Below are 57,671 nucleotides of genomic sequence, written 5' to 3'. Positions count from 1 at the left end.
TCATTTACGACGGTGTAAGAATCGTTGCCGGGTCTGCGAAATTCTTTAAATACTTCGCGATTATGAAATGTTTCGATGTCTTCAGCAGGAATTCCATGCGAAGTTTTACAAGCCCATTCACAATTTCGACATCCAACACAATGAGTTGTATCTACTAATACACCCATTCTGTCAGGCGACAAAATGTTGTCAGGAACCGCTTTAGCGGTTGTACTTAAGCCTGCTCCTGCGACTGTTAACGCCGAAGAAAACCTTAGAAAGTCTCTGCGATTTATATTTTTCATAATAAATCTCACAAATTTGTTAAAAAAGACATTACAAATAAACAAAAATATTGTGAATAAAAAAACATATTTTGATATGTTGTATCATATAAGTGTTTTTTATTCTTATTTTATGATACTAATATAACTAATAGAGAAGTATAAATATTAATTTAGATTTTGCTAATTATATATGCACACAAATGATTAACCAATAATATAATAAATATAAATTTTAAATATTTATTTTTGTTACAAGTGTAACTTTAAAATATTCATATCGTAATATTGCTTAGTTGATAACTTAATTAAATTTTTGGATAAAAAATGAAAACTAAATATCAAACTATAATAGTTTGGGCAGTATTGCTGTGCTTTACCGGTATTGTAGAGTTAAAAGCAAAAGGTTCAATGCTACTTGCAGACCATGCTGCAATTAACGGGTACATTAAAGATGAACAAAACGGAGAAATTCTTATTGGAGCAACTGTATTCATTAAAAATACTAAATTCGGTGCTTACACAAATAAGCAAGGTTTTTACAATATCAATAATGTTCCAGCAGGAAAATATTCTGTTAGGATTTCAATGGTTGGCTATGAGCCAAAAGAGATGAGCATTAACCTTTCGAAAAATGAAGTAAAAAGAATGGACATTAGTATAAAACCTGCAAGTGTTCGTTCTGAGGGTATATCAGTTACAGCTGAAAGAGAGGTAGAATCAAGACAAATCTCAATAAGCAAGGTCAATATACCGATTCAACAGATAAAGGAGATTCGCATAGGCGGGGAATCCGATGTATTCAGAGCTATACAGATGTTACCCGGAGTATTGACATCATCACAGATTTCAAGCGGACTCTATATTAGAGGCGGTTCACCGGACCAGAATCTTGTATTACTCGATGGAACTACAGTATATAATCCATCTCACCTTTTTGGATTTATATCAACATTTAACTCCGACGCTATAAAGGATGTTGAATTAATTAAAGGTGGATATCCGGCTGAATACGGCAGCAGGCTTTCATCTGTTCTTAATATTACTCAAAAAGATGGTAACCGGAATGAATTTGAGGGCTTGGCTTCCGTTGGTCTGATTTCATCAAAATTATCATTAGAAGGTCCGATTGGGAATGGCTCCTGGTTTTTAGGAGGACGCAGAACATACTTTGATTTAATCAAAGGCGCTATTGACAATGACCCTAAAAATCCAATTCCGGACTTTGGCTTCTATGATGTTAATGCAAAAATAACACAGGACTTTGGAAGTTCCGATAAAATTTCGATTAGTGGTTTTATGAGCGATGATGATTTCAAATTTTCTAACAGCGGATTTGATATGAATATGTTCCTTGGGAATCGTTCAATTGGACTGAAATGGACTCATATTTACGGAAAAGACTTATTTACTAATGTTAATATCTCGGGTAGTCATTACAGCAATGGATTTAAGCAAGATTTATCAGGATTTTTGATTACTGTAAATAATGCCATAACTGACTATACATTCAGAGGAACAACCGAATATTTTTTATCCGATGTTACTACAATATCTTCCGGCATTGAGTTTACAAATTATATTTTTGAGTACAATCAAAATTTTACCGGTGACGGTCAAAGTGGTGAACAGGGTACCAATGAAGGTGGCAGGACTAATCTGCTATATCATGACTGGGTTTATAGCGCCTTTGCACAGATGAATCAACAGTTTACAGAACTACTCTCACTGCAGGCAGGCATAAGAGCAAACTATTGGGACTACAGCCGTCAAATGAACTTTGACCCGAGGATAGCACTTCGCTGGCAGGCACAGGATAATTTGGCAATCAAAGCATCGTGGGGTATTTTCCATCAATATCTTAGACTGGCAGGGGACGAAAATTTCTCCTTGTTTGATACCTGGCTTCCAACCGACAGAACGGTTGACCCGAGCAGGGCGGTTCACTATATACTAAGTTTTGAAACTGAGCCGTTGAGTGGTTATAATTTTAATTTTGATGTATATTATAAGGATTTGTTCAATATTTCTGAATTAAACAGAACAAATCTTGAAGGCAAGGATGTCAAAGATATTTTCTTTACAGGAAATGGTTCAGCTTACGGAGCAGAAATATTTCTTCAAAAAAGATTCGGCAAACTTGCCGGTTGGATTGGATACGGACTCGGATGGGTAAATGCAAATTTCGACAGCATCAATTCGGGACGTACATTCAGACCAAAATATGACCGTCGTCACGACCTGAAAATAGTTGCTCAGTATCAATTAAACGAAAAATGGACTTTTGGCGGTACATTTATGTTCCAAAGCGGACAATCATATACCGGAGCTGTTTCAAGATTGCAGGTTGGGATGCCCGGAGATAATTATGGTTACGGAAAAATAATTCCATCGGAAAGATTCGGCCTCAGGCTACCGCCTTCACATCAGTTAAATTTGAATGTTGGTTATAACTCAACGATTTTCGGATTGCCAACAAGATATAATCTTGACATTTTTAATGTTTACAGCAGACGTGATATATTGATGAGGGTTTATAATGCAGACGATGAAAATACACTAGTTGAAGATATCAGATTACTTCCGATTATTCCAACATTCTCTTTTGAAATTAAATTTTAAGGAAAATCAAAATGAAAAATATCAAATTATTATTAATAATATTTGTTTCAATAGTATTTATAAATTCATGCGAGGATGCTCCGCCGGTTGATTATGTAAATTATAAATATCTTGAAGCATTCCTGATTATTGACCAACCAATCGAGAATATTATGCTTATGAATTCTCAACCGGTGAACTCTCCCTTTGAGAAAGAAAAAGCATTGATTAAAGACGCCGATGTAAAGTTGTTGATTAATGGAATTTCTCATAATCTTATTTACAGAGACGGAGATAATCCCGGATATTATTATCCTGATACTGATTTAAAGATTCAGCCCAATACTGAGTATGATATAATTATAAATACAAAAGACGGAGGTTTGATCACAGCTAAAACTATCACTCCAAACAGAATTGGCGGATGGGTAAAGCCTCCAAAACCAATTGCACACTATCCTCAAGATACACTTAAACTGCCAAGAGTGGATTCACTTGAGATTGAATGGGAAGCTACTCAGGGCGCAAGCTTATATTTGATCAGAACTATTGCTATGGATACTCTGAATTATGGCAGATATCTTGAAACGCCAACAGAAGAGCCAAACAGAAGAACATACAGCTTGCTTACAAATTTTGAAAATACCGGAGTTTTGTACAAGAACAAATCTTCATGGAATTTGATTGCAAATAATAAGACACCTACTGTCTGGCTTGCATTCAAATGGTTCGGTCCCTATGAAGTAGAAGTTTATAACCCTGACCCGAATATGATGAACTGGTTTGTTAATTTATTCTTCACAGGTTCTTCTGAAAATATTGATTTGTTGAATTCAGTAAATGGCGGAATTGGAGTTTTCGGCTCTGCTTCAAAAATAGATGGTCAGACTTTCATTATGAAAAATCAACCTTAAATGATGGCGAGTTTAAAGAATGGGGCTGTCTGATTAGTTACAAGCTAAAGATCACAGGGCAGCCTCAAAATATATTTAAGATAAAATGGGCATTGAGTATAAATTCATCAATAATAATTGATATTTTATATACAATCATTTCTCCGTTAAAATCCACTCCAATACTTCCGAACGAGGAAAAACAAATTTAGAATAATGTTCAAATATCATAATTTGCTATGTATTGCTAAGTGATTTAATCAATTTTCTAAACCTGAAAAATAGTAGTATTGCAGCAATAAATAGTCCGCTCAGATAGCCCAGCCATATACCGACAGCTCCCAATTCAAATGTGAATGCTAATATATATCCAACTGGCAGGGCTATTATCCAATATGATAGAAGTGAGATAAAAGTAGGTACTCTTACATCTTTGATTCCGCGAAGTGCACCAAGTGCGGTAACCTGAACTCCGTCAAATATTTGAAAGAAAGCCGCAACTATAAAAAGCGAAGCTGTAAGCTCGATTACAGGCAATTCGCTTACATATAATGAAGGCAGATGATACCTTAGTAGAATCATCAATACAGCCGCAATTGACATCCAAATCAGTACAAGTACCAGCGAGGCATTACCGGATACTTTCAATTCGCCGATTTTCCTTTCACCCAGTAAATTTGATAATCTGATAGTGGCAGCAGAGCCGATTCCGCTTGCTGCGAGATATGTAAATCCTGCTATGCTGATTGCAATTTGATGAGCCGCAAGTTCATTGCTTCCAAGCCAACCCATCATTAATGCTCCAAAAGTAAAAGAGCCAACCTCAAGTAAAAATTGCAAACTGATTGGCAACCCTAACTTGAGAATTCTCTTGATATGATTTATTGAATATTTTTTCCAATCAAGTTTATCTGTATAAATCTTAAAATCTGGATTAAAGAAAACATAAAATACAAGAGAAAGACCCATTCCCGTACGTGCAATTAAAGAAGCCCAGCCGGCTCCATCAAGTTCCATTCTTGGAAAACCGAAATTCCCGTAAATAAATATATAATTCAAAAATACATTTACAAGATTGAATACAATGCTTGCATACATTGCAGGCTTAGTTAGAGTTATGCCCTCGGTAAACTGTTTGAATGATACAAACAGCATTGATGGTATGAGTGATAAAGAAGAAATCACATAATATGACTTTGCAAGTTTGATAACTTCAGGTGCTTGTCCGATATAGTCAAGAAGTGGAACCGAGGCAATCATGAGCAGCATCATTATTAAACCTATCACCATCACAGAAAGCAGTCCGTTTTTGAAATAGACACCACATTCACGATAGTTTTTCTCTCCGTAGGCTATCCCTACAAGTGGCGTAATTCCGGTAGCAATTCCTAATCCAAGAATAAAGAATACGATATAAATGCTGTGCCCTAAGGCGCCTGCCGCAAGGTGCTCTGCGCTAATATTGCCCACCATTATACTGTCGGCAATACCTGTAAGTATATGCCCCACCTGACCAAGCATAATCGGGTAAGCAAGTGATAAGTTTATCTTATAGTTTTCAATATACGGTTTAGATAGCATTTAGAATGAATTTAAAAATGCGTTTAGCAATTTATAAATTGAAAATAAAATTATAATTAGCGTAATCACGTCATAATGTGATTTATTATTTTAAAGTGATATGAACAGCCCTGAATTATTTAGTATAGCATTTTTGATAATTGGAAGCCTTCTTCTTTATTTTGGAGCCGATTCTCTCGTTAAAGGCAGTACTCGTTTAGCAATAAATCTTGGAATTACTCCAATTATAATTGGTCTTACAGTTGTTGCCTTCGGAACAAGTGCCCCTGAGCTTATAGTAAGTCTTAGTGCCGGATATCAGGGCAATGCTGAAATTGCTTTAGGAAATGTAATAGGTTCTAATATTTGCAATATTGCCCTCATTTTAGGACTTTCATCACTTATCAGACCGGTTGAGTTTCATTTAAAGTATGTTAATAAAGATTTCTGGATTATGATAATTGCGAGCATTGCAGTTCTGATTATGTCTCTTGACGGCGATTTGGATATGTGGGATGGTGCTATTCTCACGCTTGGGATTGTATCTTATGTGCTTTACAATATCAAAAAGTCAAAAGATGAGAATCTTGAAATTGAACTTGAGGAGGTTACAGGAAAAACTAAATTCAAAGATAAGAACATTTTTCACGTTTTACTATTAATTGTTGGGCTTGTTATACTTATGATGGGAGCAAATTTATTCCTTGAAGGAGCTGTCAATATTGCAAAATATTTAGGGCTTTCGAATGTTATAATAGGTCTTACAATAGTAGCGCTCGGGACGAGTTTGCCTGAGCTTGCAGTTTCTGTAGTTGCAAGTATTAAAAAAGAATCAGATATATCACTTGGCAATGTCATTGGCTCAAATATATTTAATTTATTGATGATTCTTGGAGTTACGTCAATATTTTTTCCAATTGGTGCAAATGATATTAGTTTAGTAGATATTGGAATTATGATATTTACATCCTTAATCATTGTTCCTCTTGGAATGCGCGGTAATAAATTCAGCAGGCTTGACGGAGCATTTTTGCTGCTTATATATATTGGTTATATGTACTATTTATTCACTTATGGCAGTCTGCCCCAAGTCTAAAAGCTGCCGAACTTAATCATTAAATTAATCGAGAAACCTTCGATATTGCTTGCATTCAAAATAAACGGCATACCACTGTCCTTGTTTACTAAATCCGGTACTTTGTAGCTGTATGACGGAATGAAGCGATATGCAGCACCCACTACAATCCTATAAAATGGTTTAATATTAATATTAATATTTACTCCGGGTTTGATTAAAATTGTTTGCAATCCATCGTAATAGGAAGGAAAATAACGCTTTTCATCTTCATCAAAATAAGGTGGTATTGTAAAAAAGGTATTAGCAATTCCGGCAAAGACTACAAATGACGGATGTAAAACCTTTTCGGGCACAAGAAAATACTCAAACTCTAATCCAAAATAGTTCATTTCGAAAATCGGGTTATCATTAGCGTATATGTCAATTGCATCAGAAGTGTTTTTGAATAAAGTTGTTCCATAGATAGCTATTCCGGTATAGACTTCAGGGGTTAAATTTGCTCCGACTCTTCCACCGGTAATCAAAGTGAATTTTCCGTCAATCATAGTCGGCTGCATTACGGCGCTGACATTAATTCCAACATCCTGAGAAAACAGATTGGCATTCAGGAATAAAAGGCATACAACTGATAAAGTTTTAAATTTCATTTTGATAATCTTAAAAAACAAACGTTTTTAGAGTTAAAGTAAAAAAGGAGCCGTTCAGTTGCTCGGCTGTAATATTTTTAAAATCAACACCGCCGGTAATTCTCCATCCTGCATCAAAAGAAATCCATAAATTTTCACTAACTGCGTAGCTCAATCCCACTGACGGCTCACTAATACCAATCCAGTCGCCATCTAAATCGCTGAGTACATCAAAATTTACGTTCTGACTATACCCTGCAAACCCTAGTCCTATAAGCAGCTTCGTATGAACCGCAAAGTCGCCGAACTTGAATACGAATCTCGGTTCTATACCTCCATAATTAAGTCGCAAAAAGTATGGCTGTTCCGGCAAAATACGGACATTCTGTGTAAAAAGTGTATAAAAGGCGCCTCCCAGACCAAATCTGTCAGAAAGCATTCCGCCAAACTGAGCTCCAACATCTAATCCCCATTGGTTAATCGTATTTGCTGCTTTCAAGGATAATCCTGCATACCCGCTGCCGGCAAGTCCGTCTGAACTTTTGCGTGGTTTTACGGTTGTTGGCTTTATATCACCCGGTAAAAATTGCGACTGCAGATAAAAAGGAATAGTAAAAAAAACAATCAATAAAATGAAAAATCTTGAATTTCGAAGCATTTGATAATAATCCTGCAAATTTTGAAATACCATTTTTAATTATAATCTCTAAAACTTCAAAATTATTTTAAATAACGATTTATAAATTGTAAATTCAATCGGATTAATAAATAATTTTCAGAAAAATATGAAAATTCAAAATATATTTTTATTATTTGGATAAAAAGTGTTATTTTTGAGGTTCTAAATTTTGAGTGGAGAAAAAAAAGAATTATGACTAGTTTAGAATATGTAAATCAGCTTTCGATTGAAAGAGCTGATAATTTAAGAAAATCAAAAGACGGCGATAATTTCAAGGAAGTACCTGCGTTCCGCGAGGGCGATACTGTTATTGTAGCTGTAAGAGTATCTGAAGGCGAAAAAGAACGTATTCAGAACTTCAAAGGCATCGTAATTGCTATGAGGGGTTCAGGAATCAACAAAACTTTCACAATCAGAAAAGTTTCAAACGGCATAGGAGTTGAGAGGGTATTCCCTGTTAATTCACCAATGATTCAATCTATCTCAATTGAGAAAAGTGGACATGTCAGACGAGCTAAGTTATATTACCTTCGTGGAATGTCTGAAAAGAAAATCCGACAGAAACTCAGCTAATAAGCTCGTTAAAAAATCATTTTTTCAAAAAGCTGCTTAAGATTCTTTCAAGCGGCTTTTTGTTGTTTTTATAAAATATTGATAATCAAATAATTAGATGGTTTTCAGATACTAAAATATTGCTAATTGCTCAAAAAAGCGTATTTTTGCATTTAATAAAATTATTTATCTTAATAACTATTATAGCGGAAAAAAATATGGAAAATATCTTTGCTTTTTTAATGATGACTCCTCCTGCCGGTGAAGGCGGTGGCGGTGGAATGATGAGTATGTTCATCATGTTTGGTTTGGTGATTCTTATCATGTATTTTATGATGATACGTCCTCAACAAAAACGTCAGAAAGAACATCAGAATATGCTTAATTCTATCAGAAAAGGCGATAAGGTTGTAACAACAGCCGGTATGCATGGCACTGTGGCAGAACTTGACGAGAAAACTATGACTGTTCAGGTTGCTGAAAACGTAAAAATCAAGTTTGAACGCACTGCAATTGCAAGTAAAGGTTAATTTTTTTTACATATACTTCTGAAAATATTATTAATCTGGATACTGATATAATGCAAGACTGTTACTTCGGGTTTAGCCCAAGTGATTTTACATTCAAAAGAATAATTTTTATAATCAGACCTTAGCTATAAAGGTCTTTTGCAACATAAGAATTTCTTTATTCTCAGTTCATAGATTATACAAATTTAGGAGGTAGAATTCAATTCAAAAAAAATGGATTTCAAATTAAATACAATAGATGAAGCTTTGCAGGACTTGGCATCCGGCAAAGTAATTGTAGTAATGGACGATGAAGACCGAGAAAACGAAGGCGATTTGATTGCTTCCTCTGAACTTTGCACGCCGGAAATTGTAAATTTCATGGCATCAAAAGCAAAGGGTTTAATATGCGTTGCCATTACCGAAAACAGAGCTAAAGAGCTCGAGCTTGAGCCTATGGTAAGGAATAATTCTTCACTTCATGAGACAAAATTTACTGTTTCAGTTGATTATGCTCATGGAACATCCACCGGGATTTCAGCATTTGACAGAGCGGCGACAATAAGGGCTATGGCTCGTAAAGATACTAAGCCGTCAGATTTGCTGAGACCGGGTCATATTTTCCCTTTGGTAGCTCATAATGAAGGTGTTCTTCGCAGAGCAGGACATACTGAAGGTTCGGTTGACCTTATGCGGCTTGCAGGGCTAATGCCATCGGGGGTACTCTGTGAGATTATTAATGAAGACGGCACGATGGCAAGAATGCCAGAGCTTGTTGAATTTGCCAAAAAATACGATTTGAAAATTGTAACTATAAAAGACCTGATTGCTTACAGGCTAAAAAGAGAAATACTTGTCGAGATAGTTGCAGAGGCACATTTGCCTACAGAATTCGGCGATTTCAATATCAAGGTTTTTGCTAATAAAGTTGATGGTTTCGAGCATGTTGCTTTATATATTGGTGATATTCATTCGGAAGAATCAACTCTTGTAAGAGTCCACTCAGAATGTCTGACTGGAGATGTATTTGGCTCACAGAGATGTGATTGCGGCGACCAGCTTCATGAATCAATGAAAATGATTGCCGAGTATGGCTCAGGAGTACTTTTGTATATGCGTCAGGAAGGCAGAGGTATTGGACTGGTGAATAAAATCAAAGCCTACGCTCTACAGGAACAAGGTCTTGATACTGTCGAAGCAAATACCCATTTGGGATTCCCGCCTGACCCGAGGGACTACGGCATTGGAGCTCAGATTTTAAGTATGCTTGGAGTGGAAAAGATGAGATTGATTACTAATAATCCTAAAAAGCGTGTCGGACTCGAAAGCTACGGATTAGAAGTTGTTGAGCTTGTACCTATGGAAATCAAGCCCAATGAATTTAATAAAGTATATTTGAATACAAAAAAAATCAAAATGGGTCATTTTTTACATAATTTGTAATAAAAAAAGACTCTTAACGTTTATCAAAAAGGGTTGAAAAACCAAAAGAATAAAGCCGTTAGTATTATCGGCTTTATTATTTTTATATATAAAATTAACGGAGACGTTTATGTCGAAGACTGTTTATATGACAAAAGAGAGAATCAGAGAAATTGAACAAGAACTTCAAATCTTGCAAAGTAAAGGAAGAATGGAAGTTGCAAGAAAAATTGCTGAAGCTCGCTCACATGGTGATTTATCTGAAAATGCCGACTATGATGCTGCTAAAGACGAACAAGGTTTACTTGAACTCAAGATTAGTAAATTATCTGAATTGCTTGCAAATTCTCAGATTATTTCTGCTGATGAATTTCCCAATGACAAAGTCTATATTTTATCAAAAGTTAAGGTCAGGAATGAAAACACCGGCAAAATTCTGGATTATCAGCTTGTAAGTTCTGATGAAGCCGACTTCGAGAGGAATAAAATCTCAGTACTGTCTCCGATGGGTAAATCTCTGATGGGCAAAAGTATTGGTGAAAAAGCCGAAATTATTGTACCTTCCGGCAAGACCGTGCTTGAAATTCTTGAAATTTACAAATAAGTTTATACTGAACAACTTACTTTTCTAATAAATTTAAAACCTAAATAGAGCGTAGTCATTATTTTGTATAAAATTAAATTGACTCCGCTCATTTTTTTTTGAATGGGTTAATTTTATTTTATTTGTCTACCGAGCCCTTTAATCTTATGATAAAGTTGTTCAGCTGTCAGAACCATAAATATTGAAAAATCATAACCGGCAGATTTAATTGCCTCAGCAGTCCAAGTGTTGCAGGTATAAAAAAGATGATAATTCAGGTTTGAACGAAAATATCTGACATTTCCATTTTTTGCAGATTTGGCAATTATAAATTGATTCGAGTTGTTACGAGCAAGTTTGCTATCAATGAATTTCAAGAAAGAGTGATATTGATTATAATTCATATTAAGCTCGACTATAAATTTATATCTCTCAAAAATCTTACTTGTTATTTTGGGGAAGGCTTCAATTCTCATCACGCTTCCCGTTAATGAAAGCAGCGCTTTAGCAGCAAGCATTAGGTCAAATCCATCATTCATATAAAATTCAGCATCGCCCCAGCCAATTTCAACATATTGATAATCATCAAAAATTCTGAGTGCTTTCAGTGCTGAATCTGTCACAAGATTTTTTGGGATTACAAAATCAGTATGTAAGCCAACATGCACGACATATACCTTTAATGAAGTGTCACTGTCAGACAATATTAAAGAGCTTTGTAAAAAAACAACCAAGCACCATGCAATAAATATTTTCATTAAATGAACCGGATACTTTACAGAAGCGAACCGTTAATTCTCGGCTTCCAGCTTTGAGGCAGCAAATGGTCATAATCAAATCCTGGAACATGACCTATCAATGGTCCTGCATAATTAAGGAAGTCTTCACTCACATCTTTAGCATAAGTCCCTATAAAATTCTTAGGCATATTGCGGGTTTTTCCTGCCACTCTTTCCAAATCTATAAATTCAGTTTCAATCGAGTAAGTATGCAGATGTCCGGTACGTTTAATTATCACACTTCCACTGCCTCTGCCCTCGAGAGCATATCTTACAGCCTCTTTACCTACAAATTCGGCTTCTACAGCATCAACATTCGATACATCGGGGTAAGAGCGTGCAACATAGCCCAAAACATCAGCTCTGACTCTTTCACTCGGGAATGCTGATTGTAACTTGTTGGAAAGATATCTTGCCATAACAGAGCTACCTACACTTAGACTAATACCACCAAGATTTTCTTCATTTTCAACAGCCTCCTTCATTTCGTCAGCAGCAATATCTGCAATTAATCTTGATTTTCTTTCACCGTTATCATCATAGTACTGACGAATCCCCTCAGATGCTACAATAAATGCGCGGCTCGGGTTCGAAGTTCTCGAAAGAACATCCTCAACATCACGTATGAAGAACCCAAGATTAAATGAACGCTCAGGCAGATATACAAGATGAGGACCACCGTCTCCCCTTAACAGAGTTGATGCCGCTGCAAGAAATCCTGCATCGCGACCCATTATTATTTGAAGATGAATACCACCCTGAGAGCGATTCTCCTGATCAAGACCAAATGCTACTTTAGCAACGGTAAGGGCAGAACTGCCATAACCCGGGCAGTGGTCTGTTTCGACTAAGTCGTTATCAATAGTTTTCGGTATATGAACTACATCAATTTGATGATTAATATCCGAAGAAGCTCGCAATATTTTATTTGCAATTGTAGCAGTAGAGTCACCACCAATCATAAAAAAGAACGTAGCTCCGTAATCCTTAAGTTTTTGGGCAATTATAGGAGCGCTGTTTTCATTGACATTGAATTTAGACGTACCCAAATAAGAACCGGGTTTGCGACGTACCTGATCTATTTTGAGGTCAGAAAATTCGCTCATAATCAAAAAATCGTTATTTAGAACTCCGTCTATTCCCCTTGATGGTCCCCATACTTCGATATCTCTCTTTTGAAGCTCAACCGTAGCGCCGAAAAGTGTTCGGTTGATTACCGATGTTGGACCTCCGAACTGAGCTACAATAGCTAATTTTTTCTTTCTTCTGACTGACATTTCCATAAATAATTAATTTTTGATATTTCTAAAGTGTAAATGTAATGATAATTTTTTTTAAAATCAAACAATTTATAATATTCATAACAAGTTTATTACTACGAATTATTGTAGAATTACAATATAAAAACGAAATATGAATTAAGAAAGTCTTAAAAATATAATTATTCGTATTCATTTTCGTTGCAAATTACTTTTGTAATAATAATTATGGACAAAAGTATGTATAAGTTTATTTCGTTAGTATCTGTATTATTATTTATTTTTTTACAAAACTTAAAAAGTGAAAATACACAAACTGATTATTTAGCCATAGACAGTATTTATATAGCGGAAGTTGAAATGTCAAGCGAAAAATTAAAAATAATGCATGCTGAACCGCTATTTATTGACCTGATACGTGATTTAGGAGCCCGTCAGGGTGAAAAAGAATGGAACATTGCATTTGGGCTTACTGATAATAAGAGCTATGATGAATACGAGGCTTTAATCGAATACGAATTTGCACCGATTGACAGGTTAGGTCTTGAGATTGAACTCCCATTTACATTTCACTATCCAAACGAGAATGATGTCTCTTCTCCGGGAAGTCGCCTTAATAGTCTGAAATTGGCTGCTCAATATACTTTTCTTGTATCTGACAAGGCTAAAACTTCGCTTGCAATTGGCTATTTGCATGAATTCGAATTAACTGAATTTCAAAACTATAAAAGTGAGAGAATGTATGCCGGCAATATTTTTAATCCTTTTTTCATCGGAGCTAAAAGATGGGGAAATAATTTCCACACTCTGATTTATGCCGGTCCTCAAGTTTTTCAGCATTTCTCCAGCGGTGATACTCATACCAACTGGCAGATTAACACTAATTTTCATTATATGATATCGGGTACAAGAAATTTTATTGGTGTTGAAATCAATAAGGATATTCTTGGAAAAGACTTTGATATGATAATCAGGCCTCAAATGCGTCTTGAAATCAACAAACAACTTATGGTTGGCATCGTTACCGGCATTCCAATTGATAGGGAAAACCAAAGATTCAGTTCTTTTTTAAGACTAATTTATGAGCCGCCACATTAATTCAAAGTCCTAGAAAATGAATTATGTAACTATCAATTATTCAGATTTACAATAGAAAATTTGAGTTTCTTTAAAAACTAATCAAATCTAATTCGTATTGAATGAGGAAGTGTTTTTTAGAGGGACAATGCCCTGCATCATTATTATTGACTAATCTTTAAGACTTACCAACGAAATAGAATTGACAACATATCGGACCTTCGGAACTAAGAATTAACCTTGAAGAAAGTAAGTTGGCAATAGGCGGCGCCACAGCTACCACTTTCTATGAAAATAAGAGAATTTTCGATGTCAGAATCAGATTTAAAAAGAATTACAGAGATGATGAGCAAAAAAGTTGGGGAAATTCTAATTCCTACTTTAGTTAACAAGAAAATTCCATTGAAAGAAATTACTTCAATAAGGTATATTACAGGACCGGCATTTATATATCGCGAGGGTAGTTCGAGATATATTGCTGTTGGTTTTAGTATCGAAGGCAGGGATTTTACTTAGCTTATCGCAATAAACAAAATACTATTGTGACTGAATAAATATTTTTCGGTTTGGGTGCTTGTCTAAGAATAATATTAGTACTAAAACTTATCAAAATGCTTGCTAAATTAATATTCGGCATAGTAATTATTTACATTGTGAATATCAATCATTGTATTTAATGGTATATCAGCATAATTTTTTGTTAAAATACTGTAAATTCTTTAAAAATTAACGGATAATATTTTTCTAATAAAATATTTTTAGTTATTTTTGCTATTCTGTATCAGTAGAAGACAAAAAAATTATTTTCATAAATGGTTAGATAATGGATATTTCAAAGATAAGAAACATTGGTATTGCCGCCCACATTGACTCAGGCAAGACTACTCTCAGTGAGAGAATTTTGTTTTATACCGGTAAAATTCACCAAATTACAGAAGTACGTGATAAAACCGGCGCAGGTCCGACAATGGATTCAATGGACCTTGAACGCGAAAAAGGTATTACAATTCAGTCCGCAGCTACATTCTGTGAGTGGAAGGGTTACAACATCAACTTGATTGATACTCCCGGACACATTGACTTTACAGTTGAAGTTGAGCGTGCCTTGAGAGTACTGGACGGAGCTGTTATGGTACTTTGCGGTGTTGCCGGTGTACAGTCACAGTCAATCACTGTTGACAGACAAATGCGTCGCTATAATGTACCAAGAATAGCATTTATCAATAAAGTTGACCGTGCAGGTGCAAATCCTGATCGCGTAATTGACCAATTACAAGAAAAACTTCACCACAAAACAGTTCTGCTTACAATGCCAATTGGTATTGAAGACAGATTCGAAGGTGTTGTTGATTTGCTAAAAATGAAGGCTGTATATTATAAAGGAGATAATGGGGAAGAAGTTGTAGAAACTGAAATACCTCAACACCTTATTGACGAAGCAAAAAGACGTCGCAGCGAAATGATCGAAGGTCTTAGTGACCATGATGATAATATCGCAGAAAAATTCCTTGGTGATGAGGAAATTTCTTATGATGAACTTGTTGCTTCAATTCGTAAACAAACAATAGCACTAAATATTACTCCTGTAATTATTGGTACTGCTAAAATGAACAAAGGTATACAAACTCTTCTTGATGGAGTTCTGGCTTACCTTCCTGCTCCGTATGAAATCACAAATCACGCTCTTGACCGTGATAACAATGAAGAAAAAGTAGAATTAATTTCAGACCATACAAAGCCTGCTGTAGCGCTTGCTTTCAAACTTGAAGACGGCAGATACGGTCAGCTTACGTATATGAGACTTTATCAGGGCTCACTCAAAAAAGGCGATACTATCATCAATATTGCTAACGGCAAGAAGATGAAAGTTCCACGCCTTGTGAGAATGCATGCAAGCGATATGCACGAAATTGACGAAGTGGGTTCAGGGGATATTTTTGCAATGTTTGGAGTTGATTGTGCTTCAGGTGATACATTCACTGACGGTACAGTAAACTATTCAATGACATCAATGTTTGTTCCTAATCCTGTAATTGAGCTAGCTGTTGCTCCTAAAGAAAAAGCCGGTCAGGTAAATTTCTCAAAGGCAATGAACAGATTCCAAAAAGAAGACCCGACATTCAAAGTTTATCGTGATGAAGAAAGTGGCGAAACAATTATAAAGGGTATGGGTGAACTTCACCTTGAAATTTATATTGAAAGAATCAAACGTGAATATAATTGTGAAATAGTTGTCGGCAAGCCAAAAGTAGCTTATCGCGAAGCTCTCACAAAAGCTGCAAATTATGATTATACTCATAAGAAACAAACAGGTGGTAGCGGACAGTTTGGACGTGTTGCAGGTATAATTGAGCCATTGCCTCTTGATGGTCCTGAAACTTATGAATTCGTAAACAGTATCGTTGGTGGTGCTATTCCTAAAGAATATATACCTGCCTGCGATAAAGGATTCAAAGAGCAGTTGCACGAAGGTTATTTGATAAATCAGCCGATTGTGAATGCTAAAGTAACACTTAATGACGGTTCATTCCATGCTGTTGACTCTTCTGAAATGGCATTCAAGCAAGCCGCAAAACAAGCTATGCGCGACACTTTTTCTAAAGCAGGAGTCGTAATATTAGAGCCATTTATGAAACTTGAATCTTCAGCTCCTGAAGAATTCCAGGGTATCATTATCGGACAAATCAACCAACGACGCGGTCTTATTGTTAATACAAGTGTTGATGCAGGTTATGTTGTAGTGGAAGCCGAAGTTCCGCTTAAAGAAATGTTTGGTTATTCGTCTGATATTCGCACAGTTACTCAGGGTAAAGGTGAGTTCACTATGGAATTCTTGAAGTATTCTCAAGTTCCTAAGTCAGTTCAGGAAGAAATCATAAAAGAATATAACGAAAGACAAGGCAAGTAGAATTTAGAGGAAATTTAAAAAAAAAAGAATCCTGATGCTCATTTTGGCATTGGGATTTTTTTTTATAATCATAAAACAATTGATGCGTTTAAATAGTTTTCATTATTAACAGGAACTAAAATGAATTTAGCTTTTATCGGAATTGGTAATGTAGGCTATTCAATAGCTGATAATTTGGGACATAAAGGGCACACAATCTATATTGCTCATGATAATCCGGATTCATATACCGTCAGACGAGCTCTTGAACTTAGTCCTAAATTTGAAGTACTACCCGTTAGAGAAGCTGTTGAGAAAGCAGATATTGTTTTTCTGGCTACCCCATTCAAAGCGGCGAAAGAGGCTTTAGATAATATCAAGTTTCATGACAAACCGCTTGTTGATTGCACAAATCCTATTGGTGGTGGGCTTTCACATTCCTTGCAATCTCAGTCAGGCGGTGAGATGATTCAAAGCATTGCAGGAGATTCGAATGTGGTAAAAGCATTCAATACTTATGGCTACGAGAATTTCAAGCTGAATGCCTTCACCAATAAGGCGGTAAAACCTATGATGCCTATCGCAGGTGATGATGATAAATCCAAACAGCTTGTAAAGGGTCTGATTGAGCAAATGGGTTTTGAATGCGTTGATACAGGAAATCTTTATCGCTCGATTCATATTGAGCATTTGGCACTTCTCTGGATTAATATGGTTAGATTTTCAGACCAGTATGATAATTTCATGTGGGCAAAGCTGGATATCCCTAAAAATTAGTCCGATTTATATTTAGTTATAAAACAAAATTTAATTTAATTATTCTAAAATATGACAAATGTAAATATTTAATTTTGTAAATACTCAAAATTTTACTTTATTTGTAAAATGAATAATATGAAATTTTGATTAAGATAAATGCAATCGGATAAATCAATCAAATGTCTGAAATGCGAAAGTACAAAATTTGTTAAGCATGGAGTAACGCCAAAAGGAGTACAACGCTTTAAATGCCTCGACTGTTTAAAAACATGGACAGACGGCAGAAAGTCATTGCATAATATTGATTTATCTTACATTTCTCAGCTATATCTGGGAGGTAAAACAACACGTGAGTTAGTCAAATACTACCCCACTTCACCTGTAAGAGTTAATCATCGTGTCAGAACATTTTTAAATGAATGTCCCGATTGGCATGACTATATTGACAGATTTCTACCTATACGTAAGACCAAACAACTTTTCATATCCGGGAAGAAATTTCACTGCTCATGGGCTGGCGGAGAAAGTAATGATATGTATGTAGCATTTGCAATTGATTCCATGACAGGGTTTATTTTAGCTTATCAATTGTCATGCAATGATTCACAGGATGTTTGGGCAGCTCTGTTTGATAATCTAAAAAAAAGAAATATAAACACGCACTCATTTTTAACTAATGGTTCAGACAATAGCCAGAAAGTGCTTGATATATATTATCCTGATGTTGACAAGCGAATTACATATCATAAGAATTATCGCGACAGGGAAATAGGATGTTGTTTGTCAAGATTATCACCCTCGGAAAAATTAATAAGTGATTCTGCAAAAATTTATTTTGTTAACGGCAACCTAATGCTTGCTGATATACTCGGTTATAAAACTGAATCCCAACTTTACTCCTTTTTATTAAGAAACCAGGAAGAATTTACAGATATAGTTAAAGAACGCCTCAATCAGCGAACTAAATTATATAATGATAATATTCCTATATTGTTTCAGAAAAGATTTGAGAAATTTCACCTTCTAAGGGAAGATCCTGTTCCCCTAATCAACAGTTGGGTAGCTAACATGATGCTGAGTCCGGATGCCAAAGGTATTTCAAGATTGGCATTATACACCCAAAAACCATACTTGCTTAGTTTTAAAGACTTCACTGAAAATAAAATAGCGAAACCCGAACATGATGGAATTTCTATAAACTATCTTGAAAAATTACTTCTTGAAGTTACAGCACGTGGTCTTGAGCTCCCAATTTATGTTAGCGAATGTAGTTTTGACATTGGGAAGTGCTTACTTGTCAGCTAATAAAATAATTATTTTTTTTTCCGTCTGAATTAATTTTAACTTTCAGGATCAAAAATCATGGAAAACAGTGTAATTATTTTAGATGTTTTGAAAAAGTCTGCTACTGCAATGTCTGCAGGTGAAATAGCTGATGTCAGCGGTTTAGATAGAAAAATTGTAGATAAAGAAATGAAAAAATTGAAAGATTCAGGTGAAATTATTTCTCCAAAAAGATGCTACTGGGAACCTAAAAGATAACAGTATAAAATTTTAATCGTCTTTAATAATATCGGTACTGTCTCATAATCGCAAGTATTATGCTTATGATACAGTTATTCAGTAATTTTTGTATATCATTTTTAATTGTTTTAATCAGGTATTTATATGTTAAAAAATTTAGTAATAACTCTGACGGTAATATTTATGTCCCTAAACATTCTTGCCGCTAATAAAGATAATCCATTTTTTAAGGATTATGATACACCATTTGGCGTTCCACCATTTGATAAAATCAAACTTTCCCATTACATGCCTGCTTTTGAAGAAGGAATGAAACAGCAAATAAATGAAATAAATGCAATCACTTCCAATTCTGCAGAGCCTTCATTCGATAATGTCATTGTTGCTTTAGAGCAGACCGGTGCTTTGATGGATAAGGTATCATCTGTATTTTACAATATGATGTCAGCAAACACAAGCAAAGAGCTGCAGGATATTGCAAAAATGATAACTCCTAAGATGTCTAAGCACAGAGATGATATTATGCTTAATGAAAAACTTTTTGAAAAAGTTAAATCAGTCTATGACAATAAAGATGGGTTGGATTTAAATGTTGAAGAATTAAGACTTCTCGAAGAAACTTACAAAAATTTCATCAGGAATGGGGCAGCGTTGAATGCTGAAGAAAAGCTTCACCTTAGAGCTGTTAATGAAGAAATGTCTTTACTTACTCTTAATTTTGGACAAAATGTATTAGCTGAAAATAACGAGTTCCAACTTTGGATTGATAAAGAAGACGATTTAGCCGGCTTACCGAAATCATCTATTGATGGAGCCGCTCAAGCCGCAACTGAAGCAGGGAAAAAGGGCAGATGGCTTTTTACTTTGCATAATCCAAGCTGGGTACCATTTATGTCCTACTCAGAAAAACGCGAACTAAGAGAAAAAATGTTCTGGGCTTATGCAAATCGTGGAAATAATCGTGATAAAAACGACAATAGTCAAATTATTCTGAGATTGATTAATCTAAGACAAGAAAAAGCCAGGATGCTCGGATTTGTTCATCATGCTGATTATGTTCTGGCTGACAATATGGCGAAGGAAGCTGAAAATGTAAATAGATTTCTTAATGAATTATGGAATTATGCCAACCCTATGGCAGAAGTTGAGGCAAGACACCTGCAGGAGATTATTGACAGAGAAGGCGGAGATTTTATGCTCGCACCATGGGACTGGAGATTCTATGCAGAAAAATTAAGGAAAGAAAAATATGACCTTAACGAAGAAGAATTAAGACCATATTTCCAGCTTGAAAAAGTAAGAGACGGGATTTTTGAATTGACAAAAAGACTCTTTGGGCTGACATATAAATTAAGAAATGATATTCCAAAATATCATCAGGATGCAATAGTTTATGAAGTCAAGAAAGAAGATGGGTCTCATCTCGGTATTTTGTATATGGATTTCCATCCAAGAGCAAGCAAACGCGGTGGCGCATGGATGAGCAGCTATCGTCAGCAGCATAAAAAAGCAGATAAAAATATCACTCCGGTGACTACAATTGTATGTAATTTCTCCGGAGCAACCGCTGATAAACCTGCTTTGCTAACTATGGATGAAGTTGAAACCTTCTTCCATGAATTCGGTCATGCTTTGCATGGATTGTTGTCGGATTGTAGATTTAAAAGTCTTTCAGGAACTTCAGTTCCGAGAGATTTCGTAGAATTACCATCACAAATCATGGAAAACTGGGCTTTCGAACCTGAGGTACTTGCTTTTTATGCCAAACACTACAAAACCGGTGAACTTCTCCCGAAATCACTAATTGAGAAAATGGAAAAGAGCAGTAAGTTTAATCAGGGATTTGCGACAACAGAATATCTCGCTGCTGCTTTGCTTGATATGAAATATCATACATTAGAAGCGCCAATCGGTTTAAACCCGATTGATTTTGAAGAAGAATATCTTACTTCGATAGGACTAATACCGGAAATTATTGCTCGTTACAGAAGCACATACTTCAATCATATTTTCTCAGGTGGATATTCAGCCGGATATTACAGCTATATATGGTCTGGTGTTCTTGATAGCGATGCTTATGAAGCATTTAAAGAAAATGGAATTTTTGATAAAGCTACTGCTCAATCTTTTATGGATAATATTCTGAAAAAAGGCGGTACCGAAGACCCGATGGAACTTTATCGCAAATTCAGAGGCAGAGAACCGATGCTTGAGCCGCTTCTGAAGAAACGCGGACTTATTCAATAAAATTCTTCAATTATTTAGTTATTTGAGGTTATTGGTAAAAATCCAATAACCTCTTTTTTTTCATATTATAATCTCGTTAATACTAATAATCTCTTATTGATAATTTGAAAGCAAGTGTGATGCTGCAAACTTTTTTAAAAAAGTACACCATTAAATTTAACTTAAGGGTTATTGAATTTCATTTGTTCTATGAAATAGAAAGCAGTTTTTCATATCCTTATTAATAATCACGGTTGGGGCAAATCGTCATTAATAATATAAAATATTGAATTAGTATAAGTGAGAATAGAATGGATAAAAAAGTATTAGTTTTGGTTGGTGCTAATTCTGCAATAGGCAAAGAAGTTGCTGAAATATTGAAAAATGATTATGACATCATAACGCTTTCAAGAAGCGACAACCCAATTGCATTTGCAAAAGAGCATATCAATTGGTCTGCAGAGACTACCGATACCATAAAATTATCGGAAGTAATAGATGGACTGGTATATCTTCCGGGCACAATTAACCTCAGACCATTTAACAGAATCAAAGACGAAGAGTTTTTGAATGATATAAATATCAATTTTTTGGGTGCAGTCCGAATTATACGACAGGCTCTACCCGGATTATTAAAATCACCGATTGCATCTGTTGTCGGTATAAGTACTGTTGCAGTCAAAACCGGAATGAGCTTTCACTCTTCAATTTCATCTGCTAAAGGAGCTCTCGAAAGTCTAATTCGCTCACTTGCAGCAGAGTATGCCGGCAAAATCAGATTCAATGGTGTAGCTCCTTCGCTTACAGATACACCACTTTCAGCAAAACTCCTTAGCACTGACGAGAAAAAAGCAAATCTCGCAAAAAATAACCCTATGAATATGATTGGACAGCCTAAGGATATTGCTGAAGCAGTCGCCTTCCTTATAACTGAAAAATCTAAATGGGTTACCGGACAGATTATAAGTGTTGACGGCGGTATGGGCATAATTAAATAATTTTAGCAATCTGAATTAAGTATTAGTTAGTAGTAAGGAAATTATCATTATGACAATTGGATAGTATTAATTTAGTTGTATTTCTGACAGAAGATTTTGTTTATCAAAGAAAGTTATTCTAACTCAAATTATACTATTTGTTATTTTGGGCTAAATATATTTAATCTTCATCAACTTTAAGTATAACTAAATTAAAACAAATATAATGATAAATCCAACGTCAATCTGATTAATTAATTCACAAAAATCAATGGCAAAAGAATGGAAGGAAATTTTTCTAACAGAGTAAATGACGTGATACGTTTGAGCAGAGAAGAAGCTTTAAGGTTAGGACATGACTATATAGGCACTGAACATCTCTTGCTTGGTGTAATCCGTGAAGGCGAAGGACTCGCTGTAAAAATTCTAAAAAATCTTGGAACAGACTTATATAAGCTTAAAAAAGGTATTGAAGATACTGTCAGGTCATCAAGTTCAACACTAACAATCGGAAATATTCCGCTCACAAAACAGGCAGAAAAGGTTCTTAAAATTACTTATCTTGAAGCAAAATTTGTAAAGTCTGAAGTTATCGGTACTGAGCATCTTCTTCTTTCATTACTTCGTGATGAAGAAAACATAGCTGCACAGATATTGTCGCAATTTTCTGTAAATTATGAAAATTCCAAGCGAGAACTTGAGAATATTCTATCCGGCAACCCTTCATCCGGTCAGTCTAAATCCTCAGCCGGAATTAGCAGTAAGCAAAAGCAACAGAAAGAAAAAATTAAAACCCCTGTTTTAGATAATTTCGGTCGTGACCTTACCAAACTCGCTTCGGAAGGCAAACTAGACCCTGTAATAGGCAGAAGCAAAGAAATCGAGAGAGTTTCCCAGATTTTATCACGCAGAAAAAAGAACAATCCTGTTCTCATTGGTGAACCGGGAGTTGGTAAAACTGCGATTGTCGAAGGGCTTGCTCTTAAAATTATTCAAAAGAAAGTATCAAGAGCACTTTTCGATAAAAGAATAGTTACTCTTGATTTAGCATCGCTTGTTGCAGGGACAAAATACCGCGGACAGTTTGAAGAGAGAATGAAAGCCGTAATCAATGAACTGGAAAAAGCAAAAGATGTTATTTTATTCATTGACGAAATTCATACTATCGTAGGTGCTGGTGGTGCTTCAGGCTCCCTTGACGCTTCAAATATGTTCAAACCCGCACTTGCAAGAGGCGATATACAGTGCATTGGTGCTACAACTCTCGACGAATACCGTCAGTATATCGAAAAGGACGGCGCTTTAGACCGCAGATTCCAGAAAGTGCTGGTTGAACCGCCAACAGTAGATGAAACTTTGCAAATTCTCAATAATATCAAAGACAAATATGAAGAGCATCACAGTGTTGCATATACTGAAGATGCTGTCAATGCTTGTGTTAGATTTGCTGAACGCTACATCACTGACAGAATGTTCCCCGATAAAGCAATTGATGTTCTTGACGAATCGGGCGCAAGAGTTCATTTAGCTAATATCGTAGTTCCAAAAGATATTATTGAAATTGAAGAAAAGATTATTGAAGTTCGTCAAAGTAAAAACCATGTTGTAAAAAGCCAGGACTTCGAAGAAGCGGCAAGACTACGTGACCTTGAAAAGAAACTTCAAAATGACCTTGAACTTGCTAAACAAGCTTGGGAATCAAAATCAAACGAACTTGTATTTGCAGTTACTGAAGATGATGTTGCAGATGTTGTGGCAATGGTTACAGGTATTCCGGTTAATAAGATTGCAGAAAGTGAAAACATCAAACTTCTCAGTCTTGCAGATGACCTTAAGAAAAGAGTTGTCGGTCAGGATGAAGCTATTGAGTCGCTCGCTAAAGCAATTCGCAGAGCCAGAGCCGGACTGAAAGATCCTTCAAGACCAATTGGTTCATTTATGTTTCTTGGACCTACCGGTGTCGGCAAGACTGAGCTTGCAAAAGCGCTTTCAAAAGTAATGTTTGATTCTGAAGATGCACTCATCAGAATTGATATGAGTGAATATATGGAGAAATTCTCTGTGTCAAGACTTGTTGGAGCTCCTCCCGGATATGTAGGCTATGAGGAAGGCGGTCAGCTTACAGAGAAAGTAAGAAGAAAACCATATTCGATAATTCTACTGGATGAAATCGAAAAGGCTCATCCTGATGTATTCAATATTCTGCTTCAGGTTTTTGATGATGGTATGCTTACTGACGGTTTAGGCAGAAGAGTTGACTTCAAGAATACTATTATTATCATGACTTCAAATGTCGGTACTCGTGATGTCAAAGCCGGAGGCAAAATTGGCTTTTCGATGGAAAAAGCAAAAGACAATTATGACCACGTAAAAGCAACAATTGAGGATTCGATTAAGAAATTGTTCAACCCTGAATTTATCAATCGTATTGATGATTTCATTATATTCCATCAGTTGATGAAAGAGCATATTTATGGAATTATTGATATTCAGATGGAAAAGCTTATGAAGCGAATCCACAACAACAAGATGACTTTCGAGCTTTCACAGTCTGCTAAAGATTTCATCGTTGAGAAAGGATATGATATCAAATTTGGTGCAAGGCCACTTCGCCGTGCTTTACAGAAATATATCGAAGATGAACTTGCTGAGCTCTTCTTAAGAGAAAAGCTGGGCATTGGTGCTAAGATATTCGGTGATATGGATGATTCCGGAGATAAACTATTATTTACTTTTGAGCCGGGCACAACTCAACTTGATGAGAAAGAAATTGCTAAAACAATTCTTGCTAATCAACTTGAAGAAGCAACTCATGTGGGTATTGGTTTAGAAGATAATATATCTAATAATTGATTTTTTTGCCTTATTGTAATCAGGCTCCTCTTGCAAAAGTGGAGCCTTCTTTTTTAAAAAATGAAATCGAAATCAATAAATCAAGTTCATTTTAAATTAATATACTTTTGACTTGAAAACAGAAAAAAAATTTGAATAAATTATTTCCGGTATGGCTTGCCCTTAATTTTCAATATTGTTACATCATCTTCAAAGTTAATATCATCTATCTCATCTTTGGAATTTATAATCTGAACACTGAAATCAAATGTTTTCTGAGGTCCGCTTAGAGCAATGTTATTAGGAAATTCAATCTTCTTTTTATCGAGCTTGCTTTTTATCAATAAAGGGTCTTTGGTTATCGTTTTTGGAAGATATGAAGCTACTTCATTTAGATAAGTATCTTTCATATCCGGCTCGTGAAAATACATTTCAGCAAATTCCATAGGCGATATGTTTGGCTCTTCATTGCTTAAAAATTCCTGTTTTAGCGCCAGAAGCAAATTGTCTTTTTCATCGTGTGATTCGACAAAAGTGCGGATATAATTATCAGTATTATTATAGAATTTCATAGATTGAATTTTTGGCAACGATTCAAGTGTAAAACCAAGAAAATCCTGATAAAAATACTCTGCAGGTTTGGAGTCAATTGTAAACTGCTCATCATAGAAATATGCCCCGAAAAGGCTGTTTGGATACGGCACTTCAAATCCACTCTCGTCTTTTTCAAAAATTGCACCGACCTTGAAATTCTTTGAAGATGAATCCAGAAAAATATCATCAAGAAGTTTAATTTGGGATTGACGATTATGGATTTCGTATCTCAGAGCGGTATTCCATTCAGCCTTTATAGCAATATAGCAGGTTTTGAAAGATTTTGATATTGCTTCAATAAATATAAAAGAGCCGCCTGGGATATTGTTCTTTGTCTGTGCTCTTGCAAGAAGCATAGCAATATCAACTGATGTTGCAAGGAAATTGCTGTTTCCTTTTTCTTTGAGAGTTTCACAAAAGCCAAAAAAAGTTCCACCGTGATAGTCCAATATCTCAGGCTCGAATGCTTTTGTTACCTTCGATGCAGATTTTGCCAATCTCTCTTTTATTACATTTTCGACATCTTCACTTAATTCAAAAAGATTTTCGTCAGGCACAACTGTAGCATGTTCCATTCCGTCAGATTTTGCAACTATTTGATGTAATACAACACGTTTGAATTCCAAATCATAAAAGTTTATCATATTAATTATTTCCTTCAATTCTTTCTTTAAATATTTTCATAAGTCTTTTTTCGTACTCCTTAGCTACATCTCTTTTGCCGATTTTTATATATGTGTCATATAAATAATTCAGAATAACCGCATTTTCAGGGTCAATTTCAAGTCCTGTTTTCATTGATTTTACAACAGCTACATTATCATTTTTCTTAAAAAATACTTTTGACCAGTTTTCAACAATCTGCAGGGCACGCAACTTATCTTCATCGCTTATAAATGTAGATTTTCCATATTCTCCTGCATCTTGGAAATTATGTGACTCCATATATAAATTAAACAAGTCCCAACGAGCTTCAGGAAAGTTTATAGTATCGCCTGAAATAGGCTTAAGAATATTTTGGGCTGATTCATAATCTTTCAGAGAATAATGCGAACTAAATAATAAATTCAGTACTCTTTTATTTTGATTGTCTATTTCATTCGCTTGATTGAGATACCTAATTGCACTTTCGTAATTCTTATTTTGATAGTAATAACTACCAATTTTCAGGAAAATAACGACATTCTCATGGCTTTTATCAATACTTTTTGATATTTCAGTAATTTTACCGCTCAAACCAGCACTAAGATATGAATCAATTAATTGATTTGCCAAAGCAGTATTTTGAGGATTACTTTTGAATGAAGATTCATAAAACCTGACTTCATTCGAGTAATCTTTCAAATTGAAAAAGCTAATAAAAGCATATATACTGAGAACCACTAAAAATGCAATACCTGTCAATCTTCCGCTTTTAATTAATTTAAAACCTGTTAATAAGCTGCTTAAAATAATTACAATGGAAAATGCCGGAAGGTAAGCCATCGGAACCAAATAATCTGAAAGTGTTGAGTAAGTATTCTCAATATTCACAATACAAAATAGCAGAAATATGATAAAAGAAACCAACCCGAAGGTTAGCAAGCGAGATATATCGGTCTGTTTTTTGAACTTAGTAAAAATTATGACTAATACTGCTAAAATAAATCCGGCACCCACAATTGTCATTACACTATTAAATACAGGCAAAGTAGTGATACCATAAGGAATCAAAAATTTTGCAGGCAATTCGCCTGTTAATCGAAATAAATCCTGAATAATATAAATTCCGGAAATCGCAATCACACCGGATTCAGGCACTGCAATATTACCGGCACTTGTGAAATCCACATTTAAATAAAGCAGTAACCATATAATAACCAGGCTTATTATTGGCGATATTATAATGTTAAAATTTTCTTTAAATTCCTCTTTGTGAAATACCAACGAATAAAGAATAATAACTGCCCCGAATGAAAATCCTGCGAAATCCGAAAGTGCAGCAAATAGCACAAAAAGTCCGGAAATCCATATATATTTTGAACCTTCACGGTTAAAATATTTGAGAGCATAAATCAGTGCCAAAAGTCCTAAAACAGCTGCCAGCAAAATACTACGAGATGATATCTGAGCAAGGTTTCCGGCTATCAGAGGACTTACAGCAAATAACAAACTTCCGAAAAATGCAGACTCCCGATTATTTCCGATCAACAATATCACTCTGAAAATCAATATGCTGATAAATGTATGCAAAATTAAATTCAAAATATGATATGAATAAGTTGCAGATTGAGATATCAGGGCATTGATATAGTAGCTTATCATGGTAATGGGTTTGTATCCAGTTGATGCCGGATAATTTTTACCGAACTCGGAAAACATACCGGAAAAATCGCTTATTCGGGAATAATTATCAATGAGTATTAAGCTGTCATCAGAAGACGATACCTCAAAAGTCAGAATTTGGATATATAAAACTACCGTAATTATTGGAATTATCAACCAATAATTATCTGACATCTTTTTTAGAAATTCCATTAATTCTATTTATTACGGTTATAAAAATACTATACAATTTTTGTTTGTCAACGTATGTATTGAACATCTATTTCTGCTGAAATCGTTTTTTTTGTATTTCAATTAACAATTATAATATGAAATTAAAATTATTTCTCAAACGCTCAATTTTATCTAGTTTTGAAAAAAATGATTTATGTTATATTACTTTGAAATCAGGAAATTCCTTTTAAAATGTTTACTTTCTCGGCTTCACCTGCTACAATCATAGCATCTTTATCTTTAAGAATATAGTCCGGTTTAGGTAAGGCTTTTATAACAATTCCTTTATCAGTTTGACTCTTAATTGAAATTATATCAATTCCAAAATTACTTCTGACTTTCAGACCTGCAATCGTTCTGCCAACAAAATGCTCAGGAACCTGTATTTCAGCTATTACATATCCGGGCATAAAAGCAATATCATGCTCTTTGTTGATTCTTGAAATTTTGGAAGCAAGGTCAGTAGTATGCTCCATTTTATCCATTTCAATCTGGAGAATATCATTAACATCTTTGAGCCAAATTATACCAACTTGTTTGCTTGTATCAACAGAATCAACAACAGGTAATCCATCAATATTTCTTGCTCTGCAAAGTTCCATAACTTCATAACAAGAAGTATCTAAAGTGACTTTTGGTATAGCCTTGTCAGCTATATCTCCCGCAATTACAACATCACTTAAATGGTCTCTGTCAAGAAGAGTGTCTTTAAGAATATTTATCGAAATAATCCCTAAATATTTTCCCTTCATAGTATGCACTGAAATACAAGAATCAGCACCTGACAATAGCTTATTTGCAATTTCACTGAATTTAGCATTTTCCGGTAGAGCAATATAATTTTTACATATAATTTCACTTACAGGAATAGACTTGAGAATACTGTTTTCCCCAAAAGACTTAATCTGAATTTTATTCATTATCAATTTCAGGGTATAAACCGATTCACGAGATAACTTAGATGATAAAATCATACTAATACTTACCACTATCATCAGAGGAAGTATTGCTGAAGATTGCCTGGTTAGCTCGAAAACCATCAGAATGGCAGTGAGTGGAGCTCTTACTGTACCGGCAATAAGTCCGCCCATTGCAATAAATGCGTAAGAGCCGGAATCGAACGAAGTTGACGGATCAATAAAATTCATTGCCTCACCGAAAGCAAATCCTGTCATAGCTCCAACAAATAGTGCAGGCGAAAGCATACCGCCTGAGCCACCCGAACCGAGAGTTATTGACGTGGAAACAATTTTTATGAAAACCAATATCATGGCTGTAAGCCAGAAGAAATTATTATCGAGAGCAAGCGATATCGAATCATTGCCAACTCCGATAATCTGAGGATAAAATATCCCGATGGCGCCTATCATAAGCCCGCCAATTGCAGGCTTCATATATTCCGGTACTTTGACTTGCTCAGTAAAAAATCCTTCAAAGTAGTAAAGGGATTTTATCATCAAAAATGCAATTAAGCCACATAAAGCACCAAGTATAAAATAGTTAAATATTTCAAAACTGCTTGATAATACTATTGGAGAAGCGTTGAATTCTGCAAAATTCCCAATATAATGATGCGATATTACAGTTGCTATCACAGATGAAATGATAATTGGAAAGAGCTGAAATGCTGCATAATCCATCATAATTACTTCAATTGCAAACAATGCTCCGGCTATAGGCATATTGAAAGTCGCAGCTATACCTGCCGCAGCTCCGCATCCGACAAGTGTGCGAAGCCTTCGTGTCGGTACTCTGAAGAATTGCCCAACAGAAGAGCCTATTGAGGCGCCAATATGAACTATAGGACCTTCATATCCGACAGATCCTCCTGTGCCAATTGTTACTGCCGATGTGATAGATTTTCCAATAGCTACGACAGGTTTAATGATTCCGCCTTTGGTAAGAAGCGAGTGAATAACTTCTGTTACACCGTGACCTTTTGATGCAGGAACTACAAAATGTGCAAATGGTCCTACTATTATTCCACCAACTGTGGGAATTATTAGAAGCATATACCATGGAGTAGCCATTACTCTTTCAAGTATTGTACCTTCGCCGGAAAAAACCCAATCGCTTATAAATTCAATAAGATACTTTACACCCACTGAACCAAATCCCGCAACGATTCCTATCATGACAGCCATTAGAATCATATACATGAACTCTGTCATTTGTATCCGTTGAAGCAGGATTTCAGAGGCATGTGATAATTGCAGATATAAATATCTGTACCAAATCCTTATTCTGGAAAACATTTTGTAATTTGATAATAAAACATTGGGTAAAAATATATATTATTTTTTAATTGACAATATTTTTATCAAAAACATCTTAATTAAACCATTATATTTGTAAAATAATAAGTTCCATTTTTTGTAACAAATATCATAAGATAGCGTAATAATACTAAAAAGTTAATTTATTTTTTTAAGGAATGTTCTAATGATGAAGAATATCTACATAGCTGTAACAATTTTATTCTGCACATTTTTAAATTCATATTCGCAGAGCTCATTTACTACATACTACGAATTAATGGACTTGCAGGCAGGTTCGCCAGGTGCTTTCAAAAGCGGGCTTTACGGTTTTGATAACCCGGCACTTCTAAATTACAATCATTCGGATTTTGATTTATTACTTCTAGCAAATGATCGTGGTGGTGAATTATTTGATTTCAACAGAACCGCTGCTTTCTACAGTTCACGTGGATTTGGATTCGGGATATTGAATAATAAGTTCGGAGACCAGGGTTATACTGATTACAGAATTTCAAGTGGATTTGGTGACAGGATTTTCAGTATGGGATTTACTTATGGCTGGACATCAACAAGAGGTGGTATTGATCGTTCTTCAAATATGATGGCAGTTGGTGGCTTGTACAGACCTAATGCATACTTATCTATCGGTGGAAATTATTCATTTGCACTTGATAACAGTGATGATGAGCTAGTTGGAGAAGTCGGTATACGCCCTTTTGGAAATGAATTAATTACACTTTTTGCCGATGCCTCAAGATTGAAAGGGCAAGATTTTGAAGATGTAAACTGGAGTGCAGGCGTTATCGTCGAGCCACTTGCAGGGATTCGTATCAATGCCCGACATTTTGCAGCTATGGAAATGACCACAGTCGGTGTTAATATAAGTTCAGGACTGAATGGTTTACTTGGAATAAACGTAATGGATAAGGGCGGGAAATCTTTGTCAAATACCTACGGTATCAGAGTTGGTGGTATGGACAGGACAATGATTGAAGACGTCCTTTTAAGTAAATATTATGCAACTCTCGACCTGAGCTCAGGAGTAAAATATGTTAAAAATATGTGGTTTGACAATTCTCAAACTCTTCTGAATATTCTTACTGCGATTGATAAAGCCGGAAATGACAAATCTGCGATGGGTATTGTTATTAATGCCACGCAATTTTCTGCTTCCCGCTCTATAATGTGGGAAATCAGAAATAAACTTGACGAAGCGAAATCAAAAGGAAAGAAGATTATTATTTTTATCGAAAGAGCAAATATTGACCAGTATCATTTTGCTTCGGTTGCTGATGAAATAGTGCTCGACCCGCAAGGTGGAGTTACTCTCGAAGGATTTGCCATGGGCAGAAGTTTTTATAAGAATCTGCTTGAAAAAGCGGATATCGGTTACGAGGAGTTGAGATTCTACAAATACAAATCTGCTGCTGAAAGCTACTCAAGGGAGAATTTTTCTGCCGGTGACCGTGAACAGCGTCAGAGAATTGTTGATGAATGGTACGAGCTAGTAAAAAATGATGTTAGCAATTCACGGAAGTCAATTTCTGGCAATTTTGATAATCTTGTGAATGATGAACTTGGATATCTTGCCAAAGATGCCCTTGATAAAAAGCTGGTTGACAAATTAGACCGCTGGAATAATATTAAAAAATTCATGAAGAATTATGATAGAAATACCGGTGTAAGAAGCATTTACAATATTGATAAGTACCCTATGCCTTTTGATGATAAATGGGGCGATTCAGAAAAAAGAATTGCTGTAATCTATGCTGAAGGTGTATGCGCCTTGAATTCAGGTATAAATGCAAGACTTTTATCCGAGATATTAAGAAAAAATTACGAAAGTTCTTCAGTTTCAGCAATAGTTCTAAGGATAGATTCTCCGGGTGGCGATGCTATGGCTTCAGATTATATCTCAAGTGTAATCGCCGAGTATAAAGGAAAAAAGCCACTGATAGTATCACAAGGGCAGGTTGCAGCATCCGGTGGCTACTGGCTTTCTATGGAAGCTGACAAGATTTTTGCAGCACCGAATACAATTACCGGCTCAATAGGTGTGATTAGCAGTTGGTTCTATGATAAAGGATTGAAGGATTCACTCGGTATCACATATGATATTGTCAAAAAGGGGAAATATGCTGATTTGGGAGCTTCATATCAATTGCCGTTTATTCCGATCGGATTGCCACTTCGCAATTTCACAGAGGATGAGCGTAACCAAAGAGAAAAGCAAATCAGGGCATTGTATAATGAATTTGTAACAAAAGTAGCAGAGTCCCGCAAAATGACCTACGAAAAAGTTGACGAGCTTGGAGAAGGTCGAGTCTGGACAGGAACTGATGCCATCAAGAATGGGCTGATTGATGAAATTGGTACACTTTACGATGCTATTCAATTTGCAAAATCTGAAGCCGGAATTCCTAAAGATAAAAAAGTAAAGTTGCTTGAGTTTCCAACAGGAAATCTTTTTGATTTCACTTCTTTTTTAGGAAATATTTTCAGTGTAAATATTCCCAGAATTGATAGCAGTTTTGAAGAGCTGAAATTCTTACTTGAAAATAATGGCAACCCTATGCCCGTGATGTCAATAGATTACTTGGGATTGTAAGAATTTAATCCATGTTTAATACATAAAAGCGAAGTATCTGTTTTATTCGGGTACTTCGCATTTTTAAATTATCATTTTACTCTTTTTGGTTTTGATTCGATGGTCTTTTATTTGGATACTGCGATTCCGGCTCAGTATGACGCAAGGGAATTGTCATACTGAGCCAAAATATTATCTCAATTTTATTCAGTTTTCTTTCTTTTCCATTCTAAAAATATACCACCTGCAAGAAGCAATGCAAGCAAGATATTTGAAGCTATACTCAGCATTTTACCGGTTTCAAAGCCTTTTACTTCAAGTTTCATTTCAAGAATATGTTCACCCGACGGCACAATCACTGAGCGGAAAGCATAATTAGTCTTATAAATTTCGATTTCTTTGCCGTCGAGATATGCTTTCCATAGCGGATAATAAATTTCACTCAGCATCAGAAGGTTATTACCGGTAGCATTTATCTTCATTTTAATACTTTCATTCTTGCGTTCAATGAATTCAATCTTCGCTGCATCAGTGGTAGGTTCGACTGTCTGACCGGGTTCTTTCTCAAGATAAGCGACAAGACTTGGGTCAAAATTACCTTCTTTCATATTCTTAAGAATTTCCATAGGCTTTTCGACTTTGTAACTATCTACAAAAAATGCTCTTGGGAACATAGAAGGATTTTCATAAACAAACCAACCGTTTTGCTTGGATTGAAAAGCCGGAGTAGCACCCATATCCTGATTGGATATAATATACTTCACATTGAGTAGATTCCAAAGGAATGGATTAGTAACCTGATTTGTTGACCCTTGGTCTGCTACATCAAGCATATCCTGATATACGCGAAGTTTTGCAGGGTGATATCCTCCAATATTTTCCAGTCCGAAATATGCCGGCAAATTAGGAGAAATTCCTGCCATTGCAAAATCAGCAATTCTGTATGTTGATTTATCCTGTTCTAAAAATTCCACTACATCAGTTTTTCGCAGAGATTCTGATACAGTATCTGTTTTTGATAATTCAAGAGGTCTCCAGCCCTGCGTCCACAAGTCAATTATCAATATTAAAAGAATTACAGGAATATATACATTCAGGCTGATTTTATTTTTAAACAGCATCACAGTCATTATTCCAAAAATTAACAGAAACACACCCAAAAGTAGCCAGTCACCTATCATCACACCCCAAACAAAATCTGTCAAATCAGGAATTTGACTTGCAACACTCTTGAAAGTTTGATTTGCAGAATTTTGCATAGCTGATATATAGAATGATTTGAAAGCCACGGCATAGAATAGTCCTAATGCAAGAAAACCACCTGTCACACCAAGAATTGCCTGAATTGTTTTCTTCGTAAAGTTGCCTTCTTTCCATTCTTTTATTATTGATGACAATCCATACCCTGCAAGTACAGGGAAAGCGAACTGAACAATTGCAAGTGCCATACTTGGCGCCCTGAACTTATTGAATGAAGGCACATAATTGAAAAATAAATCATAAATTATTGGCAAATTATTACCAAATGATAAAAATAATATAAATATCGAGACAGCCAGAAGGGATTGAACAAAAACATCTTTACGGTTTCGGACAAATCCGTAAATTGCCAGAAACATAACCAAAATGCCCATATACGGGGGCACGTCTTCAAAAACCTTTTGGCCCCAGTAAGTCGGAACTTTGAACTCCTCTCCTCTTGTTGCAGGACCTTTATATGGCAATTTACCAAATCCATAGTAACTCGGAATAAAAAATGTCATTACTTCCTGCGGGCTGAATGACCACATAGTAGCATATTCGTAAGAATTGCCACCATGGTCGTCAACCTTTTCCCCGCCAGTATCTGTAATCGGTGCAGAGCCTCTGACAGAATAAGGAGTATATTCTTGAATTGCTAAATATCTGTCAGAAGAAAGTGAAAAAGCAATTCCTCCTGCAATAACTAAGGTGCCGATTACCTTGACTATACTCACAGGGTCATTTTTGGTTGCAAATCGGCTTATTAATTCAAACATCAAGTAAACTCCTATTGCCACACCACTGTAAAACATCATCTGAACGTGAGCCGACTCAAGGAGCAGATGAAGTGCTACAATCAGTAATACAGCCCAAATCAGTCTGAATTTTTCCACTAATTTTTCCATCAAAAGGAAAATAAACGGCAAAATAGCCATAGTGATTGGCTTTGTATTGTGCCCAATCATAACCCAGTGAATTATTCCTGTTGAGAATACTGCAGCAATAGCAGTAAAAAAAGCTACATAAGTTTGATGCTTTTTTGCACGCATCAGAAGAAACATACCAATTCCGAAAATAATATAGAATTGGATTACCCGAATTGAATCATTGCCAAAAATATTGCCCATTAATCTGGTATATCCAAAAAAGATTTCGGCGGTAAAATCCCAGAATCTGTCACCTGTTATAAGCAGTGATGAATATGATGGCATTCCACCAAAAATATAAGGCACCCAATGTGGAAATTCGCCTGATTGAGATGCATCTGCAAGATAATTCCGGAAACTTATAGATGCAAAATTATCTGATGCAGCAATTTCATAGCTGGTTACAACTCCACCAAAAAAAATAAATACCAGTAGTGCGATTAGTCCGATAAAAGTCCAATCCTGATATTTTTGGGGTATAAGTGTAAAATCAGTATTAAGAGGCAGTTTATTGCCAATTTGAGTTTTACTTGCTTTAAGCTTTGCCATATTTTAAATTCCAATTAATTTATATTTTCTGCTGAATAAAGTTATAATTAATTTCCTGATTTTAGGATTTTCTGGTTTACAAATTTAACTGTTTTTTTTCTAATAACATAGATAAAATCATTAATTATTTAGTAAATATTCAAAATTAATTCTAAAAAATATTAGCGATTATGTGGAAAACTTAAAAAATGTTTTGTAAATTATTGAAAAAGTGTTACTTTTGTAGTTCTGAAATTTTTGAAAGTAGAAAACTGAGGAAAAGATGTTAGCAGTAGTTGAAATAGCCGGAACACAATTTGAAGTCGAACCAAATGCGACTTATAATGTGCCCTTGCTGGAAGGCAATCCCGGCGATACTGTAGAATTTAATAATATTTTACTTTTTGAAAATGACGGCTCAACACAAGTTGGTGCCCCATATATCGAAGGTAACGTAAGTGCGAAAATTGTAGAGCACGGCAAAGGTGATAAAGTATTGGTATTTCATAAAAAGCGTAGAAAAGGATACCGTAAACTTAATGGTCATCGCCAGCATTACACAGCAATCGAAATAACAAATATTAGCATAAATAATTAGTACGGTGCGAAATGGCTCATAAGAAAGGTATGGGTTCGACCAAAAATGGTCGTGACTCCCAATCCAAACGCAGAGGCGTTAAGAAATTCGGCGGTGAAAGTGTTATTGCCGGTAATATAATTTTACGTCAGGTCGGTACGAAGTTCCATCCCGGAAATAATGTAGGGCTTGGCACAGACTATACGATATATTCACTAATTGACGGTGTTGTCAAATTCGAAAGAAAAGACAAAACCCGTAAGCAAATTTCTGTATATCCTATGAATTAATTTTTTATTTAAAGACCTCACTACTTGCAGAGTCGCCTCATTTGAGACGACTCTTTTTTTATTTCTGTCTTTGTCTTACAATTTCGTATAGAATAATTCCGCAACTAACTGAGGCATTGAGAGAATCAATCTTACCTAAAATTGGAATTTTTACAAGATTATCACAATGCTTTTGAAGCGAAGGCTTCATACCCTTGCCTTCATTGCCGATTACTATGACTGTCGGACGGTCATATATAGGTGCTGTGTATAGCTGACGAGCAGAAAGAGCAGTGCCTGTAATCCAGAAACCACTGTCTTTAAGTTTTTTAATTGCCTGAATCATATTGACTGTTTTGCAAAGCTTCAAATGGTTAATAGCACCTGCTGAAGATTTAACTGCAGCCGGCGTAACAGGCGAGGAATTTCGCTCCGGCAGTATGATACCCGCAACACCACTACATTCTGCTGTACGTGCAATTGCTCCAAGATTTCCGGGGTCATTTATTTCATCAAGCATAAGAATAACAGGGTTTTCCTCTTTGCCGAGAGCATCTTCGATCAGGTCATCAATATCAATATAATTGACAATACTCTTTTGAGCTATCACGCCTTGAGTTTTTGCAGAATCACCGAATAAATTATTTGCTAACGCAGAAAATTTTTGCTTGTCGTATTGTGTAACCGGTACCTTTGCTTTACGGGCAAGAAAAACAATCTGGTCTATCTGTCTTCCCTGAAGTCCAAAGGAATAATAAATTTTTTCAATATTTTCATCGGATTTTAATGCTTCTAAAATTGCATTACGCCCAAAAATATAAAATATGCTATCATCTTTCATAATTACAAACCATTCAATATAAAAAGAGCCGGCAATCATCTACCGGCTCAAAAATAAATATTATTGATTAATTATTCCTTTTTTGAAGCTTCGTCATCATCAAAGTCTTCGTCTTCATCTTCATCTTCATCCCACTCATCGTCTTCTTCATCCCATTCTTCAATTTCGTCAAATTCATCTTCATCTACAAACTCTTCATCTTCGTCAAAGATATCGAAATCTTCGTCCTCATTCTCATCGAAGAGGTCAGTATCAACAAGTTCTTTTTCTTCAAAAGGAACTTCATTTGTTGTAGTAAAGTCTTTTAACAGATCCATAACTTTATCACCTAAAATAGAATTAATAATTTGGTTATTTTCACGAATAATTTGTCTGAACTGATCCAACATAGCTTCGTCGTAACTTGGCATATTCTGGAAAGCAATTTGTATATAATTATCAATATCCTGCTCTTCTACTTCGATTTCTTCTTTTTGGATAATTTTATCTCTGATTAAAGCAAATTTTACACTTTTTGCAGCGTATTTTCTCAGGTCAGCTTTTTCAGATTCCGGTAAATCTTCAAAATTTATAGTCAGTTTTCTCTGTTTCTTCGTTTCCTCAAAAATAGCCTGTGCTCTTTCGAGAATAAAAACATCAGGGATTTTAATATCATTTGAATTAATCAGGAAATTGATAATATTATCTTCCAAAATATTTTTGGATTTATCATCCCAAGCTTTTTGTAAATCAAGCTCAAGAGCTGTTTTGAAATCCTCAAATGATGAATGCTGACCTTTTGTGAGTTCTGCAACTTTTTCATCATTAAGCTCAGCCGGAGTTATTTTCTCGATTTTTGTAATAACAAATATTATCGGCTCACTATCAGCCGGAGCTGCAGGGTTCTTCCACTCAATTGAATCTTCAACTTTTTTTCCAATAAACTTTTCTTTTAATTCAGGGTGATAATTCTTATCAAATAATGCAAGTTTATCATTTGGTATATTGTCTGATCCAACTTCAGGATTTTCTTTGAATTTAGAATATTCTTCAGGGCTTGTAACATAAACGTTGTGATTGATATCTGTTACTGTATCAACAATCTCAGTCGAGCCATTTATCATCGCCATACGGTTAATATAATCCTGAACCTCATCATCAGTTACAGCATGAACCGGCTCATCAACAGAAATATTTTTATAATCATTTAATTCAAATTCAGGAATTAACTGAAACTCTACTGAAAATTCTAAATCATCACCCTTGTTTTCAATTTCCGAAAGAATTGGCTGACTAACAATATTTGGTTTAACTTCTTCTAAAAATTCTTTGAATTTTGCGTCGGCAATTTTATTCTGTTCATCATGCTCAATAGACTTTCCGTACATTTTTTTTACCATGTTGAAAGGAACTTTACCAGGTCTGAAACCGGGCATATTCATTTTAGGTATTATTTCCTTAATGGCATTTTGGACAGCAATATCCATTTCACTTTTTGGTATAGTGAACGTTACTTTTTGTTCTGTATCAGTGATGTTTACAATGTTTCTACTCAAAATAAAAAATCCTTCAGGATATCAATTTAAAATGTACGGACGGAGAGACTCGAACTCTCACACCTCACGGTACTAGATCCTAAGTCTAGCGCGTCTGCCAATTCCGCCACGTCCGCATTTATAAGAACTACAAAAATATTAAGCAAAAAGGTAATAAAAAAATTATTTTTTACTTTTTGCCATATTTTTATCTAAATATATTCATTTATTTATGTTATGTCAAAATAAAAGGAGCTTCCGCTATTGCTAAAAGCCCCTTTATCTCGGTGTTGTATTTTATTGTTTAGAAGCTAATTTTCATACCCATATAAATTCCATCAGAATTTGTGCTCTGCTGTTTGCTATTAATAGTATACCACAATAGAGAATTTTCGTAACCTGCAATAAATCCAATTCCCGAACCAAATGGATTGAACTCAATACCAAGGGAATATCGAAACATATACTGACCAAAATCTGCAAATCCTACTGAACCCTGAACAAATGGAACAATATTATAGATTCCAATTTCTTTAACAGAATATTTTCCTGTAGGAGCAAACCAGCTCACTGCTCTTAATTGATTAATTAAGGCTGATTCGTCCTCAAGATTGCTAACCAATACAGAATATGGCTGAATACCAAATTCGATACCACCGCTTAAGTTACTTTCCCGACTAAAGGTGACACCAATGCTGAAATTACTTATTCTGCCATTTATATTTGAAAACGGACTACCTAATTCAGAGTCAAAGTTTGTCAATCCCTTTGCATAAACAGTCAAGCCCAAATCTTTAGAACCCAAAACATCATTAATTGATGGGGACAAAGCACCCATTGATACAGAGTTTGAAGCAACCAGATCAAATCGGGTTGGAATTTGAACAATTGATGATGATGATGCTAAAATAACATTGCTTTCTTCTGATCTGATTTCAGGCTGTAAATTGACAGAATTTGTACTAACAATTTTTTGGTCATTATCAATACTACTGTTTGCCAAAGAACTATTTGAAGAATAAACTGAAGTAATTACAGGTATCTTCGGTGTATTGTTTAAATTTGAAACGCTCTTCTCTGAATCTGATAAAAATGTACTAAGATCAGAAGGAGGAGGAATAATTTGATTTTGGAAAACAACTGATTTTGTGTCTGGTTTCGCTACAGATGCAATGTTTTCATCTGACGTTGAGTCATTAAACAATGTATATGCACCATAACTGCCTGCTAATAATAAAATAACAGGAACTGCTGCCTTTCTGAACATTGACATAAGCACCGGGCTTCGTCTGACAACACCAGTAGTGATTGCCGGAGGAGGAGGAGCATAGCCTAACTTATTGAAAAGCGAACTCACAGCTACAGCCGGTGGAGTGAAGGCTTCAGTATCATGCTTAATTGCCTCACGTACAGCAAGGTGCATTTTATGCTCATCCTGAAGTTCGGCTGAACTACTCAGAGCATCATACACACCGCTTTCTTTTGCAGGCTCAAGCTCTCCGTCCATGAGCTGAGTCAGTAGTTCCGATGCTGATTCGTTAGTAAATTCTTTCATTGTAATTCAATTTATAATTTAATTTATTTTCTAATCCAATTCTTGCATATAAGGTTCAAGTATTTCCTTTATTTTCTGTTTTGCACGATAAATTCTTACTTTAACATTTGATAAGGGTTGCCCGGTTATCTCTGCTATTTCATTATAAGTCATACCATTATATTCACGGAGAATAAAAGGCTCCTTATATTCATCAGGAAGGACCTCAAGAGCGTCTTTGATAAGGTCAAGCAGTTCGGACTTTTCAGATACATTTTCGCTACCGAAATCGGGAGCCATATAATCTTCATAACTAACAGCTTGCTTTTCTCTTTTTTTGAAGTTCACACATAAGTTGCGAGCTATTCTAAGTAGAAATGCCGGTAAATTTGTCATTTCTCTATCTTTGCTCGCACTTTGGTGGAATCTTAAAAAAGTTTCCTGGAATATATCTTGAGCTTCTTCTGTATTGCCAATGAACCGTTTACAATATGCATATATCCTTGGTGAATGTCTGGAAAACAACTCCGAAAATGCCCGCTCTGCCGTATGCTTGTCATCGCATAGCATATAGAAAAGTTCGGTATCGCTATATTCTTCAAAACGTTGTCCCATAAATCAATTTACCAATTCAATTACAAACAATAACACATTAAATTTTAATTTGTTACAAAAATAATTTTCCACAGCATTTTTTTTAAATAAAGTATTGTTTAAGCTTTATTAACGCATTAGAAACATAATTTATTGAAGTAAGTGCAATCAATTGCCTTGCCAACTTAATAAGGATACTTACGAATAATTTGTGTTTAATCAGACAGTATATAAATTACTTTTTCTTAAGGCTAAAAATATCAAGACGTCTATCTTTCAGATTTCTGACACTTCCGAATTTATTCAATTCACGAAGTAAATCTAAATCAACATCAGCAATTAAAATCATTTCTGTATTTGGCGTAGCTTCAGCTTTTATGCCATTTGACGGGAAAGCAAAGTCACAAGGTGTCAACACCATAGACTGGGCAAACTGAATGTCCATATTGTGTACATTCGGGAGATTTCCGACACTGCCTGCTATAGCAACATAGCATTCATTTTCGATAGCGCGGGCTTGAGCGCAATGCCTGACGCGGGAATAGCCGTTTTGAGTGTCAGTTAGAAATGGCACAAATAATATATCCATACCATCATCAGCAAGAATTCTTGATAATTCCGGGAATTCGGAATCGTAGCAAATCAAAATGCCAATTTTTCCGCAATCGGTATCAAATGTTTTGAGCTGATTACCGCCCTGCATACCCCAGACTTTTGCTTCATCCGGTGTTACGTGCAGCTTCTCATAGCGTTCGACTGTCCCGTCCCTCTTGCAGAGATATCCTGCATTGAACAGGTGGTCTCCCACAATCTCTGGCATACTTCCGGTTATGATATTGATATTGTACGAGATAGATAATTCAGAAAATTTATCTGCTATGCTATTTGTGTGTTTTGCGAGCTCTCTTATTGCTTCCGGTTCTGACAAATGATTATTCTCAGCCATCAAAGGAGCATTGAAAAATTCAGGAAAAAGAGCAAAATCACATCGGTAGCCTGATACTGCATCCACAAAATACTCTGCTTGTTGCATCAGCTCATCCAAATTTTTATATGAGCGCATCTGCCACTGAATTAGACCAAGTCTTACAACACGCTTCGGAGTAACTGCTTTTTGAGAGATTTTCTCATAGTAAAGGTTGTCCCATTCCAATAATACAGCATACTCATTTGATGCTTTATCACCTTCGAGATAGCCTTTTAGTACTTTTGAAGGATGGAAATCATTTGAAATTTGGAAACTCAGCACAGGGTCAAATAAGTTTTTGCGTTTTACCCTGTCAATATATTCTTTAGGGCTTAATTCGTGTGAATATTTATGGTAATCCGGCAACCTGCCACCTAATGCGATACCTTTTAAATTGAGTTTTTCGCAAAGTTCTTTACGATAATCATAGAGACGTCGCCCAAGTCTTAACCCACGATATTCAGGCTTGATGAAAACATCAATGCCATAAAGCACATCACCGTTGTTAGTATGAGTATTGAAGGTATAATTACCGGTTATTTCTTTATAAGTATGATGATTCTGGAACTCATTATAATCAACTATAATTGAGAGAGCAACCCCTGCTAATTGATTATTAATTTTAATTACAACCTGCCCCTCCTGAAAAATCTCCGTAAGTTTTTTGATATGATGCTCTTTCCAGTATGAATTAGGCATTGTAGTGTAAGAGTCAATCATTACATCTTTAAGTTCTTCATAGTCTTTCAACTGGAGATAACTAAGTTCAATGTTTTCTATATCTTGTAAAATCATATATTTTTTAATTTAATTTATATTTACTTTTTCTATTCTATTTCAATATGAATATCCGCTGATTTCACTCCATGAGTAAGCGCTCCAATTGACACTGCATTAATACCTGTTTTGACATATTCCGGCAAAGTATTCAGATTAATACCCCCGGAGGATTCGATAAAAATATTGATACCATTTTGGGAATTTCTGATTAATTTCACTGCTTCAAAAGTAGTTTCAGGGCTCATATTATCCAAAAGGAATCCGTCCACGCCTATAAGCAATGCTTCTTCAATTTGCATAAAATCCTCGACTTCCAGTTCAATCGGTAGCCCTTTATTAAGTTTTTTGATATTATTTAACGCATTTGATATTGAGCCTGAAGCCGCAATGTGATTATCCTTAATTAATATTCCGGAAGACAGGTCAAGACGGTGATTATATCCACCTCCAACAGCTACTGCGTACTTCTCGAAAAGGCGCAGTCCGGGAGTAGTCTTTCTCGTATCCAGGATTTTTACATTGTAAGGTTTTGCAATCTGCACATATTCATTCGTCAAGGTAGCAATAGCTGAAAGTCTTTGAATGAGATTAAGAATAATTCGTTCCTTTGTAAGAATTTCAGAGGCATTGCCTTCAATTTCAGCGATTATTGAACCCTTATGAAGCTTTGCTCCGTCGCAAATTTTCATACTTACTAATGAATTATCTCCAAAGAATGCCGGTACAATCTGCTCACCTGCAAAACATATTTCAGCCTGAGACTCTATATAAGCTTTGCATCGAGCATCTTTGGGTATAGTTCCTAAACTTGTGAAATCTCCTGATGGAGAATCTTCTATTAAAAAATCTTCAATTTTTGATTTAATATATTTTTCAGGGAGCTTAGTGAATCTGGGGTATTCTATCATAATATTTATTTACTTAATTCCAACATTCTTTCAAGAGGCACTAATGCTTTTTCAATCAAATCTTTACGCATGTGAATCTGCGGCTCGAGATTTTCAAGTGCATTAATCATTTTTTCAATAGTATTCAGTCTCATGTGCGGACATTCATTGCAGGCACAACCACCAATACTGCCAACAGGTATAAATTCTTTTTCCGGAGCGGCTTTTTTCATTTGATGTATAACACCGGGTTCGGTCAAAATTATAAACTGACGAGCAGGATTCATGACTGCTTCATTTATAATATTGGTTGTAGAACCGATAAAATCTGCATATGCAAGAATATTTTCAGGACATTCGGGATGAGCAAGTACCGTTGCTTCTGGATATTTATTCATAAGATTAATTACTTCAGTCTCTGAAAATATTTCATGAACCTGACAAGAACCATCCCAAATAATCATATCGCGACCGGTCTTCTTGGCAATATACCTTCCTAAATATTTATCCGGTGCAAAGCAAATCGGAGTATCTTTCGGTATTGAGGCTATAATTTTTTCAGCATTGGAAGAAGTACAAATCAAATCGGACATGGCTTTTACTTCGGCTGTGCAATTGATATAAGAAACCACTGTATGCTCTTTGTGCTCATCAACCCATCGCCGGAACTTGTCAGCAGGTGCTGAATCTGCAAGAGAGCAACCCGCATCCATATCAGGCACTATAACAATTTTATCAGGATTGAGTATTTTTGCAGTTTCTGCCATGAAATGCACACCGCAAAAGAGTATAACATCAGCTTTAGTTACCTTCGCAGCTTGAGCAAGAGCGAGAGAATCACCCATAAAATCTGCAACATCTTGAATTGTAGGGTCTTGATAATAGTGAGCAAGTATAACCGCATTACGCTCTTTTTTTAATCTAATTAACTTATCTGTCAGTTTTTCCATCTAAATCTCGAATTTAATATTTATAGTAAATCGTTGCAATAAGTTAAATATTGTTATTTTTTATTATCAATATTTAGATTAAATAGATTTTTTTTTGTAGTTTTGAATTTATAATTTCCCCAAAAAAATGAACTTTATTTATGCCAAGAAAAGTTGACAATATTGAGCTTGACGATAACAATCCGGAATTTAACTATGCTGTTGATTTAGTCAGAAGTTCCGGAGGTATAGTTTACCTTACAGGTAAAGCCGGCTCAGGTAAAACTACTTTTTTGAAGTATATTCGAGAGGCAAGCGGCAAACAAACAGTCGTTCTTGCGCCCACAGGTGTGGCTGCTCTTAATGCCGGTGGACAAACAATTCACTCTTTTTTCAGGATTGCACCAAGCATCTATCTTCCGGATGATTACAGACTCAGAGCTGAAGCAAAACCAGACGATGATAACCAGAGCACTATTTTTGATAATTTCAAATACCGACGTCCACATAAAAAATTAATTAAGAATATGGAACTTCTCATAATTGATGAAGTATCAATGGTTCGTTGCGATTTACTTGATGTTGTGGACAGACTTCTGCGTGTTTTTCGTGAGAAAGAAGACAAACCATTCGGCGGCGTACAAGTACTATTAATTGGTGATGCTTTCCAACTCCCACCTATAGCGCAGGGTGATCATTGGAATTTACTAAAAACACATTACGAAACCCCTTTCTTTTTTAGCAGTAAAGTTCTGACTGAATACAAGCCCAAATACATTGAACTCAAAAAAATATATCGCCAAAAAGACCAATTATTTATAGACTTACTTAATAAAATAAGAACAAATCAAGTCACAGATGAGGATATGCAGCTTCTGAACAGCAGATTTTTACCTGCTATTGTAAAAAATGAAAATCTTAATTATGTTATAATTGCTACTCATAATAATCTGGTGGATGCAACAAATAAAAGAAAACTTTTAGAGCTTGAGACAGATGAAGTTCGATATGAAGCCGAAATTACAGGTGATTTCCCTGATTCTATGCTACCAACAGATAAGTTCCTGAATCTTAAAGTCGGGGCGCAGATTATGTTTATTAAAAACGATGCAGAAAAGAGGTTTTTCAATGGAAAAATTGCTAAAATCAAAAAGCTCGAGAAAGATAGAATTATTGTTGAACAAGAGGTAGGAAGCAATATCGAAGTAAAAAGATTTATATGGCATAATATTCATTATAAATGGAACGAAATAAGTAAGAAAATCGAAGAAACAATTATGGGTGAATTCTGCCAGTTCCCGGTAAAGCTTGCCTGGTCTGTTACAGTTCATAAATGCCAGGGCTTAACGTTTGATAATGTTATTGCAGATATTGGTCAATCATTTTCACCCGGGCAGGTTTATGTTGCTCTAAGTCGCTGCACAAGCCTCGAAGGACTTGTCCTAAAAACAAAAATCAACAGGTCTGCCATCAAAACCGACCCGAATGTAATTAAATTTACAGAATTAGAAGATAAATATGAAAATGATTTCCAATTTATACTAAAATAAACTATTTATTTATTACAACTATTAAATTGCTTTTTCGTTTGGTCGTTTGATATATTCATATTACTTCAGGTACATTATTCTTTATAAAGATTTTGCAATTTGAATAATGTCCTGTCCCTTAATTCGGCAAGTGTAGATGAGCTAAGCATATTGTATGTATCATCTCTGAGCTTTCCCCATTCGTCATGTAAAGGGCAAGGAGCTGAGAGTCCGCAACCCTTAAATCCAAGAACGCAACGATGAAAAATTTCTAGACCATCAATTGCAGCTACAATATCAATCAACTTGATATGTTCTGCAGGTTTACCAAGATAGAACCCACCGCTGTTTCCTTTTTTGGAGCCGACAATTTCGGATGAAGTTAGTGTTTGAAGAATTTTTGACACAAATTCTTTGGGAACATCTACCTCTTTAGCGATTTCACCCGCATTAAACATTTTGCCTGCCTCTGCAGATGATAAAAATAAAACAGCTTGAAGCGCTATTTCGCATCTTTTTGAAAATATTACTGTCATAATATAAAATTAGTTTTTAACATATATAAATATTTATATTACAAAAGTAATATTTTTTTTGGAAATAAGGAAGAAAAGTCTTATTTTTGAATCAGACTTTTTATTCTTATTTTAAAAAGAAATTATGATTAGAGAAATAATTCAAATTGATGAAGATTTATGCGACGGATGCGGAGACTGTATTCCAGCTTGTCATGAAGGCGCATTACAGATTATTGATGGTAAATGCCGCTTGGTTAGCAGTCTTTTCTGTGATGGTTTGGGTGCATGTTTAGGACATTGCGATAAAGGAGCACTAAAAATAGTTATGGCTGATGTTGATGAATATGATGAAGTAGAAGTTATTAAAACAATGCTTAACAAACCACAGTCAGTTCTTAAAGCTCATTTAAGTCATCTGATTGACCATGGTGCAACTGAATATTTCAACAAGGCAGTAGAATATTTAAGTTCAATTGGCATTAGTATAAATATAAACCAAAACACTGCACCGGCTCAGTCTGCAGGCGGATGTCCGGGATCTGCTATGAAAGAATTAAAACAGTATTCACCTGCAAAAAACGAGAAAGATAATCATGAATCAATGCTTGAGCACTGGCCCGTTCAGTTGCATTTGGTAAGTCCATTTTCTCCGTTTCTAAAGGGAAAAGAGCTTGTTATTCTCTCAACCTGTTCGCCTGTTGCATATCCAAATATTCAAAATGATTATATTGCCGGGAAGGCAGTTGTGCTGGCTTGTCCTAAACTGGATTATACCGAGCCCTATCCTAAGAAACTTGAAGATATTTTCAGAAATGCCGGCACTCAAAAAGCTACAATTGTCAGAATGGAAGTCCCTTGTTGTGGCGGTCTAAGTGCAATGACTACAAAAGCAGCAGCAAATTCAAGTATAAACGGACTTGAAGTATGTGAGCATACAATAAGCACTAATGGCAAAAGAATCAGCGAAAAAATAATTTTTATAAATAATACCAATTAAGGTGATGAAATGTTAGAATCAAACAAAAAAGTAAATTTGCATAATGATATTGAATATCAAACCGGCTCTGTTGTTAGCAGTGCCTTTCTTAAGAAACCATCAGGGAATATCACATTCTTTGCATTCGATAAAGGAGAGCAGTTAAGTCCACATTCAGCTCCATTCGATGCACTTGTTCATGTGATTGAAGGTCAGGCTGAAATTATGATAGGAGAGGATTTTCATAGCTTAAATTCAGGCGAAATAATCATTATGCCGGCAGGCATAACGCACGCTGTGAAAGCAACTGAAAAATTCAAGATGATGCTCGTAATGCTGAAATCTTAAATTTACTGAAATGGACAAATTAATCTGTACAAGGTTTCTAAATGACATATAAATTCCTCCGATGTCTTCAATTCATCGGAGGAATTTGAATATATGTAAATCAAACTTAATCTTCAAGACTGCCGACTAATTTTTCAACTTCGTCAAGGATTTTTCCTGATTTTACAAGGGCAGCCATTGTATTATGGTCATTAAAGAGCGGGCGGTCAATATCAAGGAAATCCACATGCTCGCGGATAACTTCCCAAGCACGAGTAACACCATCACCTTTTTTAAATTCTCTGAAATCAAGTGCCTGTGCCGCAGCCATAAATTCAATTCCAAGAATTCCGTAGGCATTGTCAAGTATCTGCTGATTTTTTAAAGCAGTATTCATACCCATTGAAACAAAATCCTCCTGGTCAGCGGCTGCCGGAATTGACTGAATTGATGCCGGATTCGATAATATTCTCTGCTCAACAATAAGCATATCGGCTGTATATTGGCTAAGCATCAAACCGGAGAACATTCCTGCACCTTTTGTCAGAAATGCCGGAAGCCCAACACTCAAAGCAGGATTAAGCAAACGATTCAAACGTCTTTCAGAAAGTACACATACCATTGTCAGAGATGCACCTGCCATATCCATTGGCAATGAAACCGGAGTACCCTGGAAGTTTGCACCCGTAAGAGTAATGTTTTCATCGGGCAGAAATATTGGGTTGTCACCTACACCGTTTAATTCGATTTCTACCTGAGTTCTTGCATATTTGCAGGCATCATGTGCAGCACCTATTACTTGAGGAGTTGAACGCATAGAATACGCATCCTGAACTTTTGTCTTCATTTTTCCTGTGAGCAGGTCACTACCTTCAAAACATTTTTTAATTGCTTTTGCCGAACGAACAGCACCTGAAAATCCACGCAATTCGTGCAATCTTCTGTCATAAGGTTTCATATTTGCAAGTAATGCTTCCAAAGACATAGCGGCAGCGATTTCAGCTTGTTTAATGAGTCGGTTGTAGTCATAGAGCTGAATTGCAGACATTGCAGTCAATAAATTCGAGCCATTGATAGATGCAAGACCATCACGTGCCTGAAGTCCGGGAATTGGTATGCCGGCTTTTTCAAATGCAACTTTTGTGGGCATTCTTTCGCCCTGATAGAATGACTCACCTTCGCCCATAAGAGAGAGAGCCATTTGTGACATAGGTGCTAAGTCTCCGCAAGCTCCCACCGAACCTTTCTGACAAACAACGGGAGTTACTCCTTTGTTTAGCATTTCGGAAAGAGTGAGTGTGATTTCAGGGCGACAACCGGAATTTCCGTGAGCATGGACATTAATTCTTCCGGTAATTGCGCCGCGGACAAATTCCTCACGCGTCGGCTCACCAATACCTGCTGCATGATTATAAATAAGATATTTTTGGAACTCTTTTATTTGCTCGTCATTCAGAACTATTTCCGAAAATTCACCGATGCCTGTATTAACACCATACATAATTTCACGTTTTTCGATTTTATCTTCAAGTAAAACGCGGCATTTTTTTATACGTTCAATAGAATCAGCACTTACTTCTACTTTTTCATTGTTTCTTGCAATCATGACTAATTTTTCGATAGTCAATCCGGCACCATTTAATTTGATTGCCATATTTTTAATCCTTATTTTTAACGAATTTACAATTTGTAAAAATACAAAATTACAAAATTTTAACGAATTTAAATTATTTTTGTGACAATTCTTTACAAAATTCGATTGCTATTTTTGATTATATTTATTTAAATTTCATTTTAACCCGTTTTATTTTCTAAATTGTGATTTCAAAATATTGTTAATCAGGAAAAAATATACTTTTTTTTGATAATTTCGAGTTACTATTCAACTTTTCAAATAATAACAGCTTGAAGCAAAAGTTAAATGATTTAACTGATATTTCCAATATGATTATTTGTATAGAAATTATTGATATAAGAGGCAAAACGATTGAAATCATTTTTGCAGTTTTCTAACTAAATCAATGAAATTAACAAAAATTATCATAAAAATTCTTAAATTAAAAATCTTTTTAGTAAATTTGAATTTATTTTAAATGTAATTACTATAATTATTAATAGAATTTGTATTTTTACTTAAACTTGGAAAGTCATATGAATATCAAAGAAAGAGTTGCAGCGCTAAGAGCTGAAATGAAACAAAAAAATATTAAAGCATATATAATTCCGAGCACAGACCCTCATATCAGCGAGTATGTTGCAGAATGCTGGACTTCACGCTCATGGATTAGCGGATTTACTGGTTCTGCCGGCACAGTTGTAATTACTGATACTGACGCAGGTCTATGGACAGATTCCCGCTATTTTCTTCAAGCTGATAATGAATTAAAAAATTCAGGTATCTCACTTCATAAACTTGGGCTACCGGAAACTCTTGACTATCCTGAATGGCTGGGGAAAAACCTGCAAAAAGGTGATACAGTAGGATTCGATGGTAAAGTTGTTACTGTCGCTCTTGCAAAAAAAATGGAGAAACTTTTCTCCTTCAAAGGAATACATTTAAATACTGAATATGATTTCTTCGAAAAGATTTGGATTGACAGACCCTCTATTCCCGATAATAATATTTTTGAACACAAAATTGAGTATGCAGGTAAATCACGAGTTGAGAAAATTGCTGATGTACAAAAATCTATGACGAATCAAGATGCAGACTATCATATAATTGCCACTCTTGACGACATCAATTGGTTATTTAATATTCGAGGGCGCGATGTTATTTTTAATCCTGTAGCAGTCTGCTATGCTGTAATAACAAAAAATTCTGCCGAACTGTTTATTGACGACAAAAAGATTACAGATGATATAAGGCAGATACTTACTGATGACGGTATTACTTTGAAACCATATAATTCGATAGCAGAAAGAATCTGCTCATTTGAAAACAGCAAAAATGTTCTTATTGATATTAACAAAGTAAATTTATGGCTTTATCAGGCTATACCTTCTGCTTGTACAATCATCGAAGGCAGCAATATTTCTACACTAATGAAAGCCTGCAAAAACGAAACTGAAATTCAGGGGATGAAAAACGCTTTGCGTCGCGATGCAGTTGCTATGATCAATTTCTGGCAATGGCTTGAAAATACTGTTGGAAAAGAGCAAATTACTGAAGTTACGGCTATGGATAAAATCCGTGAGTTCAGGTCAGAAATTCCGCTATATTTCGGAGAAAGTTTTAACACTATCGCCGGTTATCTTGGCAATGGGGCTATCGTGCACTATGGCGCTAGCAAAGAATACGCAGCTGAAATCAAGCCCGAAGGATTTTTCCTATTTGACTCAGGTGGTCAATACTATGATGGCACAACCGACATAACTAGAATGTTCCACCTTAGTGAGCCAACCCAGCAGGAAAAGACTGATTACACACTTGTTCTGAAAGGACACATTAATTTATCACTTGCACAATTCCCACTAAAAACCCGTGGCTCTCAGCTTGATATTCTTGCAAGAAAAGCTTTGTGGGACAGAGGTCAAAACTATTTGCACGGTACAGGTCATGGAGTAGGCTGCTTTATGAATGTTCATGAAGGACCACAAAATATCAGAATGGACGAAAATTCTACTACACTTGAACCCGGAATGATTTTATCCAATGAGCCCGGACTTTACAGAGCAGGCTTGTACGGAATTAGAATCGAAAATCTTGTTTTAGTTGTAAATGGAGAAAAAACAGAGTTTGGACAATTCCTGAAATTCGAAAATCTTACTCTATGTCCAATTGATACAAAAGCTATTGATAAATCATTGCTTTCAGAGCAGGAAATTAATTGGTTTAATGATTATCACAAGACAGTTTACAGCGAAGTTGCTCCTCTTCTTGATGATGAGAAACGCAGATTCCTTGCTGAAAAAACTAAAGCGATTTAATTATATTATTTATAAAGCATAATATATGGCAAAATTACTATATACTCAAAGCAACAAACGGCTTATACTTATTAAGTCGTTTGTTGGAGTATTAATATTTACTATTTTGGGAGTAATGATTTACTTAGTATTTCAAAACAACTCAAGCGATGAAAAGGGATATGATAAAATTCAAAGTTTTGAAGCTGATGATTATAAATCATTAAATATTAATGACATCAGTATATTGCTCGGAAATTATCAGGGTGTAAGGGAAAACGTGGACGGCAGTATTGAAGCAGTTCTTATGCAAATTTCCGATGTCAAAGCTCATGACAATTCTTTTAGTTATGTTCTGAATATAGGTACCAATACAAGATTTTCTGGTATTGGTCAACTGATTGCAGAAAAAGAATTAATCATTGCTGATATGATTGGTGATCTGAAATATAGTATCAATTATAATAAACAAATAATCTTGAAAACATCGGATAGCCAATCAAACACTAAATACAAACTAATTCAGGAGATGAGATGAAATACTTTTTAATGATTTTTTTAGTGATATTTTCATTGGGATGCAGCGAAACAAAGGAAGAACCAATTGACAACTTAAGCGACAACAACAGAGAATTGGATTCTTCACAAGTTAGAGAAATCGAATTTCAAAGAATTCAGGACAGCATTCTAAAAAATTATTCTAATGCCATAAAGCTAATAAATCAAATTGATTTTGAACTTAGCAGAATTGCAAATGCATCACCAAGTGCCGAGACCTACAGCCTCGAGATGGAAGTTTTACAAAAGATTGATTACTTATCATTCCAGCTTAAATCAAGGAATGATGATATCAACAAACTCGAAATAAAACTTAAAAGCCTCAGCAAAGATAATGCCGAGTATATCGAAAGAATCAAAACACTCGAAACAATTATTGCAGAAAAAGATAAAATTATCGAAAATCAGAATCGTCGGATTTTCAATCTTGAAGGCGAGCTGGCTCAGACAAAATCCGAAAGGGATAATGTGATAGCAGAAAAAGAAAATATTGAAAAGTTTGCAGTAAAAACTGAAAAAGAAAAAAACACTGCTTTTTATATTGTTGGAAAAGAAAAAGAATTAGAGAATAAAAAGGTCATAAAAATGGAAGGCGAAGGTTTTCTGGGTATTGGTGGCAGATATGTGCCATCAACAGATGCCGATTTAAGTCTTTTCCAAAAAATCGATATCCTTTCTGATACAATGATAGCAATACCAAACAATGTGAAGAAATTTGAAATTATTTCAACTCATAGCAGAAGGATGCTTGAACTGTACAAGTCAGAATCAGGAATGGACTATTTAAAAGTGAATTCGCCCGATATCTTTTGGCGGACTGATAAGACATTAATCATTGTTGTTGAATAGTTTACGTAAAATAAAATGATAAAAAAAATTACAATTATTTTGTTGCTCTGCTCATTTTCATACTTAAATGCGCAGGACACTACAGCAACCCAATTAAATTGGAAACACGGCGGATTAGCCGGATTAAACTTTTCTAATGTCGGACTATCCAACTGGGCGGGCGGTGGTTCGGATATGATTTCAATCACAGGTGTCACCAACCTTTTTGCTGTTTATAAAACAGACAACATGACTTGGGATAATACACTTGACCTTGGTTATGGCGTGGTTAAACAAGGCAGCGAAGATTTAAGAAAAAGCGATGACCGACTTATTTTCTTATCAAAGTTAGGCTACAACGCTACATCAAAATTACTTTATACAGCGCTGCTTGATTTTCGTACACAGTTTGATTTAGGTTACGATTATTCAAAAGCAGACCCAAATACCGGAAGCGCACTTTTAATTTCAGATTTCATGTCTCCTGCTTATCTCAATCTTGGTCTTGGTATGAATTACAGACCCGATGATTACTGGCAATTTTTCCTATCAGCAATATCTAATCGTTTGATAATTGTTTTAAATGAAGAATTGTCAAATCAAGGTGCTTATGGAGTAAATCCCGGTGAAAAAGTATTTAGCCAGCTTGGTGCATCTGCAAATATTATTTTTCAAAAAGATATTTTTGATAACGTAAATTTCCGTTCAAGACTTAATTTGTTTTCGGCATACAACCGATTTACTTCAGTGGTTGTAACATCTGAAACTGCATTAAATATGAAAGTTAATTCTTTTATCAATGCAAGCTTCAATCTTGATGTTATTTATGACGACAAAGTAAGCATACTTCGTAATGACGGAACTCGTGGACCTTCCACCCAAATTCGCCATGTCATAGGCATCGGTATTGCCTATAAATTCGGGCACGATAGAGAAACAAAGTAAATTTTTTGAATAATTCAATAATATATAAGCATAAATATGCCAGGATATATAAGTAAAGATTTTGTACACTTCGGATGCGGATTACCACTTAAACCGGATAGCGTTTGGACTTCTATTCCATATTCAGTACAAAAAAATATTCGCAAAGCAGAAAGCTCGGGTGTTACAATAAAAAAAGTTTTAGGCAAGAAGGGCGATATTGTTATTTTAAGGTCAATGTGGTATGACCCGAACGACCCGAATATGCCTTCCGATTTATCCGAAAACGAATTTATGTTTATTGCCTATGACAAAACAGAATGTCCGGTGGGAGCAGTTATACTTCTGCCGGTTGGCAATCACCTGTTTTTAAATAATCTGGCAGGTAGTGAAGAAGGGAAAAAATTGCGTGTACAGGATTATATCTTGTGGCATTGCGTGAATTATTTCTCCGATTCGGATTATAAATATATAGATGTCGGAGTTTCCTACCGCCAAACTTTATATGATTTCTTCAAAAAGTGGCAAGTGATTTCATATCCGGTTATTTTCAACGTACCTCAAAATAAGCTAAATATATCTATTTACCCTTTCAATTCTTACTTATATAACTCTTACCCTGATGATAGTAAAATTAAATATGTCGAAAATGAATTTTCAAAAATATTGAATAACAGAAAATATACTTTTGTTCCAAATATTGAAGAAGCAAAAAAAATACTTCACAGATTAAATTATGAATATATCGAAAGAACCTATACATTTGATGATATATCTTCCGAAAATCCTTTCGTAATTGATTTAACAAAAATATTTTCTGTTCAGTTTGGTGTCCTGATTGTTAATTTACAAATTGATGATAAAGCGATGTGGAACGTACATCGAGCCTGGGATCCATTTAAAAAGAATATCTCTTACACTAATTTGGCAGATGAATTGTTAAATTTTGATCTGATAATTGCCAAGCGAAAGAGAAATATAGAAATTATTGGTAATTACTTTTCACTTGAAGACATCCGATGCAACAAAAAAGATGAATTAATTCCATCGGCATTTTATTTCATTTACCAGCTTAACAACAACTATCACAATAAGTTAAATGACTTTGCAATACCCCACTATTTCAATTCAGAAACCAATGAAATTGGAATTCCAATTCACCAAAATATAAAAAAAAGTGAATTAGAGTATTTGTACGCAATTTTCAGAGGAGTTCTTAACTTGTGTAGCGAGTGGGAATTTACCGGCAAATACAGCGACCTTAAGTAATTTCATAAATTTTTTATACTAAATTATTTAATATTTGGCACGAAAATAGATATAATGAGAATATATTTTTTATTATATTATTTCAGGCTTCAGAAATGGTTGCTTATCAGGATAATCTGAATACAAACATTATTAATAAAATTAGCAAAACGCATTACGGTAGATTCCATATAAATTTTGAAGGCAGTAATCTTCGAAAGGAAAACAAACTTAACATTATTGATGACGGTATTGACCTCAACGATATAATGACAGACTTTCCTGAAAGTCGTTTTTTAATACGTGTCAAAGGCAACTCTATGACAGGCGCAGGAATCAATGATGGTGACTTATTACTTGTAGACTGCATAAAATCTCCATCGCACAATAACATTGTTGTTGCAGCAATTAATAATAAAATTGTAGTAAAACGATTGCACTACTCATATAAAGAAACAATGCTCTTGTCAGAAAATGAAAATTATTTACCAATAAGACCTAAAGAAACAGATAATTTCAAAATCTGGGGTGTGGCAATTATGGTAATCAAAGATATGAAATAAATAATAGGGTAAGATTTACGAGGAAACGCCCTGAAAAGAAAGCCTGTGCACTCCCCCCTGCACAGGTTTTTTTATAAAAACCTGACTTTTAGAATAGAGAAATCGTCTTTTTGCTTACTGAACTCGTATAAATTTTTGACAAACTGCTGAAGTTCTTTAAGTTCTTTATCTGCTCTGCTATGTCTTGCCTCTAAAAACAAACGCATATCATCTATTCCCCAATTTTTACCATCCGGCTGATTCAAATCAAATGTACCATCAGAAAATATATAGATATCTGTATTGGGTTCAATAATACAAGTTTTTGATTTGAATTCATACTTATCCAAACCACCGATAATAAAATTAGGAGACGACAGAAATTCAGTACTCCCATTAGGAAAAGAAATCACCGATGGAGGATGGCCTGCTGCAGCATATCTCAACTCACGAGAGTCAACATTAAAAACACCATACCACATAGTGAAATACAAACCATAATGTTCATGAATCTGAAATAATTTATTCAATGCTGAAAATACAGATTCAGGATTTAAAAAGTCTGTATCGGCAAGATTCAAATATTTCAGTGTATTCATAAGTGATATTGAATACATTCCGCTTGCAATACCGTGTCCACTGACATCAAAAAGGTACATTACAAAATTTTTATCATCAATCCAATTATATCCGAATGCATCACCACCGAGTTTGGCATTTGGCATATATTCCCAAAAAGTATGCACATATTTATCCGAAAAAGGTGCCGGAAGTAAAAATCTAAAATACTCAGCAGCTATTGAGAGCTCTTCATTGAGTTTATCATTCATCAATTTAATCTCTTCGCTTTGATAAATAAGCAAATCACGCGAAAATTTGAGCTCAAGCTGATTTTCAATACGGGCTAAAACCTCCTGCTTCTGAAAAGGTTTTGTTATAAAATCAACGCCACCGACCGAAAAACCTGTAACAATATCTTTAGTTTCATGTTTAGCAGTAAGAAAAATAACCGGAACATCTTTTAGCTTTTCATCTTTTTTTAGTTCACGACAAACATCAAAGCCGTCTATTTCAGGCATCATAACATCAAGTAAAATTAGGTCAGGATGGATATTTTTTGCAGTATTCAAAGCCTGACGTCCATGTATAGAAACTGAAATATTATATCCGCTTTCAATAAGAAGATTGCCGACAATTTGTATATTGCCGACAACATCATCAACGATTAAAATTAAAGGTTTTTTTGTAAATTTCATTTTTTATTTGAGAAATATTTTTCTCTTACAAATAAGCAAATTATTATTTTAAATTTTTCACAATTATATTTTAAAAGTAATCAATTTAAATGAAATAAAAAAATCATATTAACTAATATAATTAAACATTGACTATTGATTATATATATTTTACATAATGTTGGGTTTATTTACGGATTTTTTCATAACAATCAGTGCTGAAATAGCAGATGATATAATACCCATAACAACAGCACCAAACATACTTTTAAATATGTAACTTTGAAAAGAGAAATATTTAGTAGCTTCCTGCTCAGAAATAATTCCCTGACGAATAGATTCATTGATAATGTTATTAAAATAATCCGGTGAGATTATATAATGAGTCAACAATTGATTAAGTGGAACAAGTAGTGATATAAATAC

Annotated in this window: 49 protein-coding genes and 1 tRNA gene (2 of these 50 cut by a window edge); 28 read left to right on the top strand and 22 right to left on the bottom strand. The window is 35.1% G+C overall.

The features are described 5' to 3' along the window. Positions 1 to 284 carry the beginning of a 4Fe-4S dicluster domain-containing protein gene (locus KF896_10185; GenBank protein ID MBX3044071.1) on the bottom strand. 643 nt of this gene lie to the left of the window's left edge, so the window shows 284 of its 927 coding nt (coding positions 1-284); the start codon lies at positions 282 to 284; its stop codon lies beyond the left edge, outside the window. A 306-nt stretch (positions 285 to 590) separates the two neighbouring features. Here KF896_10185 and KF896_10180 point away from each other — a divergent pair, with 306 nt between their 5' ends. Further along, on the top strand, positions 591 to 2,885 hold the full coding sequence (locus tag KF896_10180; GenBank protein MBX3044070.1) for a TonB-dependent receptor: 2,295 nt from the start codon (positions 591 to 593) through the stop codon (positions 2,883 to 2,885). An 11-nt stretch (positions 2,886 to 2,896) separates the two neighbouring features. Beyond that, positions 2,897 to 3,778 carry a DUF4249 family protein gene (locus KF896_10175; protein MBX3044069.1) on the top strand — a complete coding sequence of 294 codons (882 nt, stop codon included), beginning with the start codon at positions 2,897 to 2,899 and terminating at the stop codon, positions 3,776 to 3,778. 216 nt (positions 3,779 to 3,994) lie between these two features. Here KF896_10175 and KF896_10170 read toward each other — a convergent pair whose 3' ends face one another. Then, on the bottom strand, positions 3,995 to 5,338 hold the full coding sequence (locus KF896_10170) for an MATE family efflux transporter (GenBank protein ID MBX3044068.1): 1,344 nt from the start codon (positions 5,336 to 5,338) through the stop codon (positions 3,995 to 3,997). 100 nt (positions 5,339 to 5,438) lie between these two features. Between KF896_10170 and KF896_10165 the strand changes: the two genes are divergently transcribed. Continuing rightward, a complete protein-coding gene (locus tag KF896_10165; protein ID MBX3044067.1) occupies positions 5,439 to 6,413 on the top strand; it encodes a calcium/sodium antiporter in 975 nt (324 codons plus the stop codon). Here KF896_10165 and KF896_10160 read toward each other — a convergent pair. Both KF896_10160 and KF896_10155 read right to left on the bottom strand, forming a co-directional pair. Beyond that, a complete protein-coding gene (locus KF896_10160; GenBank protein MBX3044066.1) occupies positions 6,410 to 7,042 on the bottom strand; it encodes a hypothetical protein in 633 nt (210 codons plus the stop codon). The two genes, KF896_10165 and KF896_10160, sit on opposite strands and share 4 nt — an antisense overlap. A gap of 10 nt (positions 7,043 to 7,052) precedes the next feature. Further along, complete coding sequence (locus KF896_10155; protein ID MBX3044065.1) at positions 7,053 to 7,679, bottom strand: hypothetical protein; 627 nt, start codon at positions 7,677 to 7,679, stop codon at positions 7,053 to 7,055. A gap of 213 nt (positions 7,680 to 7,892) precedes the next feature. On the opposite strand from KF896_10155, the gene rplS reads away from it, so the two are divergent. The 4 genes from rplS (at position 7,893) to greA (ending at position 10,787) form a co-directional block, all read left to right on the top strand. After that, a complete protein-coding gene (gene rplS / locus KF896_10150; GenBank protein MBX3044064.1) occupies positions 7,893 to 8,273 on the top strand; it encodes a 50S ribosomal protein L19 in 381 nt (126 codons plus the stop codon). Positions 8,274 to 8,470: 197 nt separating this feature from the next. Then, positions 8,471 to 8,782, top strand: coding sequence for a preprotein translocase subunit YajC (gene yajC, locus KF896_10145; protein ID MBX3044063.1), 312 nt, complete (start codon positions 8,471 to 8,473; stop codon positions 8,780 to 8,782). Positions 8,783 to 8,995: 213 nt separating this feature from the next. Continuing rightward, on the top strand, positions 8,996 to 10,204 hold the full coding sequence (locus KF896_10140) for a bifunctional 3,4-dihydroxy-2-butanone-4-phosphate synthase/GTP cyclohydrolase II (GenBank protein ID MBX3044062.1): 1,209 nt from the start codon (positions 8,996 to 8,998) through the stop codon (positions 10,202 to 10,204). Between the two features lie 109 nt (positions 10,205 to 10,313). Further along, a complete protein-coding gene (greA, locus tag KF896_10135; protein MBX3044061.1) occupies positions 10,314 to 10,787 on the top strand; it encodes a transcription elongation factor GreA in 474 nt (157 codons plus the stop codon). 113 nt (positions 10,788 to 10,900) lie between these two features. Here greA and KF896_10130 read toward each other — a convergent pair whose 3' ends face one another. Further along, a complete protein-coding gene (locus KF896_10130) occupies positions 10,901 to 11,524 on the bottom strand; it encodes a DUF2459 domain-containing protein (GenBank protein MBX3044060.1) in 624 nt (207 codons plus the stop codon). 17 nt (positions 11,525 to 11,541) lie between these two features. Then, positions 11,542 to 12,822, bottom strand: coding sequence for a diphosphate--fructose-6-phosphate 1-phosphotransferase (locus KF896_10125; GenBank protein ID MBX3044059.1), 1,281 nt, complete (start codon positions 12,820 to 12,822; stop codon positions 11,542 to 11,544). Between the two features lie 222 nt (positions 12,823 to 13,044). On the opposite strand from KF896_10125, the gene KF896_10120 reads away from it, so the two are divergent. The 9 genes from KF896_10120 to KF896_10080 all read left to right on the top strand — a co-directional run bounded on the left by KF896_10120 (position 13,045) and on the right by KF896_10080 (position 25,107). Next, positions 13,045 to 13,902 carry a phosphoribosylformylglycinamidine synthase gene (locus KF896_10120; protein MBX3044058.1) on the top strand — a complete coding sequence of 286 codons (858 nt, stop codon included), beginning with the start codon at positions 13,045 to 13,047 and terminating at the stop codon, positions 13,900 to 13,902. A 288-nt stretch (positions 13,903 to 14,190) separates the two neighbouring features. After that, a complete protein-coding gene (locus tag KF896_10115; GenBank protein MBX3044057.1) occupies positions 14,191 to 14,397 on the top strand; it encodes a hypothetical protein in 207 nt (68 codons plus the stop codon). A 307-nt stretch (positions 14,398 to 14,704) separates the two neighbouring features. Beyond that, a complete protein-coding gene (locus tag KF896_10110; protein ID MBX3044056.1) occupies positions 14,705 to 16,789 on the top strand; it encodes an elongation factor G in 2,085 nt (694 codons plus the stop codon). A gap of 120 nt (positions 16,790 to 16,909) precedes the next feature. After that, the gene (locus KF896_10105) at positions 16,910 to 17,545 is read left to right on the top strand and encodes an NADPH-dependent F420 reductase (GenBank protein ID MBX3044055.1); all 636 of its coding nucleotides are present in this window, start codon (positions 16,910 to 16,912) and stop codon (positions 17,543 to 17,545) included. A gap of 138 nt (positions 17,546 to 17,683) precedes the next feature. Continuing rightward, positions 17,684 to 18,832, top strand: coding sequence for an IS1 family transposase (locus KF896_10100; GenBank protein ID MBX3044054.1), 1,149 nt, complete (start codon positions 17,684 to 17,686; stop codon positions 18,830 to 18,832). Between the two features lie 57 nt (positions 18,833 to 18,889). After that, positions 18,890 to 19,069, top strand: a complete 180-nt coding sequence (locus tag KF896_10095; protein MBX3044053.1) for a MarR family transcriptional regulator — start codon at positions 18,890 to 18,892, stop codon at positions 19,067 to 19,069. Between the two features lie 126 nt (positions 19,070 to 19,195). Then, positions 19,196 to 21,298: a M3 family metallopeptidase gene (locus KF896_10090; protein ID MBX3044052.1), complete on the top strand. Its 2,103-nt coding sequence runs from the start codon at positions 19,196 to 19,198 to the stop codon at positions 21,296 to 21,298. Between the two features lie 290 nt (positions 21,299 to 21,588). Continuing rightward, entirely contained in the window at positions 21,589 to 22,275 is a 687-nt protein-coding gene (locus KF896_10085) for an SDR family oxidoreductase (GenBank protein MBX3044051.1), read from the top strand. 261 nt (positions 22,276 to 22,536) lie between these two features. Then, positions 22,537 to 25,107: an ATP-dependent Clp protease ATP-binding subunit gene (locus KF896_10080; protein MBX3044050.1), complete on the top strand. Its 2,571-nt coding sequence runs from the start codon at positions 22,537 to 22,539 to the stop codon at positions 25,105 to 25,107. A 140-nt stretch (positions 25,108 to 25,247) separates the two neighbouring features. Here the strand turns inward: KF896_10080 and KF896_10075 are convergent, their stop codons facing one another. The 3 genes from KF896_10075 to KF896_10065 all read right to left on the bottom strand — a co-directional run bounded on the left by KF896_10075 (position 25,248) and on the right by KF896_10065 (position 30,389). Further along, entirely contained in the window at positions 25,248 to 26,324 is a 1,077-nt protein-coding gene (locus tag KF896_10075) for a nucleoid-associated protein (GenBank protein ID MBX3044049.1), read from the bottom strand. Position 26,325: 1 nt separating this feature from the next. Then, entirely contained in the window at positions 26,326 to 28,197 is a 1,872-nt protein-coding gene (locus KF896_10070; GenBank protein MBX3044048.1) for a hypothetical protein, read from the bottom strand. A gap of 194 nt (positions 28,198 to 28,391) precedes the next feature. Beyond that, positions 28,392 to 30,389, bottom strand: coding sequence for a chloride channel protein (locus tag KF896_10065; protein MBX3044047.1), 1,998 nt, complete (start codon positions 30,387 to 30,389; stop codon positions 28,392 to 28,394). Between the two features lie 271 nt (positions 30,390 to 30,660). Between KF896_10065 and sppA the strand changes: the two genes are divergently transcribed. Continuing rightward, complete coding sequence (gene sppA, locus KF896_10060; protein ID MBX3044046.1) at positions 30,661 to 33,084, top strand: signal peptide peptidase SppA; 2,424 nt, start codon at positions 30,661 to 30,663, stop codon at positions 33,082 to 33,084. 182 nt (positions 33,085 to 33,266) lie between these two features. Here the strand turns inward: sppA and KF896_10055 are convergent, their stop codons facing one another. Next, a complete protein-coding gene (locus tag KF896_10055) occupies positions 33,267 to 35,780 on the bottom strand; it encodes a YfhO family protein (protein ID MBX3044045.1) in 2,514 nt (837 codons plus the stop codon). A 262-nt stretch (positions 35,781 to 36,042) separates the two neighbouring features. On the opposite strand from KF896_10055, the gene rplU reads away from it, so the two are divergent. Then, the gene (gene rplU / locus KF896_10050; protein ID MBX3044044.1) at positions 36,043 to 36,357 is read left to right on the top strand and encodes a 50S ribosomal protein L21; all 315 of its coding nucleotides are present in this window, start codon (positions 36,043 to 36,045) and stop codon (positions 36,355 to 36,357) included. A gap of 11 nt (positions 36,358 to 36,368) precedes the next feature. Further along, positions 36,369 to 36,626 carry a 50S ribosomal protein L27 gene (gene rpmA, locus KF896_10045; GenBank protein ID MBX3044043.1) on the top strand — a complete coding sequence of 86 codons (258 nt, stop codon included), beginning with the start codon at positions 36,369 to 36,371 and terminating at the stop codon, positions 36,624 to 36,626. 58 nt (positions 36,627 to 36,684) lie between these two features. Here rpmA and rlmB read toward each other — a convergent pair whose 3' ends face one another. The 8 genes from rlmB to nadA all read right to left on the bottom strand — a co-directional run bounded on the left by rlmB (position 36,685) and on the right by nadA (position 44,672). Then, positions 36,685 to 37,446, bottom strand: coding sequence for a 23S rRNA (guanosine(2251)-2'-O)-methyltransferase RlmB (rlmB, locus tag KF896_10040; GenBank protein ID MBX3044042.1), 762 nt, complete (start codon positions 37,444 to 37,446; stop codon positions 36,685 to 36,687). Between the two features lie 71 nt (positions 37,447 to 37,517). Beyond that, positions 37,518 to 38,981: a trigger factor gene (gene tig / locus KF896_10035; protein MBX3044041.1), complete on the bottom strand. Its 1,464-nt coding sequence runs from the start codon at positions 38,979 to 38,981 to the stop codon at positions 37,518 to 37,520. A 34-nt stretch (positions 38,982 to 39,015) separates the two neighbouring features. After that, a tRNA-Leu gene (locus tag KF896_10030) sits at positions 39,016 to 39,097 on the bottom strand. 167 nt (positions 39,098 to 39,264) lie between these two features. Continuing rightward, a complete protein-coding gene (locus tag KF896_10025) occupies positions 39,265 to 40,515 on the bottom strand; it encodes a hypothetical protein (protein MBX3044040.1) in 1,251 nt (416 codons plus the stop codon). Between the two features lie 30 nt (positions 40,516 to 40,545). After that, on the bottom strand, positions 40,546 to 41,109 hold the full coding sequence (locus KF896_10020; GenBank protein ID MBX3044039.1) for an RNA polymerase sigma factor: 564 nt from the start codon (positions 41,107 to 41,109) through the stop codon (positions 40,546 to 40,548). Between the two features lie 214 nt (positions 41,110 to 41,323). Next, the gene (locus KF896_10015; protein ID MBX3044038.1) at positions 41,324 to 42,850 is read right to left on the bottom strand and encodes a GNAT family N-acetyltransferase; all 1,527 of its coding nucleotides are present in this window, start codon (positions 42,848 to 42,850) and stop codon (positions 41,324 to 41,326) included. 32 nt (positions 42,851 to 42,882) lie between these two features. Further along, on the bottom strand, positions 42,883 to 43,743 hold the full coding sequence (nadC, locus tag KF896_10010) for a carboxylating nicotinate-nucleotide diphosphorylase (protein ID MBX3044037.1): 861 nt from the start codon (positions 43,741 to 43,743) through the stop codon (positions 42,883 to 42,885). A 5-nt stretch (positions 43,744 to 43,748) separates the two neighbouring features. Further along, positions 43,749 to 44,672, bottom strand: a complete 924-nt coding sequence (gene nadA, locus KF896_10005; protein ID MBX3044036.1) for a quinolinate synthase NadA — start codon at positions 44,670 to 44,672, stop codon at positions 43,749 to 43,751. Positions 44,673 to 44,812: 140 nt separating this feature from the next. On the opposite strand from nadA, the gene KF896_10000 reads away from it, so the two are divergent. Then, the gene (locus KF896_10000; GenBank protein MBX3044035.1) at positions 44,813 to 46,201 is read left to right on the top strand and encodes an AAA family ATPase; all 1,389 of its coding nucleotides are present in this window, start codon (positions 44,813 to 44,815) and stop codon (positions 46,199 to 46,201) included. A gap of 74 nt (positions 46,202 to 46,275) precedes the next feature. On the opposite strand, the gene KF896_09995 is transcribed toward KF896_10000, so the two are convergent. After that, positions 46,276 to 46,716 (bottom strand): Rrf2 family transcriptional regulator, encoded by a 441-nt coding sequence (locus tag KF896_09995; protein ID MBX3044034.1) that lies wholly within the window; start codon positions 46,714 to 46,716, stop codon positions 46,276 to 46,278. Positions 46,717 to 46,840: 124 nt separating this feature from the next. Here KF896_09995 and KF896_09990 point away from each other — a divergent pair, with 124 nt between their 5' ends. Continuing rightward, positions 46,841 to 47,695 (top strand): 4Fe-4S binding protein, encoded by an 855-nt coding sequence (locus KF896_09990; GenBank protein ID MBX3044033.1) that lies wholly within the window; start codon positions 46,841 to 46,843, stop codon positions 47,693 to 47,695. A gap of 9 nt (positions 47,696 to 47,704) precedes the next feature. Continuing rightward, positions 47,705 to 48,022 carry a cupin domain-containing protein gene (locus KF896_09985; GenBank protein ID MBX3044032.1) on the top strand — a complete coding sequence of 106 codons (318 nt, stop codon included), beginning with the start codon at positions 47,705 to 47,707 and terminating at the stop codon, positions 48,020 to 48,022. A 106-nt stretch (positions 48,023 to 48,128) separates the two neighbouring features. Here KF896_09985 and KF896_09980 read toward each other — a convergent pair whose 3' ends face one another. Beyond that, positions 48,129 to 49,655: an aromatic amino acid lyase gene (locus KF896_09980; protein ID MBX3044031.1), complete on the bottom strand. Its 1,527-nt coding sequence runs from the start codon at positions 49,653 to 49,655 to the stop codon at positions 48,129 to 48,131. 497 nt (positions 49,656 to 50,152) lie between these two features. Here KF896_09980 and KF896_09975 point away from each other — a divergent pair, with 497 nt between their 5' ends. The 6 genes from KF896_09975 to KF896_09950 all read left to right on the top strand — a co-directional run bounded on the left by KF896_09975 (position 50,153) and on the right by KF896_09950 (position 56,031). Continuing rightward, positions 50,153 to 51,931, top strand: coding sequence for an aminopeptidase P family protein (locus KF896_09975; protein MBX3044030.1), 1,779 nt, complete (start codon positions 50,153 to 50,155; stop codon positions 51,929 to 51,931). A gap of 25 nt (positions 51,932 to 51,956) precedes the next feature. Beyond that, positions 51,957 to 52,448, top strand: a complete 492-nt coding sequence (locus KF896_09970) for a hypothetical protein (protein ID MBX3044029.1) — start codon at positions 51,957 to 51,959, stop codon at positions 52,446 to 52,448. After that, the gene (locus tag KF896_09965; protein ID MBX3044028.1) at positions 52,445 to 53,317 is read left to right on the top strand and encodes a hypothetical protein; all 873 of its coding nucleotides are present in this window, start codon (positions 52,445 to 52,447) and stop codon (positions 53,315 to 53,317) included. The genes KF896_09970 and KF896_09965 overlap by 4 nt, the downstream gene beginning before the upstream one ends. 15 nt (positions 53,318 to 53,332) lie before the next feature. Further along, positions 53,333 to 54,241 (top strand): DUF3078 domain-containing protein, encoded by a 909-nt coding sequence (locus tag KF896_09960; GenBank protein MBX3044027.1) that lies wholly within the window; start codon positions 53,333 to 53,335, stop codon positions 54,239 to 54,241. A gap of 36 nt (positions 54,242 to 54,277) precedes the next feature. Further along, entirely contained in the window at positions 54,278 to 55,489 is a 1,212-nt protein-coding gene (locus KF896_09955) for a hypothetical protein (GenBank protein ID MBX3044026.1), read from the top strand. A 95-nt stretch (positions 55,490 to 55,584) separates the two neighbouring features. Then, on the top strand, positions 55,585 to 56,031 hold the full coding sequence (locus KF896_09950; GenBank protein MBX3044025.1) for a LexA family transcriptional regulator: 447 nt from the start codon (positions 55,585 to 55,587) through the stop codon (positions 56,029 to 56,031). Between the two features lie 71 nt (positions 56,032 to 56,102). Here the strand turns inward: KF896_09950 and KF896_09945 are convergent, their stop codons facing one another. Both KF896_09945 and KF896_09940 read right to left on the bottom strand, forming a co-directional pair. After that, the gene (locus KF896_09945; protein MBX3044024.1) at positions 56,103 to 57,266 is read right to left on the bottom strand and encodes a SpoIIE family protein phosphatase; all 1,164 of its coding nucleotides are present in this window, start codon (positions 57,264 to 57,266) and stop codon (positions 56,103 to 56,105) included. Positions 57,267 to 57,416: 150 nt separating this feature from the next. Then, positions 57,417 to 57,671, bottom strand: partial view of a DUF4199 domain-containing protein gene (locus KF896_09940; protein MBX3044023.1) — the 3' portion only. 246 nt of this gene lie beyond the right edge of the window; 255 of the gene's 501 nt are visible here — the last part of the coding sequence; the start codon falls outside the window, past its right edge; the stop codon is at positions 57,417 to 57,419.

It is taken from the genome of Ignavibacteriota bacterium, from assembly GCA_019637995.1.
Classification (GTDB): Bacteria; Bacteroidota; Ignavibacteria; order Kapaibacteriales; family UBA2268; genus JANJTB01.
This window is presented reverse-complemented; position numbering and strand designations above follow the sequence as displayed.

Excerpts from the sequence above, each read along its gene's own strand:
- KF896_10090 (MBX3044052.1), top strand. The coding sequence starts at position 19,196 with ATGTTAAAAAATTTAGTAATAACTCTGACGGTAATATTTATGTCCCTA.
- KF896_09975 (MBX3044030.1), top strand. The coding sequence starts at position 50,153 with ATGAATATCAAAGAAAGAGTTGCAGCGCTAAGAGCTGAAATGAAACAA.
- KF896_09995 (MBX3044034.1), bottom strand. The coding sequence starts at position 46,716 with ATGACAGTAATATTTTCAAAAAGATGCGAAATAGCGCTTCAAGCTGTT.
- KF896_10180 (MBX3044070.1), top strand. The coding sequence starts at position 591 with ATGAAAACTAAATATCAAACTATAATAGTTTGGGCAGTATTGCTGTGC.
- KF896_09970 (MBX3044029.1), top strand. The coding sequence starts at position 51,957 with ATGGCAAAATTACTATATACTCAAAGCAACAAACGGCTTATACTTATT.
- nadA (MBX3044036.1), bottom strand. The coding sequence starts at position 44,672 with ATGGAAAAACTGACAGATAAGTTAATTAGATTAAAAAAAGAGCGTAAT.
- KF896_10160 (MBX3044066.1), bottom strand. The coding sequence starts at position 7,042 with ATGAAATTTAAAACTTTATCAGTTGTATGCCTTTTATTCCTGAATGCC.
- KF896_10000 (MBX3044035.1), top strand. The coding sequence starts at position 44,813 with ATGCCAAGAAAAGTTGACAATATTGAGCTTGACGATAACAATCCGGAA.
- sppA (MBX3044046.1), top strand. The coding sequence starts at position 30,661 with ATGATGAAGAATATCTACATAGCTGTAACAATTTTATTCTGCACATTT.
- KF896_09985 (MBX3044032.1), top strand. The coding sequence starts at position 47,705 with ATGTTAGAATCAAACAAAAAAGTAAATTTGCATAATGATATTGAATAT.
- KF896_09980 (MBX3044031.1), bottom strand. The coding sequence starts at position 49,655 with ATGGCAATCAAATTAAATGGTGCCGGATTGACTATCGAAAAATTAGTC.
- KF896_10130 (MBX3044060.1), bottom strand. The coding sequence starts at position 11,524 with ATGAAAATATTTATTGCATGGTGCTTGGTTGTTTTTTTACAAAGCTCT.
- KF896_10175 (MBX3044069.1), top strand. The coding sequence starts at position 2,897 with ATGAAAAATATCAAATTATTATTAATAATATTTGTTTCAATAGTATTT.
- KF896_10100 (MBX3044054.1), top strand. The coding sequence starts at position 17,684 with ATGCAATCGGATAAATCAATCAAATGTCTGAAATGCGAAAGTACAAAA.
- KF896_10115 (MBX3044057.1), top strand. The coding sequence starts at position 14,191 with ATGTCAGAATCAGATTTAAAAAGAATTACAGAGATGATGAGCAAAAAA.
- KF896_10110 (MBX3044056.1), top strand. The coding sequence starts at position 14,705 with ATGGATATTTCAAAGATAAGAAACATTGGTATTGCCGCCCACATTGAC.
- rplU (MBX3044044.1), top strand. The coding sequence starts at position 36,043 with ATGTTAGCAGTAGTTGAAATAGCCGGAACACAATTTGAAGTCGAACCA.
- KF896_10085 (MBX3044051.1), top strand. The coding sequence starts at position 21,589 with ATGGATAAAAAAGTATTAGTTTTGGTTGGTGCTAATTCTGCAATAGGC.
- KF896_10070 (MBX3044048.1), bottom strand. The coding sequence starts at position 28,197 with ATGGAATTTCTAAAAAAGATGTCAGATAATTATTGGTTGATAATTCCA.
- KF896_10155 (MBX3044065.1), bottom strand. The coding sequence starts at position 7,679 with ATGCTTCGAAATTCAAGATTTTTCATTTTATTGATTGTTTTTTTTACT.
- KF896_09965 (MBX3044028.1), top strand. The coding sequence starts at position 52,445 with ATGAAATACTTTTTAATGATTTTTTTAGTGATATTTTCATTGGGATGC.
- KF896_10065 (MBX3044047.1), bottom strand. The coding sequence starts at position 30,389 with ATGACAGAGTTCATGTATATGATTCTAATGGCTGTCATGATAGGAATC.
- KF896_09990 (MBX3044033.1), top strand. The coding sequence starts at position 46,841 with ATGATTAGAGAAATAATTCAAATTGATGAAGATTTATGCGACGGATGC.
- KF896_10075 (MBX3044049.1), bottom strand. The coding sequence starts at position 26,324 with ATGATAAACTTTTATGATTTGGAATTCAAACGTGTTGTATTACATCAA.
- KF896_10025 (MBX3044040.1), bottom strand. The coding sequence starts at position 40,515 with ATGAAAGAATTTACTAACGAATCAGCATCGGAACTACTGACTCAGCTC.
- KF896_09945 (MBX3044024.1), bottom strand. The coding sequence starts at position 57,266 with ATGAAATTTACAAAAAAACCTTTAATTTTAATCGTTGATGATGTTGTC.
- rlmB (MBX3044042.1), bottom strand. The coding sequence starts at position 37,446 with ATGAAAGATGATAGCATATTTTATATTTTTGGGCGTAATGCAATTTTA.
- KF896_09960 (MBX3044027.1), top strand. The coding sequence starts at position 53,333 with ATGATAAAAAAAATTACAATTATTTTGTTGCTCTGCTCATTTTCATAC.
- KF896_10095 (MBX3044053.1), top strand. The coding sequence starts at position 18,890 with ATGGAAAACAGTGTAATTATTTTAGATGTTTTGAAAAAGTCTGCTACT.
- KF896_10015 (MBX3044038.1), bottom strand. The coding sequence starts at position 42,850 with ATGATTTTACAAGATATAGAAAACATTGAACTTAGTTATCTCCAGTTG.
- KF896_09955 (MBX3044026.1), top strand. The coding sequence starts at position 54,278 with ATGCCAGGATATATAAGTAAAGATTTTGTACACTTCGGATGCGGATTA.
- KF896_10140 (MBX3044062.1), top strand. The coding sequence starts at position 8,996 with ATGGATTTCAAATTAAATACAATAGATGAAGCTTTGCAGGACTTGGCA.
- KF896_10170 (MBX3044068.1), bottom strand. The coding sequence starts at position 5,338 with ATGCTATCTAAACCGTATATTGAAAACTATAAGATAAACTTATCACTT.
- KF896_10165 (MBX3044067.1), top strand. The coding sequence starts at position 5,439 with ATGAACAGCCCTGAATTATTTAGTATAGCATTTTTGATAATTGGAAGC.
- KF896_10125 (MBX3044059.1), bottom strand. The coding sequence starts at position 12,822 with ATGTCAGTCAGAAGAAAGAAAAAATTAGCTATTGTAGCTCAGTTCGGA.
- KF896_10105 (MBX3044055.1), top strand. The coding sequence starts at position 16,910 with ATGAATTTAGCTTTTATCGGAATTGGTAATGTAGGCTATTCAATAGCT.
- KF896_10055 (MBX3044045.1), bottom strand. The coding sequence starts at position 35,780 with ATGGCAAAGCTTAAAGCAAGTAAAACTCAAATTGGCAATAAACTGCCT.
- rplS (MBX3044064.1), top strand. The coding sequence starts at position 7,893 with ATGACTAGTTTAGAATATGTAAATCAGCTTTCGATTGAAAGAGCTGAT.
- nadC (MBX3044037.1), bottom strand. The coding sequence starts at position 43,743 with ATGATAGAATACCCCAGATTCACTAAGCTCCCTGAAAAATATATTAAA.
- greA (MBX3044061.1), top strand. The coding sequence starts at position 10,314 with ATGTCGAAGACTGTTTATATGACAAAAGAGAGAATCAGAGAAATTGAA.
- KF896_10120 (MBX3044058.1), top strand. The coding sequence starts at position 13,045 with ATGTATAAGTTTATTTCGTTAGTATCTGTATTATTATTTATTTTTTTA.
- KF896_10020 (MBX3044039.1), bottom strand. The coding sequence starts at position 41,109 with ATGGGACAACGTTTTGAAGAATATAGCGATACCGAACTTTTCTATATG.
- rpmA (MBX3044043.1), top strand. The coding sequence starts at position 36,369 with ATGGCTCATAAGAAAGGTATGGGTTCGACCAAAAATGGTCGTGACTCC.
- KF896_09950 (MBX3044025.1), top strand. The coding sequence starts at position 55,585 with ATGGTTGCTTATCAGGATAATCTGAATACAAACATTATTAATAAAATT.
- yajC (MBX3044063.1), top strand. The coding sequence starts at position 8,471 with ATGGAAAATATCTTTGCTTTTTTAATGATGACTCCTCCTGCCGGTGAA.
- KF896_10080 (MBX3044050.1), top strand. The coding sequence starts at position 22,537 with ATGGAAGGAAATTTTTCTAACAGAGTAAATGACGTGATACGTTTGAGC.